This window comes from Enterococcus ratti (assembly GCF_001886195.1).
GTDB classification, from domain to species: Bacteria; Bacillota; Bacilli; order Lactobacillales; family Enterococcaceae; genus Enterococcus_B; species Enterococcus_B ratti.
In genome coordinates this window covers 1-41,695 of record NZ_JXLB01000018.1, presented here as the reverse complement: position 1 = coordinate 41,695, position 41,695 = coordinate 1, and the positions used below count along the sequence as shown (strand labels likewise).

The window sequence follows — 41,695 nt, the reverse complement described above, 5'->3', positions numbered from 1 at the left end:
AAGTAATCCAAACATGATCTATGCTGGTCAAGTATTAAAAGTGAGTGGTGTAGCAAGTGCAGCTAGAACATATACAGTTCAATATGGGGATAATCTTTCTTCGATCGCGACTAAATTAGGAGCAACCTATCAATCACTGGCACAGTGCAATGGACTATCAAATCCTAATTTGATTTATCCAGGACAAGTATTAAACTATTAAAAATAGCTTCTCATAGAGGTAAAAAACATGAAATTAAATATAACATTTTTGTTACAAATTTAATGTTATGTATATCACAAAGTGTCATTTTAATATCATAAACGTTTAACTTGAACTTACGTTCCCTATATGTTAAAGTTATTCCATAATCCTCAAAGATTGTATTTGCCAATGGAAGCCTTGAGAACCTTGTTTTTGAGGCTTTCTTTTGTTTTAATTGAAGTGGCAAATTATAACGAAATGAGGATGAAAAATGAGACTATTGTATTATAATATTTTTATATGCAAAAATGGAGAGAAAACGGATTACCCTATAGAAAAAATCATAGACTTTATAGCTACTAGAGATGCTAAAATTAAATTAAGAAATTTAAGGAACGGGGATTACTCATTAACACAAATGAGAGAACCAACTCAGGAAAGGGAAACTAGAAATAGAAGTTTTTGGATAAGCAGATATCGTGATAAGAAACCGTTAGCTGGTACAAAAGGTACAGATGAAGCAGAACCGATAGAAAAAGATGTACTAGAAACTTCTAATTGTTTGCTTATTCCTGGTAAAAACTTTTTAGCGATGGAGTATTCGCATCTAGGATGCAGAGCTAAATCACTTGAGCAGTACATTAATAAATTTTTATTAAATAATATTAATGACGATAGTGATAAATGGACTGTTGAAATAATAGAAATAAGAAAGAAAAGTTCAATTGATGATATTCAAAGTTCAAGTAATATAAAATCAATAACTGTGGAATTTGTTGTAACCGAAAATACTGAATGCTTATTAAGCTCTAATGAGATTAAAAATGATGATTCTGTAATCAGGACAGTGCTAAATTCTTCTAATGAAACAGCTAAAATAATGCATGGAAACATGGCTTGTTTCTCTATAAAAAAAGGCAAGATAAGAAAACAGATGGATCCATTCGAAGTAGTAAAAATATTAAAAACTTTAAATTGGGATGCTGAAGAAATCCAAACAATAAAAGTAATTTTTGATAATCCAAGAACAGGTAAAAAAAATGATAGCGTTGATTTAAAACATGATAGTCAACTACAAGACGAAATACTTATTGGAGACAATAGTAATGGTTTTGAATACTTAGCTAGAGAAATCAGTAATTTTTATTATGGTGATGGAAATAGAAAGGGATTATCGAATTCCAATCAGTATAATAAAATAGCGGTTAACTCAACTACAAAAATTGTTAGGGAGATATTAGATGAAAAAAAAGCTGAAGGGAATGGAGAACCTATTTATATCAATAATTGAAGACAGGTTATTAAAAATTATTTTAATGGTATACTTTATATTTATATTTTCTATTTTATTTGGAAATTTTAAAAAATTAAATATTTTTTCAGATTTTATTGTAAATAATATTGGAAAATATTTAGCTTTACAAGATGGATCATTGGTTACCGTAGCTACAGTTTTTATTGGAATATACTTTACTATATATACTATGTTAACAACAATACAGTCTGATTCGATATTAGCTAGTTTAAAAGAAAAACATTTCAAAAAAATACTTAAAATTCTAACTATTGGTTTCGTTAGTTCTTTTTCTTATACTTTATATTCTGTATTTTTTGAAGTTTCTTACAATAATAACAGTGTGATTACAACATATTTCATTTTATTTTTAGCAATTTGTTTTTTTATCTCGGCATTTCAATTTGGTGTTTTATTAACTTTGATATTAAAAAAAGATATTTATGGAGCAATTAAAACAATTCAAGAAAGAAAAAAAGCAGAAGAAGAACAAAAAGAGCGTTATGCAAAATTAGACAGTTTTTTGGATAGAGAACAAGAAAAAGTAGATAGAATAAGAGCAGAAGAAGTAAGCAAGAAAATAAAAAAGTAACTCCCTAAATATAAAAACTCAAAGAATCAATTTTGGTTGAGATCTATTTTCCGTTCTTCAAATAATTATTTCAGTTTCTCTAAATCTTCAAACTCATTTATTCATAGTTAAACTGTATATCAAGCAATTATCCTTGTGTTATCATTATTTCCATGTTATAGTAAATAAGTAATCTAATTTGAAACGTAATCTGAGCGATATATTCACACTATAAAAACTCCTTTTACCAAGTAATATTAATTGCAACAAAACACGTATTATATACGTATTAGGAGGAAATATATATGAATAACGGTACAGTAAAATGGTTTAACTCAGATAAAGGTTTTGGATTTATCACTGGTGAAGATGGAAATGACGTATTTGCACACTTCTCAGCTATCCAAGGTGATGGATTCAAAACATTAGATGAAGGTCAAGCTGTTTCTTATGATATTGAAGAAGGACAACGTGGTCCTCAAGCAGTAAATATCGTAAAATAATGTTGAACTTTAACCACCTCGATTGAGGTGGTTTTTTTATATAATGGTTCATAACCGTCCGGTCGTAGGTTCGAGTCTACAGGGTACATATAGTAATTAAGCTAGTTCTGTGCTAGAATTTTTTTGAAGGATATCATACAAATCAAAGTTTATTTTTCACTGCCACTCAAATGAGTGGCTTTTATTTATCCCTTTCTGGATCAATGAAAGTATATTTTATATAGTCATAACGCCGATGATCGCTCCGTGCGTCTGGTACGTCAGTCACGATATCAAACAAAAAGTATACATCCTTCTTCATTCTCGTTTTCGCAGCAGGAATTTTAAAGTAGTTTTTATTGGAATAGTAGAGATTAATTAATAAGCTATCTTCGATTGCTAAAAAGAAAACTTCTGAATTCCATACTTTATAAAAATCTTTGATAAATCTATTCGAAGGGTCAAATTTAAACCATAATTGTGTTTTTCCTTCCATCAACATAATGTTCACCTCAAAAAGAGTATACGAACAAACGTTTGTATTGTAAATAGAAAAAGATGAGCTAAATTAAATGCTCATCTTTTTTGATAGATATTATAAATCTAATAATTCTTGTTTCTTTTTATTAAATTCTTCTTCTGTAATGATTCCGTCATCCAATAGTTCTTTATATTTTCTTATTTCTGAAGCTGAGGAAATTGTTGATGTATTGGAATTTGTAGCAGAAATATTTCTTCTTTTTAAATTATAAATAATTTCGTTTAAAGAATCACTTATCCTATCAACAGTATCTTTATCAACTGCAACATTCAATACTTTACCAAGAGTATCAATAGTTAATGTACCCAACAGTATTCCTCTTTTTTTATTAATATTATTTAAATTGTCTAATATAATACTTTGTACAATATTGCCTATCATTTTTTGTTGAGCTACAATTAAACGTTTATTAGTTAATGCGTATGCATAATTATTGTCATGCTTAGTTGACGAGATATAGTTATGCAATCCTACAAAGCAGAAGATTACGTATTCGTCACTGTTAAGTTGATCTGATATTAAGTTAAAATGATGAGTTGTCCATTTTTTAGTCATTCCTTTACCATAGCCGTATTTAAGACAAAATTCTACCATCTCTTCAGTAGTTTTCATTCTATCATTACCTATATCATGATTGTTTTGTGTAGTATAATCAGATATGTTTAATTTTCTTTTTTCTGATGGACCCTTATCTAAATCTTCTAAATTCAAAGATCTTATTATTTTATAAGGAGTAGTCATACCGTAACCAGCTTTTTTTATACAATTGCCGCAAACAATTTGTTTATCTTTGATTTTATATGAAGTTAAGCCAATTTTACCTCCGCACTTTGCACATTGTTTACTCATATTAGTTCCTCCTAGATATCAGCTTTCTACTACTATTAATATTCTATCAATAGTGACCATACTTTGACCATACTTTTAAGAAAGAATAGAAAATTACAAGATATTTAATAATAGAAGAAAAGCACTAATATCATGGGTTCAGAAGCATTGAGAGCTTATCAGGAAACAGTATAATTGAAGTGTCTGTTTATCCAGTTGCTCAAGAAGCTTAATAAATAAACTGCTCTATCTCTTGTGTGGCAAGGGGTAGGGCTTTTTTGTTTTATCAAAAATGGTTTTGACCATACTTTCTAAAAATTGATGTAGTTTGAGCGTTTTTGTGTGAGTTCTTTTTTTGATATTAGTGAATGTGGACGTCTATTGTAGTTGACTGATCTGTGTCAGTCTCATGAAATATGAAGGCGTAAATATATTTAAAATTAGGTGTCTAGATAAAAGGTAAGTGTTACGTTTGTGATAAGTACTCTGCTGTTGTTTGATTTATCGTAAGTTTCTTTTTAAATTAGGTTATTAATATGTATTATATACCTGCTAAAATTAAAATAATAAACATAAATTTTTAGATGAGTAAAACATTCTCATAGGCGTAGGTGATTATGTTACATAGGAATCTTTTGAATAAAGTGGCTAGTTTAACAATTAAAGAAGATGACAGATTGCTGCTGTTGAAGCCAATAAATGAAGAAAAAAAGCTTTGTTTTTCAGACTTTTTACTATAAAAAATGTCTGTATATCATGGAAATGAAAGGTTGCTTAGCAAATCATTGAATTAATTCTAAAGGAGATGTCTCATTTATGCTATTTTTATAAATAGGAAAAAAGCTATCTGTTTTTTTCTCTTAGAAAGTTATTTACCATAATAATAGATTTTTTCTTGTTTATTTGATAGGGTGTTTTTCATCATGATATAAATTTTATAAAAAGCGGCTATTTTTTGATTGTGAAGATGAATAGTATAAATAGTTGACGAAATGGCATTAAATTAATAGTATTATGTTTTGAGGCCAGTTCATTAAATAAAAGGGGCGAGACCAATGGCAAAGCGCATTGACCGAATTTATACGTATGTCAAAGAAAAAACCGCGCATCTGACACCTACTGAATATGACCAAGGAGTAACTACAAAAGAAATTGCGGAGATTTTAGGCATTCAACGAACTAATGGTAGTAAAGATCTCAATCAATTAGTGCGTGAAGGCAAACTGTTGAAAACAGATGGGAGACCTGTGCGTTATGTTTATCAAAAGAAGGGTTCCTATGAACAACTGACGTCAAAACACATAGCAAGTTATAAAGAAGAACGAGAAAATATTGAAAAAACGATGATCGCAGTAGATACGAAAGATATTTTTGCTAAAATTATTGGAACAAACGGTAGCATGAAAAATGCGGTTGAACAGGCAAAAGCAGCTATTTTGTATCCGCCAAAAGGATTGAATTGTTTGATTACAGGACCGACGGGATCAGGAAAGACGTACTTTGCTCATGCAATGTTTCATTTTGCAAAAGCCAATAATGTAGTAGGCGAAGAAAAAGAATTGGTTGTTTTTAACTGTGCGGATTATGCTAATAATCCGGAGTTATTAATGAGTCATTTATTTGGTTATGTGAAAGGAGCTTTTACTGGAGCGGAAGAAGAAAAGAAGGGAATTATTGATCAGGCAGACGGAGGAATGCTTTTTTTAGATGAAATTCACCGCTTACCTCCTGAAGGTCAAGAGATGATTTTTTATTTTATGGATCATGGAACGTATAGTCGTTTAGGTGAAACAACAAAATCTCATGAAGCGAATGTTCGTATCGTTGGAGCTACTACGGAAGACCCGGGCTCTTCTTTGTTAGAGACTTTCGTACGAAGAATACCAATCAATATCAAATTGCCGTCTTTTGAAAAACGCCCAGCCAATGAAAAAATTGATTTAGTTAAAATCATGATTGTTCATGAAGCTAATCGAATTCAACGCAAAATTTCTTTAACTGAAGACGTGGTCAAAGCTTTAATCGGTAGTGTCACATATGGAAATATTGGTCAATTAAAATCAAATATACAATTGATTTGTGCTCGCGGCTTTTTAAATCACATTAATTCTTCGGAGATTTCACTTACGGTTGATGATTTGACTGAAGGAATTCGAAGTGGCTTGATTCAATTGGCCAGTAATCGAATAGCGATGTCGGAGTTATCAAAACTGCTAGGACCGAAAATGACGATTTTTCCTAATGATACGTTGATGAAGCTGCAATCTGATTCCTACGAATTGCCGTACAATCTTTATGACATCATTGGAGATAAAGCGGCTCTTTTAAAGTCAGACGGATTAGACCAAGAGGCAATTAATCACTTTATCTCGACGGATATCAATATTCACTTGAAATCTTTTTACAAAGATCATGGTTTTTCCTTTAATGCAGATAACAAGTTAGCCGAATTTGTTGATCCGAAGATCATTGAAGTGACGAATCAGATTTATCTAATGGTTCAACAAGTATTGCCTTATGAATTTCAACAAAACTTTATTTATGCAATGAGTTTGCATATTAGTTCTTTTTTAAAAAGAATTAATGTAGGAGAAGAACGGCATACGAATGACAATATACGTGAAATGGCTATTGATTTTCCACAAGAATACGAATTAGCAAAAAAAATCAGAAAATATATTGAGAGCTATTTTCAAGTGACTATTCCTAACAGTGAAGATTTTTATTTAACCGTTTTACTTGTCTCTTTAAGAGCAAATCAAGCAAGTGGGCGGATTGGCGTAGTGGTTGCAGCCCATGGTAATAGCACGGCAAGTAGTATGGTTCAAGTTGTTCAACAGTTGCTAGAAGCGGATAATGTCCGAGCGGTGGATATGCCGTTAGATATGGATCCTCAAACAGCACTTAGCCGAATTGAACGAATGGTGCAAGAAGTAGATGAAGGAAGCGGAACAATTCTATTAGTTGACATGGGTTCGCTCGCTTCTTTTAATTCTCGTGTTCAACGTGATACGGGGATTCCTGTACGAACAGTTGATATGGTTACAACTTCTTTAGTGTTAGAAACAGTTCGAAAAGTTTCTGTTTTAGGAACCGATCTGGATATGCTGTATGAATCTTTAAAAAATTTTCGTGGTTATGCAGAGATTTCTCTAGAAGAATCCTTTGAAATCGCATCGGCTAGAAAGAAAGCTATTTTAGCTATTTGTGCGTCAGGAGAAGGAACAGCACAACGAATCAAAGAATTGATTGAACGAGCAGTGAGTAAACGCCAAGAAGTAGAGTTAAGGGTTATTGCTTTATCTGTCCTTGAACTAAAAAAAGAATTACCTAAAATAGAAGAAATTTATCAAATTATTGCAGCGACCGGCATCAGTGATCCAAATATTTCAGTGCCGTTTATTCCTTTAGAACGTTTCATTGATCAAAACATTGAGTTAATGCTAGATCAATTGTTGATTGAAGCGGATTTGAATGATATGGAAGAAGTACCGTTAAACGCAAAAAAAGCAAAGCAAACGTGCATTCAATTTATGACAGAAAATTTCACATTTATTAATGGAACGAAATTGATTGATCCTTTGTGGGAGTTTAGCGATGAAATAACCAAAAAAGCAGCGATTAAAGATCCAAACTATGGGTTTAAAATTAATTTAATTTTGCATACAGCCGGCATGATTGAACGGATTTTGCTAAATGAGCCATTAAGTGTAATACAAACAGAATTAGAAACAGCAACCACTGATCCTTTGTTTCTCATTATTCAACAAGCACTCGTACCATTAGAAAAGAAAATACGATTTGAAACATCACTTGCGGAAGTGTATTATTTATTGAAATTAATCCGTAATGAATTGTTAAAAAATAAATACACTAACAAATAACCACATAAAAAAGATACACTATTTTAGTGTATCTTTTTGTGTATTGTTTGAAAATGCTTTTGTCGTCTTTAGTGTATCGTTAAAATCTGGCACGATTCTTGCTTATTAATGAAGTGTGCCAATGAATGGGATTCATACAGGAATGATAAAGGTTTCTGTGTAGCATTTGAAAGAAGGAGATTTACTAATGGAAATTCGATTAGCGCGTATAGATGATCGTTTGATCCACGGACAAGTGGCAACGGTTTGGTCAAAATTGACTGGTGTCGAACGAATCATTGTAATTAGTGATCGCGTAGCAGAAGATAAATTGCGTAAATTCTTGCTTAAAGAAGCTGCACCGCCGGGGATCACGGCCAATGTGATCGCTGTAAAAAAAATGGTTCAAATTTATCAAAGCAGTTTACTTGCAAAAGAAAAAGTAATGCTTTTATTTACGAATCCTCAAGATGTTGAGGCCATTGTTAGAAGCGGTATCTCTTTGAACTCTTTAAATATCGGCGGAATGAGTTTTTCTGAAGGCAAAACGATGATTACAAATTTTGTTTCAGTTGATCAACGTGACATTGATTCTTTTCATTACTTAGATCAGCAAGGAGTAGAATTAGAAATTCGAAAAGTACCTGCTGATAGAAAGATCCTTTTGATGGAATTGCTAACGAAAACCAAAAAGGCATGACATTGTTGCTGAATAATGGAAAAAATTCTCTGTTGTAATGGGTAGCAATTATTTTTTAATTTTTGATTTTGTTACAACAAAAAAGAAATAGGAGGTATAAATATGGTAGGGATTATCCTTGCAAGTCATGGACAATTTGCCGAAGGAATCTTGCAGTCGGGTTCAATGATTTTTGGCGAACAAGAAAACGTCCAAGCAGTCATTTTGAAACCAAGCGAAGGTCCAGATGACTTGAGAGCCAAAATAAAAGAGGCAGTTGCTTCTTTTGATAATCAAGACGAAGTATTGTTCTTAGTTGATTTATGGGGCGGAACACCATTTAATCAGGCAAATACGTTGTTTGAAGAACACAAAGACAAATGGGCGATTGTCAGTGGATTGAACTTGCCTATGTTGATTGAAGCTTATGCATCACGTTTTTCAATGGAATCTGCGCATGAAATTGCTGCCCATATCATTGAAACGGCAAAAGATGGAATAAAAGTTAAACCTGAAGAATTAGAGCCACAAGAAGCGCCAAAAGCAGTTGCACAATCAACAGCAGCGACAGGCGCTCCGGGTAAATTCAGTTACGTATTAGCCCGCATTGATTCACGGCTGCTGCACGGACAAGTGGCTACAGCTTGGACAAAAACAACAAATCCAACACGTATCATCGTCGTTTCAGATGCGGTTGCAAAAGACGAGCTTCGTAAAAAACTAATTCAACAAGCTGCCCCACCGGGTGTAAAAGCACACGTAGTACCAATCGCACAAATGATTAAGCTTGCAAAAGACGATCAACATTTCGGCGGTCAACGTGCGCTGCTCTTGTTTGAAAACCCTCAGGATGTTTTAAGAGCAGTTGAAGGCGGCGTGCCGTTAGAAACAGTGAATGTTGGATCAATGGCTCATTCTCCTGGTAAAGTACAACCAAATAAAGTGTTGGCTTTTAGTCAAAATGACATTGATACATTTAAACAATTAAAAAATGCGGGGATTAAATTTGATGTGCGCAAAGTACCAAATGATTCAAAAGGAAATATGGATGAAATCTTGAAAAAAGCGCAAGAAGAATTGAATAACCGTGCTTAATTTAACTATCAGAAAAAATGGAGGATTAATCTCATGGAATTAAATATTATTCAAGTGATTTTAGTCATTATCGTTGCATTTTTAGCTGGTATGGAAGGAATTCTTGATGAATTTCAGTTCCATCAACCAGTTGTTGCATGTACGTTAATTGGCTTAGTTACTGGGAACTTAATGCCTTGTCTTATTTTAGGCGGTACATTACAAATGATCGCTCTTGGTTGGGCAAATATTGGCGCTGCTGTCGCTCCTGATGCTGCGTTAGCATCTGTTGCATCTGCAATTATTTTAGTATTAGGCGGCCAAGGAAGTTCAGGCGTTTCTTCAGCTATCGCTATTGCTGTTCCTCTTGCTGTTGCTGGGCTGTTGTTAACAATTATTTGTCGTACGATTGCAACTGCTTTCGTTCATCTAATGGATGCTGCTGCAAAAGAAGGAAACTTTAGAAAAGTAGAATTGTGGCACATTGTAGCAATTTGTATGCAAGGTGTGCGTATTGCGATTCCAGCTGGCTTAATTTTAGCAATTGGTGAAGGTCCTGTAAGAAGTTTACTTGAATCAATGCCAGTTTGGTTAACAGATGGATTAGCCATTGGTGGTGGGATGGTTGTGGCTGTTGGTTATGCCATGGTTATCAACATGATGGCTACAAAAGAAGTATGGCCATTCTTTGCAATTGGTTTTGTGTTAGCAACAGTGACACAAATCACTCTTATCGGACTTGGTGCAATCGGTGTAGCTCTTGCGCTTATCTATTTGGCCCTTTCTAAACAAGGCGGCTCAGGTAATGGTGGAAGCTCAAACACTGGTGATCCACTAGGCGACATTATTGATAATTATTAAAGGAGGCGTAAACGACAATGGCAGAAGAAAGAATTCAATTATCTAAAAAAGATCGTATTTCTGTTTGGTGGCGTTCGACTTTCCTTCAAGGTTCTTGGAACTACGAACGTATGCAAAATGGTGGCTGGGCTTATTCGATGATTCCAGCGATTAAGAAATTATATAAAACAAAAGAAGAACGTGCGGCTGCATTAGAACGTCATTTAGAGTTCTTTAACACGCATCCGTATGTGGCTTCACCAATCATGGGCGTCACACTAGCACTTGAAGAAGAACGTGCAAATGGCGCACCAGTCGATGATGTAACAATTCAAGGGGTCAAGGTTGGTATGATGGGACCTTTAGCTGGTATCGGAGACCCAGTTTTCTGGTTTACTGTAAGACCAATTCTTGGTGCTTTGGCGGCTTCACTGGCAATTGGTGGAAACATCTTGGGACCAATCATTTACTTTTTAGGATGGAATATCATCCGTATGGCATTCATGTGGTATACACAAGAATTTGGCTACAAAGCAGGTTCTAAAATCACAGAAGACTTATCAGGCGGTTTATTACAAGATATTACTAAAGGAGCTTCTATACTTGGGATGTTTATCCTCGGTTCATTAGTTAACCGTTGGGTAACTATCAGCTTTGCACCAGTCGTATCAACCGTAAAGCTTGATAAAGGAGCTTATATTGATTGGAACAATTTGCCTTCAGGAGCAGAAGGAATTAAAAGTGCATTGGAACAACAAGCGGCAGGCTTGTCTTTAACTTCTGAAAAAGTGACTACTTTACAAGATAACCTTGACAGCTTGATTCCTGGATTAGCTGCATTGCTATTAACGTTGTTTTGTATGTGGCTACTTAAGAAAAAGGTTTCACCAATCCTTATTATTTTAGGATTGTTCGTAGTGGGTATTGTCTTCCACTTAATTGGTTTAATGTAAGAAATATTAAAACTAAAATAGCCTGAACTCTTTGAGTTTCGGGCTATTTTTTATAAAAATGTGTAGCTTTGCTTCACTCTTTGAATAAAGTCAAAGGAGTAATTACTTCTAAATGTTGCTTAGGCTTGAAAAAATTTGAAGTACTGCTTTTGTGCACTCTTTTTTATTGAGACAAGATACTTTGATTTTGACTTTAAACTAGCCACTATCATTTTTTAGATGTAAATGATAAAAGATAATCTTAAGTGACAGTAAATATTATTTACTAAGTGAGCTTGCTTCGATTCTTTAATGCTTTTCATTGATTAATTAAATACGAATAACTATACTTAATGGAGTGATAAAATAATACTTAAAGTTGTTTTGTGTAGATTACAAAATAAAAACTTCTATAGTTGGCTGTATAAGCTGAAATCAACAATAACGTGAATGGAGCAAATAGTGAGATGGTACAATCAATTAATACAAAAGTCGAATTAACAACGAATGCTACTTCTTATTTGGGAATTGCTGAATATGGTAAAATTATGATCGGTGATAAAGGTTTTGAATTCTATAATGAACGGGATGCACGAAAATTTATTCAAATTCCTTGGGAAGAAGTGGATCGTGTGATTGCTTCTGTCATGTTTAACGGAAAATGGATTCCTCGTTTTGCGATTCGAACAAAAAGAAATGGCACCTATTCATTTGCAGCAAAAGACCCCAAAAAAGTGCTGAGAGCTGTTCGGAAATATGTTGATCCAAATCACATGGTCCGTTCGTTAAGCTTGTTTGATGTAGTTAAACGCGGGATGAAAAATATTTTCAAACGAAAATCAAAATAATTTTGTTCTTTTTAATTTATTACAAGATGTATGGTGAAATGGTCAAAAAGATCATTTCTCCAAACGTCTTGTTTTGTATTTACTTCTATTAACTATTAAAAACTACTATTTAAATGGTTATTTTGCTAAAGACGTATTGATCGTCACAATGAACGGATTGTTTGCTTAGCTTGAAAATTTTATGCTAAAATTTAATTGGTTAGATAAAGGAGGAAATATTATGGGGTGGATATGGACGTTAATCGTAGGTGCAATTATTGGAGCAATTGCCGGAGCAATTACAAGTAAAGGAAGTTCAATGGGGTGCATCACAAATATTATTGCTGGGCTGGTGGGTTCAAGTATTGGACAAGCAATTTTTGGTGATTGGGGACCGCATGCAGCTGGTATGGCACTGATTCCGTCCATTTTAGGGGCAGTTATTTTAGTGGCGGTTGTTTCATTCTTTTTTGGAAAACATTCATGAGTAAGAATAGATGTTTAGACATAGATGTAAATGAGGCTGTGAAAGAGTTCAGCCTCATTTTTATATTGTTTTAAAATCGGAACACCTTTTTTGAGTAGCTACTTTCTAACTCGTTATCGCTGAATAAAATAACGTCCTCATTTCTCATGATTATTAAAAAGCAGAGCTTTTTTATCAACTTGTTAAAGGTAGAAAAAATGGCAAAGACCAGATAAATTGAACATGAAATGAGAAAGGCAACGTCTTTAAGTTTTGGTCAGTGTTAAAGACTTATTATCATGCAAACTACCTTCATTTGAAGGATGGTCATGATTTCTGCGAAGTTTATAGATAAAATTTGTTTTATCTGCTGTGAATAGGGTAAAATTTGTTATAATAGAAAAAAGAGAGCAAAGAAAGAAGGAATTTCATTTATGATGCTGCGAGTGGAAAAATTGCGTAAAAAAATGCAAGAAAAAAATTTAGATTCATTTTTAATTACTAGTCCTTATAATCTGCGGTATTTAACAAATTTCACGGGAACAACTGGGGCAGCTTTAATTACATTAGAAAAAGCGTTTTTTATTACTGACTTTCGTTACACCGAACAAGCAGCAGCTCAAGCTCAAGGTTTTGAAATCGTTAAAAATATCGGAACAATTTTTGATGAAGTGGCTGGTTTAATCAGTAAAGAAGAGCTACAGAGACTTGCTTTTGAAGAAACTGCAATTTCATTTTTAGAGTACACGCTATTAAAAGAAATTATAGAGGCGCAATTGATTCCTGTTTCTAACATGATCGAAGAACTTCGAGAAGTAAAAGATGAAAAAGAAATTGCGATCATTGAAAAAGCTTGTAATATCGCAGATATGGCTTATGAGTATATTTTAAAGATGATTCAACCGGGAATGACAGAAATTGAAGTAGCAAATCAACTTGATTTTTATATGCGATCGCTTGGTGCTTCCAGTGTTTCATTTGAAACAATCGTTGCAAGTGGGGCACGTTCTGCCATGCCTCACGGTGTTGCAAGTAAAAAAGTGATTGAACAAGGAGACTTGATTACTTTAGATTTTGGTTGTTATTATGAGGGGTACGTTTCTGATATGACACGGACGTTTGCGATCGGGGATCCGGGAGAGAAATTAAAAGAAATTTATCAAATTGTTCTTGATGCGCAACTAACCGTTTTAGAAATGGCAAAATCGGGAATGACAGGTCGACAGTTGGATGCTGTTGCAAGAGAATATATTTCAACTTGTGGATACGAAAAAGCGTTTGGTCATTCAACTGGTCATGGGATTGGTTTAGAAATTCATGAAGGACCAAATGTCTCTGTACGAGCAGAAAAACAATTTGTACCCGGGAATATCATTACAGATGAACCTGGTATCTATCTACCCGGCATCGGTGGAGTTAGAATTGAAGATGATTTATTAATTACAACAAATGGTAACCGAGTTTTAACTCATTCACCTAAAGAGTTAATTATTTTATAATTCGTTGAACACAAGCACTTTCAGGTAGACTTTGTTATAGAAAATCCCTTAATTTAATGATACACTATAAAAGAAATCAAGCTTTGAATACAAAGCATGACTTATTTGAATGAAGAAGGTTTAAATAAGTGAGTGAACAGGTTACCTTTATACGTTTTGAATGAAAAAAGCAAGAAGTTTGTTTATTCGTAAGTAATGCGTATAGTGGCAAAAGGAGGAATAGATAAAATGGCAGAGGATAAAAATTTGATCTTAAATGCTACTCAAGAGCTTGGTGAAATCGTTATTGCGCCAGAAGTCATCGAAGTAATTATCGGAATTGCTGCTTCAAAAGTAAAAGGCGTTTATGGAATGCGTGGAACGTTTGCCAGCAATGTGACTGAGCTGTTAGGGCGAGCAGCCCATGGTAAAGGCGTTTATTTAGTAAATGATGAAGATGGTTTAAAAGTAGACCTTTACTGCTATTTAGAATACGGTGTTTCTGTTCCTAAGGTAGCAATGGAAATGCAAGAGCGCGTAAATCAACAAGTTCTTTTCATGACAGATATTGCCTTAGCACAAGTAAACGTACACGTTGTAGCGGTAGTGCCTGAGAAGTTGGAACAACCAGCGATCGAAGAGCTTTTTGAAGACGAAGAGGAAGAAAATGGATAAAGAGTTAACAAGACATAAAATTCGTGAGATGGCCTTGCAAGCATTATTTCCTTTAGATTTTAATGCAGATTTGACTAAAGAAGATGCCATTTTTCACGCCATGGCGTTAGATCATAAAGAGATGATTAATGTAGAAGAATCAGCCTTTGTTCCTGTTTATTTAGATACTTTGGTTGGTGGTGTATGTGCCAAAAAGAGTGAATTGGATCAGATAATTGAAAAACATCTTAAAGGAAATTGGCGTATTAGTCGTATTTCTAAGATGGATCTGATTATTTTACGTATTGCTATTTTTGAAATGAAATACGTGGAAGATGTACCGTTAGCGGTGGCACTGAATGAAGCAATTGAATTGACCAAAACATTTAGTGATGATCAATCACGAAAATTCGTTAATGGCGTATTATCCAACGTTTTAAAAGAAATCGAAGCTGGGGCTTAGTCCCAGCTTTTTTTGTGAACAAGGTAAAACGGGTCAAAAAAATTATTTAACTGTGGTAGAATGGAAGCACAAAAAAATCGGGGAGTGATGGTATGGCAGAATTACTGAATGGAAAAGAATTAGCCGAAAAAATGCAGGCAGAGATTGCGGCAAAAGTGAGTGAATTAAAAGAAAAAGCTATCCATCCTGGATTAGTCGTGCTCTTAGTAGGAGAAGAGTCAGCAAGCCAAGTTTATGTACGAAATAAAGAACGCGTAGCAAAAGCAATTGGATTATATTCGAAAATAAAACGATATCCAAGTTCAATTTCTGAAAAAGACTTATTAGCTGCAATTCAAACATATAATCAAGACCCGACGTTTCATGGGATTCTTGTTCAACTTCCGTTACCAGAACACATTGATGAAGAAAAAATTTTGCTTGCTATTGATCCTCAAAAAGATGTAGATGGATTTCATCCGATGAATTTAGGACGGTTGCTAACAGGCAACCCGGATAAGATTCCTTGTACGCCTTATGGTATTATGAAATTACTGGAAGCTTATAATATTAAGATAGCTGGCAAACAGGCGTTAGTCATTGGCCGAAGTAATATTGTTGGTAAACCAATGGCTCAACTGATGTTGATGAATGATGCGACCGTTACTATTGCCCATTCTAAAACTAAAAATTTGCCAGAACTAGCAAGAAATGCAGATATATTAGTTGTAGCCATTGGACGGGGACATTTTGTCACAAAAGAGTTTATTAAAAAGGGAGCAGTTGTCATTGATGTTGGAATGAATCGGGATGAAAATGGAAAATTAATTGGCGATGTGAAATTTGATGAGGTAGCACCTTTAGCAAGCTATATTACCCCTGTACCAAGAGGCGTAGGTCCGATGACAATTACGATGTTGATGTATCAAACAGTTATGGCCGCAAAAGTAGGTGAATAGATGACTCAAGAATATTTGACAGTTACGACTTTAACAAAGTATTTAAAAAGAAAATTTGATGCCGACCCTTATCTTGAAAGGGTCTATTTAACGGGAGAAATTTCTAATTTTCGTTTAAGAGCAAATGCCCATCAATATTTTAGTTTAAAAGATGATCATGCAAAGATATCGGCAATCATGTTCAAAGGAGCCTTTCAAAAATTGCGTTTTCAACCAAAAGAAGGAATGAAGGTGTTCGTTGTTGGACGAATTTCTTTATATGAAGCTTCTGGTTCTTATCAAATTTATGTTGAGCATATGGAACCTGACGGTGTGGGGGCATTGTATCAAGAACTAGAAGAGCGTAAGGAAAAATTGAGGAATGAAGGTCTTTTCCAAACACCAAAAAAAGCACTCCCTCGTTTTCCTAAAAGAATTGCTGTTTTAACTAGCCCAAGTGGAGCCGTTATCCGTGATATTATCACGACCGTCAAAAGACGTTACCCTATTGTTCAACTGGTTTTATTTCCTACCGTTGTTCAAGGGACCCAAGCGGCAGATAATATTGTACAAAATATTCAGCAAGTAGAAAAGATCGGTAATTTTGATACAATGATCATTGGACGAGGGGGAGGATCAATTGAAGATTTATGGCCATTCAATGAAGAGCGGGTAGCTAGAGCAATCTTTGAAGCCAAAACCCCTGTGATTTCATCAGTGGGACATGAGACAGATACGACGATTGCAGATTTAGTCGCTGACGTTCGAGCCGCAACTCCTACTGCAGCTGCTGAGTTAGCTGTTCCTGTTTTATCTGACGTATTAATAAAAATTAAAGAGCAACAAGCTAGATTAGAACGAGCATTTAGTCGACAAATTCAACGAAAACAAGAACGTTTTGAACGAGCCAAACAGTCTTATGTTTTTCGACAACCTGAACGTTTATATGAAGGAAAAACGGTTAAATTTGATCAATTAATGCAGCGCTTGTTTCAATCGGTTCAACAAATTTATCATTTAAAAGAAAAACAGACTGTACAATTAACGCATCAACTTGAACAAGTTACGCCTATTTATCGTGTAAGATCGGCAAAACAAGAAACGACGTACTTAGAAAAACGGCTAATAGAAAAAGCGGAACAATATATGCAGGAACAACGGCAACGCTTCCAAAAAGCAGTTCAAACATTAGATTTGCTCAGTCCGTTGAAAATCATGGGACGTGGTTATAATTACACGACTCTTGAAGGACATGTCGTTAAAAGCATCAGGCAGGTAAAAACGGATGATGCCATTCAGATTCATTATCAAGATGGACGAGTAATCGCTACAGTAAAAGAAATAAAAGAAGGAGGAGAATGATTGATATGGAAAATCCAACATTTGAAGAGTCTTTACAAGAATTGGAAAAAATTGTTAGTCAGTTGGAACAAGGAGATGTTCCTTTAGAATCCGCATTAGATGCATTTAAACATGGCATGGAATTAAGTAAACATTGCCAAGAGACGTTGACGAAAGCAGAAGAGACGTTGACGAAAATGATGTCAGAAGCAAATGAAGAAATTGCTTTTGAAAGAAATGAGGAAGCCTAATGAAAATGACTGATTTTTCAATGATTCATCTGCCGGCTGTCGAAAAAGAGATTGTTTCTTTTTTAAGTGAATATACCTCTGATGAGAGTTTAAAAGAAAGCATGATTTATTCAATTCATGCTGGAGGAAAGAGGATACGTCCGCTACTTATACTAAGTACAGTCACAGCTTTTAATGAAAAAATTGATCGAACGACCTATCAAGTTGCTGCAGCTCTTGAAATGGTTCATACTTACTCGCTTATTCATGATGATCTTCCAGCGATGGATAATGATGATTTGCGCCGAGGGAAACCTACGAACCACAAAGTGTATGGAGAAGCGCTAGCAATTCTAGCAGGAGATGGATTATTAACAAGTGCATTTCAGCTACTCAGTATGACTCGTTTAGACGATTCCCCTAAACTTTTGTTACTTCAACAACTAGCAATTAATGCAGGAACTCAAGGCATGGTGGCAGGTCAAGCAGCTGATGTCAAAGGAGAAACCCAGCAATTGTCTTTGGAAGAACTAAAATTTATACACGAAAGGAAAACAGGTCGATTAATGCATTATGCGCTATTAGCAGGTGGAATTTTAGCTAATCAACCGGAAGAAGTTTTAACCTATTTACAAAAGATAGCCAATCACTTAGGTTTGGCTTTTCAAATTCGCGATGATTTATTTGATATTGTGAGTACGACAGAGACCTTAGGCAAAACAGTTGGCAAAGATGCGAAAATGGGTAAAGCGACTTATCCACAATTAATCGGACTGAAAGAAACAAAAATGGCACTTAAACATGAAATTGCTGCGGCAAATACCGTGATTGATCAATTAGAAAAAACAGTCTGCTCATTTGATGGAGAGTTGCTTCGTCAGGTAATTCAACAATTCGGTGCATAGAGAAATGAGGAAAAAAATGGAAAAAGAACGTGTAGACGTTTTAGCAGTCAAACAAGGTTTGTTTGAAACAAGAGAACAAGCGAAACGTTCAGTCATGGCTGGTCTGATCTATAATGAAAAAAATGAACGTTTTGATAAACCCGGAGAAAAAATCCCTATAACGAGTAAATTACAAATTAAAGGAAAAAAATTCCCTTACGTTTCTCGAGGGGGATTGAAACTTGAGAAAGCGTTAAAAGTATTTAATTTATCAGTAGCAGACAAGGTATTGCTAGATATTGGAGCCTCAACCGGTGGCTTTACTGATGCAGCGTTACAAAACGGTGCAAAAATGAGTTATGCTTTAGATGTTGGCTACAATCAATTAGCTTGGAAAATTAGGCAAGACAAACGAGTGATCGTAATGGAAAGAATGAACTTCCGTTATGCAAAACCTGAAGATTTTCAGTATGGACAGCCGGAAATTGCTGTCATTGATGTTTCATTTATCTCTTTACGGTTGATGTTTGTTCCACTGCATGAAATTTTAGCAGATGGCGGCGAAGTAATTGCTTTAATTAAGCCACAATTTGAAGCGGGAAAAGAGGCAGTTGGAAAAAATGGAATTGTTCGTGATAAGCACACGCATGTCCAAGTCATTAAAGAAATTTTGAATTTTGTAGTAATACACGGCTACGATGTTTTAGATTTAAGTTACTCACCTATTACTGGTGGGGAAGGCAATATTGAATTTTTAGTACATTTAAAAAAAGTAGCGAATCAAGGAACAATATCTGCTAGTATTGATTCAGAAACGATTGTAAAGCAAGCCCATAAACAATTTAATCCCAACGAGTAAATTAGCCGATAAAGAAGGCAGCGGGTTCTTCTTTATTAAGCATTTGAAATACGCTATCATATAAAGAACACGCAAAGGAGCGAAACACGTATGAGAAAAAAAGACCGTCATCGTTTGATTACCCGGCTATTAAACGAAAATGATATAAGAAAACAAGAAGAATTTGTTGAGCTATTAAAAAATAAAGGAATATCTGTGACGCAGGCAACGATTTCAAGAGATATTAAAGAACTTAAACTGATCAAAGTTCCTGCAACAACCGGAGGATATCGGTACAGCCTTCCTGTAGAAACCAGTGAAGATGTTAGTGCAAAGTTAGAAAAATTATTAAAAGATGCATTTGTTTCTGTCGATCAAATGGAAAAATTCGTTATTTTAAAAACTTTACCGGGAAATGCTTCAGCAGCAGCTAATTTAATTGACAAACGCTACAAAAAAGAATTGTTTTCAATTATCAATGATGATGATAATGTATTAATGATCACGCGTACGCAAGAAGATGCAATGACATTAAAGATGGATTTCCTACATTACCTTTGAGTGAAGGAGTGATTGCAGTGCTACAAGAAATAAGTATTACTAATTTTGCGATTATTCCTCAATTGCATTTGTCTTTTCATGCAGGAATGACGGCACTCACAGGAGAGACTGGGGCAGGAAAATCAATTATTATTGATGCGCTTGGACTCTTAGCGGGGGGACGAGGCTCCAGTGATTACATTCGTCAAGGAGCCGATAAATGTGTGTTAGAAGGCTTGTTTGAATGGCCAAGTCAGGAAAGCTTTTTTGAATTGATGGAAGAATTAGGAATTGAATCGGATGAAGACAATTTGATCGTTCGTCGTGACATGTCTTTAACTGGGAAAAATGTTTGTCGTGTGAACGGGCATATCGTAACATTAGCAAATCTTAGAAAAATAGGTAGCTATTTAGTTGATATTCAAGGACAAAATGAACATCAAGAACTTTTACAAGCTGAATCGCATCTTTTGTTGCTTGACCGTTTTGGGGATGCCGATTTTCAAAAAGCAAAAAAAGTTTATCAAAAAACTTACGCAAGCTATCGTGAAATAGAAAGAAAAGTACGAAAAGTCCAGCAAAATGAAAAATCGTTTGTGCAACGAATCGACATGCTTCATTTTCAACAAGAAGAAATTGCTGCTGCAGCTTTACAAATTGGAGAAGAAGAGCGGTTAAGTGAAGAACGTGAGAAATTGAGCAACTATCAAAAAATCGTTGACAGCTTAGCTAACAGTTACAGTGCGCTAAGTAACGGAGAACCAAGCAGTATAGATCATATTGGTTTAGCTGTTTCTGAATTACAAAGTATTGCTCATTTAGATAGTGAGTATGAAGCGATTTTTGAAAATATACAAAGTGCCTATTATTTATTGCAAGATGCAATCGGTGACATGAGCCGTCAAATTGATTTGCTAGAGTTAGATGAAAATCGATTAGAGGAAGTCAATCAACGGCTTGAATTAATTCGTCAATTAAAACGTAAGTACGGTGAATCTATTCAAGCCATCGTTGAATATCATGAAGCAATCACTAAAGAGTTAGATTCTTCCGACTTTTCAGAAGGGCAACTTGAAAAAATGAAAAATGAATTGGCTGAGCAAAATGCGTTACTTCAACAACAAGCGTCAAACTTGCATGAAAAACGTCAAAAAATAGCGGCCGAATTAGAAAAATCAATCTTAAGTGAATTAAAAAGTCTATATATGGAAAACACCGAATTTGAAGTACGATTTTCTAGTGAACCATCTGAATATTTCGATGCAAATGGGTTCGACCAAGTGGAATTTTACATAACCACAAATCCCGGTGAACCTTTAAAACCTTTAGTAAAAGTCGCTTCTGGCGGTGAACTGTCACGCGTCTTACTTGCGCTAAAAACAATTTTTTCTTCAGAACAAGGAGTGACTAGCATTATTTTTGATGAGGTCGATACGGGTGTAAGTGGACGAGTGGCCCAAGCTATTGCAGATAAAATTTCGCAAATTTCCATCTGCTCTCAAGTATTATGCATTACACATCTTCCACAAGTCGCCGCCGTTGCAGACTATCAATATTATATTCACAAAGAAGTCATTGATGGACGAACGCAAACTTCTGTAACTGAACTAAGGCCGACCCAGAGAGAATCTGAAATTGCTCGAATGCTAGCAGGCAGTGAAATTACACCGTTAACCATTGAACATGCAAGAGAGTTGTTACGCTTGGCAAGAAATCATGAGTAGATAGTTTAAATAATTTATTCTTATTTCTATGAAGCAGCTTCTTATTTTTGCAATCGTTTATTAAACGTGTTTCAAAAATTATTTTTTGTATAAATAAAGCCGAATCACCTGAAAATAGCTTTTCTTATTTTCTGGAAGATTCGGCTTATTATATTTTTGCAGAACTTATCACAATTTTGCTAATATCATTGTTACATGACACTCATGATAGCAGTTAAAACGACTGAACCAACTGTAAGAATCAACATCATCCAAACAACGAATTTAGTAATTTTTGAAAAAGTACTTGTTTGTTTATTATCACGCATAATTTTTACCTCAAAATTTTTTAGTTATCTTCAGTTTACCTCCTTTTACTTTTATTCACAAGAGGTACGGTTATAAAAACTTCCCCTTTTTTAAATAATAAGCCGTCGCAATACTAATAAAAATCATTAGTATCATCAGCCATAAAAAAGCATCATTTCTTTCTGCAATAGGCAGTTTGATGTTCATTCCATAGAGACTCCCGATAATTGTAGGAATGGTTAAGATGATTGTTAAAGAAGTTAAAATTTTCATAATATTATTGAGGTTGTTGGAAATAATAGCTGAAAAAGTTTGATTCATTTGTTCTACGAGTTTTAATTGAATGCGAGCTGTGGTTCGGGATTGCTCCGTTTCAATGATGACGTCATGAAGGTGATTTTTTAGTGCATGGTTTTCTTGAATGGTTTTATTCTTTACTAAAGTTTGTAAAGTCGCTAAGTTGGCAGTGGTTGCTTCTTTGAAAAAAACTAAGCTTTTTTGAATATCCATGATTTGATATAACTGACTATTTTCTGTAGAAACGCGCAATTGTTTTTCTAAGACATCACATTGCGATTGTAAGGTTTTTAGATAAGTATTGTATGAAAAAGTAATCTGCCAAAGTAACTGCATAAAGATATTTAAATTGATCGGCAAATCATTTTCGGCAAAAGTTTGACCGAATACTTTTTTTAAAAAAAGTGGTTCATGATTCGTAATTGTGATAAGCTTTTTTTTAGGTGTGACGATAATTGAAAAAGGATACGTATCTACTTGAAAATAACCGCTAGGACTCGTTTTCGGGAAAGGATATTGTAATAATAATAACGCAGGTTTGGTTAAAGTTGTCTGATTAAATTCTTCTTGTCTTGAATTTTCTGCATCATCTAAGATAGAAGTGATGTAATCAGACGGAATTTGAAATTGATGGGTCATTTTTTGAATCTCTTTTTCATTTGGCTGTTCTACGCAATACCAAATTGTGTCATCTGTTTCTTTTTGAGTGTTAATGAGTTTTCGATCTTTGACAGAAAAATACTTGATCATCCTTAAACCTCCTAAACTTTTATCTCTTTTATTATAACGAATATCCGATTAGAAGACAGTAAAAGGGTTTGTGTTAGTTGTTCAAAAGTAAGAAACAATGGATGAGTGAAAGAAGCTGTACCCAAAACATAAATAGCAGAAAATTTTATAAATTTAAAATAAATGAAATAGTTGTGTAAAATATGTAAGATATACTTAAAGCAACTATAAAAAGGAGTTTTTGTCAGATGGGCACTTTTACCCCGCTTGTTTTATTTTGGTATATTTTTCCAGCAATTGTACTATTTGGCTGCAATTTTTTAGTTAAATTATTTTCACTAGACCGTCGATTTAAAATCAAAGCACCTGATCTTGCAGTTCCCTTTTTATGGGGAGGAATGCATGCTTTGACACGAAGTGCTACGAAGCTTTCTTTTCTGCCTTTTTTTATGATTTCTATTTTATTGATGGCCATTTGTATTGCCGTTTTTCAAGCTTATTACTATGATGAAATTGTTTATTCTCGTTATTTAAAAATGACGTGGCGGTTAGCTTTTCTGTTAACTAGTGCTTGTTATCTTGTACTGATTGTTTTAAATTTCCTCTCTTATCTTTGATAAAAAGCCAATCAAGCTGTAAAAAAACTTTAAAAAGTCTTTTTACAGCTTGATTCTTAAAAAATTTTTTATTAATGAAAAAGTTATTCTCTGATTTTCCATAAAAGGTGGTAGAAAGTGGGGGATTGTGGTAGACTAACTTTAGTTAGTGGAGGAACGGAGGTAATTTGAATGTTCATGGGCGAGTATCGACATACAATTGATGCAAAAGGTCGCATGATCGTACCTTCTAAACTTCGTGAAGAATTAGGCGAGCGGTTTGTTGTAACTCGAGGATTAGATGGTTGTCTTTTTGGCTATCCTAAGAGTGAATGGACAAATCTGGAAACGAAACTAAACGACATGCCTTTAGCTAAAAAAGATGCTCGAACTTTTGTGCGTTTTTTTTACTCGGCAGCCACTGAATGTGAATTAGATAGACAAGGACGAATCAACCTTCCCAGCACATTAAGAAATTATGCTGCTTTGACGAAAGAGTGTGTGGTGATCGGTGTCTCAAATCGCATCGAAATTTGGGATGAGGCACGTTGGCAAGAATTTTCTGAGCAAGCAGCGGAAAGCTTTGATGAAATTGCTGAAAATATGATTGATTTTGGACTATAAGGATAGGAAGAGGCTGACTATGACTGAAACATTTCAACACTATACAGTCATGTTGAAAGAGACGGTAGATGGATTGAACATCAAACCGGATGGCGTTTATGTGGACTGTACACTCGGCGGTGCCGGACATAGCGAATATTTATTGAGCCAGTTAAGTTTGAATGGGCATCTTTATGCTTTTGATCAAGATCAACAAGCAATCGATCACGCAAAAATACGGTTAGCTCCGTACATTGAAAAAGGTATGGTTACGTTTATTAAAGCCAATTTTCGAGAGCTAGAAAAAAAGTTAAAAAAATATGTCGTTCAAGTAGATGGTATTTTATATGATTTAGGTGTTTCTTCTCCACAATTGGATGAAGCTGCAAGGGGATTTAGTTATCATCAAGATGCGCCTTTAGATATGCGTATGGATCAATCATCATCTTTATCGGCTTATCAGGTAATCAATGAATATACTTACAACGAATTAGTAAAAATTTTCTTTCGTTATGGTGAAGAAAAATTTTCAAAGCAAATTGCTCGAGAGATCGAACGAGTTCGAAAAATTCATCCCATCAAAACAACGGGAGAATTGGTGACAGTCATTAAAGATGCGATTCCTGCTCCTGCTAGAAGAAAGGGCGGACATCCTGCTAAACGCATTTTTCAAGCAGTGCGCATTGCTGTAAATGATGAATTAGGAGCAGAAGAAGCTTCATTAGAGCAAGCGATTCGTCTTTTAAAAATGAATGGAAGAATTAGTGTGATTACCTTTCATTCGTTGGAAGATCGTATTGTAAAAAATACGTTTAAAGAATATAGTACGGTTCAAGATTTACCGCCGGGGCTTCCTGTTATTCCAGAAGAATTTCAACCGGAATTAAAAGTGATTAATAAAAAACCGATTCTCCCATCTGAAAAAGAACTATCTGAAAATAATCGATCCCGCAGTGCAAAGTTGCGAATAGCTGAAAAAATAAGAGTGAAAGAGGAGTAGAGTAATGGCAGAATTAAAAAAAATACAAGAATATCCCTATGATTTACCCGAAATGGTTGATCAGTCGCAACAACAATTGCCAGATTCAGATCAAAAAACTATTCTTTCTTCGTCATCGGCTTCGCACTTAAAGCATATTTCTAATTTAGAAAAATTGGCTGTAGTGAGTATTATTCTTTCGGTTATTGCGTTATGCGTGCTAACAGTCATGTTGCGTACGAATATCAGTGGAGTGGAAAAAGCAATTACAACGATTCAAGCAGAGATCACTGAGAAAAATCAAGAAAAAACAAGTTTAGTACAAGAAAAAAATGAATTGTCTCGTACTGATCGAATTAAAAAAATCGCAGAAGAAAAAGGGTTATCAATCAATGATGACAATTTAAGGAAAGTGAAGTAAATGAGTCTTAAAAATAAATTCCGGCGGTTTATGGAAAAGAAAAATCTAAATCCGATGAACAATCGCAAAAAAGTAGGTATTATTTTATTTGCTACGAGTATTGGATTGTTCTTTTTATTTGCCGTTCGTTTTTCTTATATCGTAATTGGCGGTCACGTTGCAGGTACCTCTTTAGCAGAAAAAACAGAGCAGCTTTACAAAGGTAGTGAAGTAGTAAAAGCAAAGCGCGGCACTATTTATGATCGTAACGGAGTTGCCTTGGCAGAAGATGCGACGTCTTATTCAATTAAAGCAATTCTTTCAAAAACATATACTTCTGGTAATAAGAAATTATACGCGGAAGAAAAAAACTTTAATAAGATCGCAGAAATTTTAAATAAGAATCTTTCTATTGATAAAAGTGAAGCATTGAAGATTTTAGAAAACGGTGCAAAGAAAAAGTTGTATCAAGTAGAATTTGGCAGTTATGGAAAAAATATTAGTCAGGAAACCAAACAAACGATTGAAGCAGAGATGAAACAAGCTGGTATCGTAGGGCTGTATTTTGAAAATCATCCAGATCGTATGTATCCTAATGGCGTATTTTCTTCTCATTTTATTGGCTATGCTGTTCCAGATAAAGATGAAAAAGGATTGGTAGGTAAATTGGGATTAGAAGCAGCTTATAATGATATATTAAGTGGAAAAAATGGTAAAATCGTTTATCAAAAAGACAACTACCAAAATCCTCTGCCGGGTACGGTAGCAGAAGAAATTAAAGCAGTAGATGGACAGGATGTTTATACGACTTTAGATAGTCGCTTGCAAAGTTATTTAGAGACTTTAATGGATCAAGTCAATAAAGAATACGAACCAGAAGAGTTGACGGCAGTTTTAATGAAAGCAAAAACGGGTGAAATTTTAGCGATGGGACAACGTCCTACATTTAACCCAGAAACTATGGAAGGTTTGACTGGTAAAGATGCAGTGTGGCGTAATTTCTTGATTCAAGATAGTTATGAACCGGGGTCTACAATGAAAGTATTTACGACAGCTGCAGCCATTGAAGAAGGAAAATTTAATGAAAATGAAACCTATCAATCAGGAAAAATAAAAGTTGCTGATGCGACGATTAATGACCATGATTATGGAAAAAAAGGCATACTTACGATGCGACAAGCTCTTTCATGGTCAAGTAATGTCGGAATGGTTATGCTTGAACAGCGAATGGGAGGAGTTTGGTATAACTATCTTCAAAAACTTGGATTTGGGCAAAGTACACACTCTGGTTTAGATGATGAAGTAACTGGAGGTTTGCCAACGGAAAATATCGTTGACCGGGCCATGAGTGCGTATGGACAAGCAATAGGTGTAACAAACTTTCAAATGATGAAAGCTTTTACTTCTGTTGCCAACAATGGAACGATGATCCAGCCTCGTTATATAAGTAAGATTGTCGATCCTGTGACTGGCAAAGTACGTACGACACAAACAGAAGTACTGGGGCATCCATTTTCAAAAGAAACGACTGAAAAAGTACGTGAATACATGAGGGACGTCGTTGAAAGTGAAAACTATGGGAGTGCTTACGGCGTTTACAGTGTACCTGGTTACAATGTCTCGGCAAAGACGGGTACTGCACAGATTGCTTCTGATAAAGGGGGCTATCAAATAGGTGATACGGCTTATTTGTACTCAATTGTAGAAATGGTTCCATCAGAAAATCCAGACTATGTTTTATACCTTACAATGAAACATCCAAAAACGTATGATCGGATGGCCTTGGCAAAAATAGCTAATCCGTTGATGAAACGTGCAATGGATTTTAAAGAAAGTGAAGAAGAGCATGAAATACAAGCAAATACAGAGAAAGTTACGGTAGCTGATTACCGCAATTTAAATGTTAATGTTGCTGCGGCAGATGCTCAAAAAAGTGGGCTGCAACCGGTTGTTATCGGAGACGGCAAAAAAGTTGAAAAGCAATCTACAGTAAATGGTGATCAATTGATTGCTGGTGAAAAACTCATTTTATATACGGGTGGCGAAAAATTAATGCCTGATGTCACGGGCTGGTCTAAAGCAGATATCATGAAATTAGGGAAAATTTTAGACATTGAAGTTATTTTCCACGGGAATGGGTACTGTAAAGAACAAAGTTTAGCACCGTATAAAAAAATTACCGAGAGTAAATTAAGTTTTACATTAGAAGAATAAGAAAGAATTAGGAGAGAAAAGAGCATGGAGTGGACACAAGCATTACTTCCTATTGTTAGCAGTTGTGCAATGACTATTGCAGCAATGCCACTATTTATTGGGTATTTTCAAATGAAAAAACATGGGCAGGCGATTCGTGAAGAAGGTCCGCAATGGCATAATGTGAAAGCAGGGACACCTACAATGGGAGGATTGGTGTTTTTAGTTGCCACAATAGTGACGGGAATTTGGGTTGGCGCTTGGCAACATCAATTAACGCCTACTCTTTTCATCTTATTGTTTGTTCTAGCTTTATATGGTGCGATTGGTTTTTTAGACGACTTTATTAAAATTTTTAAAAAGCGCAATATGGGATTAAATTCTAAGCAGAAATTGATCGGACAAATTGTTGGTGGGATTATTTTTTATGTAGTTTATCGTTGGGAAGGATATCCAGGTACGTTGAATTTTTTTGGAATTGAGTTTCCTCTTGGCCTGATTTATGGCGGATTTGTTCTTTTTTGGTTGGTTGGTTTTTCAAATGCTGTAAATTTAACAGATGGTATTGATGGCTTGGTAGCAGGCTTGGGGAGTATTTCTTTTGCAGCATATGGGATTATTGCTTGGCATCAAAAACAGTATGATGTATTAATTGTCTGTTTGAGTGTACTTGGTGGTTTGCTGGGATTTTTTGTTTACAATCGCAAACCAGCTAAAATTTTTATGGGAGATGTTGGCTCTCTTGCGCTAGGTGGATTATTGGCGGCTATTTCTATCATGTTAAATCAGGAATGGACTTTATTATTGATTGGTTTGATTTATGTGATGGAAACTGCCAGTGTTATGTTGCAAGTGACTTCTTTTAAATTAACAGGAAAACGTATCTTTAAAATGTCTCCGATCCATCACCATTTTGAAATGTGTGGCTGGTCGGAATGGAAGATTGACATTGTTTTTTGGTTCGTAAGTAGTGTGATGGCTTTAATAACATTATGGTTCATTTGGTAGGAGATGACAGAAAATGAAAAAAATTTCAACATATGTAAATAAAAAAGTTCTTGTTCTTGGATTAGCAAAGAGTGGATTTAGTGCGGCCAAATTATTACATGAATTGGGCGCACTTGTCACTGTTAATGACGGCAAACCTTTTGACGAAAACTCAGAAGCACAAGAATTGTTGTCATTAGGAATCAAAGTGATTGCTGGCAGTCATCCGATTGAACTACTAGATGAAGACTTTTCTTTGATAGTTAAGAATCCGGGAATTTCTTACAGTCATCCTTTTGTCTTAAAAGCACAAGAACTGGATATTCCGGTAATTACGGAAGTGGAACTAGCTTACGAGGTAGCGGAATGTCCAATTATTGGGATTACTGGAACAAATGGAAAAACAACGACTACAACGATGACGGGTTTGTTATTAAATGCCGGACAATTACCCGGAACAGCACGATTAGCTGGAAATATTGGTTATCCAGCTAGTACGGTAGCCCAAGAAGCGAAAATGGACGATACAATTGTTATGGAACTGTCAAGTTTTCAATTAATGGGAATTACGGATTTTCATCCTCACATCGCAGCCATAACCAATATTTATGAAGCACATCTGGACTACCATAAAACAAGAAAAGAATATATTAAAGCCAAATGGCGTTTACAACAAAACATGACTAAGGTGGATTACTTAATCTTAAACTGGAATCAAGAAAAATTGAGAGAATTAAGTAAAAAGACCAAAGCAACCGTTTTACCGTTTGCAAATCAACAGAAATTAACTGTAGGTACGTATTCATTAGCCGACGGTATTTTTTATAATCAAGAAAAAATTATGGACATTGCAGAATTAGGTGTACCCGGTTCACATAATGTTGAGAATGCTTTAGTGGCTATTTCAGTTGCAAAACTTTATGGTGTTTCTAATGAAGTGATCAAAAAAACGTTGCAGCTTTTTCATGGCGTACCTCACCGAACACAGTACGTCGGTGAAGTTCAAGGACGAAAATTTTATAATGATTCAAAAGCCACAAACATTCTAGCAACAAAAATGGCTTTAAGTGGTTTTTCTTTAGAAAAATTAGTTTTGATTGCGGGTGGTCTTGATCGTGGCAATTCATTTGATGAACTCATTCCTTCTTTAAGAGGAATTAAAGCCTTAATTGTTTTTGGCGAGACAAAGACAAAATTACGAGAAGCAGGAAAGAAAGCAGGTATTTCTGTTATTAAGGTAGTTGAAAATGCCGAATCAGCTGTACCGATTGCATTGGACTTAAGTAACAAAGGAGATTCAATCTTATTGTCGCCTGCTAACGCTAGCTGGGATCAATATCCTAATTTTGAAGTTAGAGGCGAACGTTTTATGGACGCTGTAAATAAACGAAAATAGAAAAAGTAGAAACGAGCGAGAACAAATGAAAATTTTGGTTACAGGCGGCGGAACTGGCGGACACATCTATCCGGCATTAGCCTTTGTGAATTATGTGAAAAAAAAAGAACTGAATCCTGATTTTATGTATGTCGGGGCGAAAAGAGGGCTAGAAAATAAGATTATTCCTGAGACGGGAATTCCATTTCGTACGTTAGAAATCCAAGGATTTCAGCGAAAGCTTTCTTTATATAATATTAAGACTATTCACCTCTTTTTGAAAAGTATTTATGAAGCCAAAAAAATCTTAAAAAATTTTCAACCAGATGTGGTGATCGGAACTGGCGGCTATGTTTCTGGTGCTGTGGTATATGCAGCTTCCAAATTGGCAATTCCTACGATTATTCATGAACAAAACAGTGTGCCCGGAGTCACTAATAAATTTTTAAGTCGTTACGTTGATCGTGTGGCTCTTTCATTCAAAGATGCTGCCCCATTTTTTCCAAAAGAAAAATCAGTTTTAATTGGAAATCCACGTGCACAAGAAGTAGCAAATATGAATCGCTCACGAATTTTAGAAAATTTTGGGCTTGATCCGGAGAAAAAAACAGTTTTGATTTTTGGAGGAAGTCAAGGAGCACTGAAAATAAATCAAGCAGTTACTGAGCTTCTAACGGCTGTTGGACATCCTGCATATCAAATTCTTTATGCGTCAGGTGAACGGTACTATCAGGCAATTAAAGAAAAAGTAACATCTGCTGCTAATATAAGTATCCAACCTTATATCAGTAATATGGCAGAGGTCATGGCTTCATGTGATTTGTTGATCTCAAGAGCAGGAGCTACTTCTATTGCAGAATTGACGGCTTTAGGTTTACCATCTATCTTAATTCCAAGTCCTTATGTGACGAATGATCATCAAACAAAAAATGCATTGAGTTTAGTTAATGCAAAGGCTGCAAAAATGATTAAAGATGATGAATTAGATGGTAAAACGTTAAAACTTGCAATTGAAGAAATTATGTCAGACGACGCATTGCAAAAACAAATGTCTATTGCGGCTAAAAAGCAGGGAATTATAGATGCCTCTGACCGAATGTACCAATTGGTAGGAACATTAATTCAAAAGTAAAGGTGGGCTGTCTTTGTGGGTAAGAAAAAAAAGCCGAATAATCTTTCAAAACAAACTGCAAATAAAAAATCTCTCACACCTTGGCAAAAAGCCAACCAGAAATATTTAGCAGAGCATGGAAAAGAAGGTGGCAAAAATGAAAATGTTGATCAAAAAGAAGCCTTCCTTCATCCTATTGACCAAATAGAACAGACGGATGATAAAATAAAAGTCTCTAACCCCCCTGAAAAAGAAGTAACTAAACCATTTGAAAAAATTAAACAGTTCAAAACAGGGAGTCCATACAATGGTTCTTTTTTAAATCGACTTCCTAATCTAAAAAATCAAAGAAATAAAGTTTTATATCGCAGACTTGTTTTCATTATCACGATTTTGAGCATACCGTTAATTTTTTTGATTTATTATGTTTCTCCTTACAGTCGATTGCAGAAAATAAGTATTTTGGGAAATGAGGCAATTCCCAGTCAAACAGTAATCAAAGATACACATTTGTTGATTGGTGGAAATGTTTGGAAACAATATTGGCATAAGAATCAATACATCGAAACGTTGAAAAAGAAACAACCTAGAATTGAAACAGCCCAACTTAATTTTAAGTCCATTAATACATTTCAGTTAAATATCAAGGAGTATAAAGAAATTGCTTTAGTAATGAAAAATGATCAATACTTTCCTGTACTTGAAAATGGAAAAGTATTAGACGAAAAGGCCGACAATCCAACAAAGAATTTGCCAATTTTGGAAAACTTTACGGATTATAATAAAATAAATTCTTTGATAAAAGAATACAGTAAACTATCTTCAGAACTGCAAAAGGCAATTTCAGAGATTAAATATACGCCAAAAGATAATAATAAGAATTTAATTCAATTAAATATGAATGATGGAAATCGTGTGATTGTCAATATTCAAAATTTAGCAAGTCAGATGAACTATTACTCACAAGTTGCAAAAGAGATGACTGAAAAAGGAGTCATTGATATGGAAGTAGGGATTTTTTCTTATCCTTACACTGATAGCAATGAAAAAAGCAAACAAACGATTCAAACGAGTGCTGCAAACAATCAATCAGAACAACAAGAAGTTTCAAGAAATCAAACAGATAACTTATCTGATTCTTCTACGTCAAATGAGGAAGACCAAGTAAATAATTCAAGCGAATCAAGTCAAAAAGAAGATCAATCAAGTTCATCCACTTCTGTTTTAACTGGAAATTAATAAAACAGCTTTAAAAAGTGAGAATCTACTTTCTAAAAACCGGTAATTTATGGTAAAATTGAAGGCAGTGAATATATCTATTTAAGTATATTTAAAAACGGACGTTAGTTGTTCGCTTGTATATGGAATAGTAAGTAGGAGGGAATCCCATTCATGGCAAAAACAGGAATGTACGTAGGCCTTGATATTGGAACGACATCTGTAAAAGTTGTCGTGGCTGAATATATCGACAGCCAAATGAATATTATTGGAGTAGGAAATGCAAAATCAGAAGGGATTAACCGCGGCATTATCGTTGATATCGATAAAACGGTTCAAGCGATACAACGAGCAGTACGACAAGCCGAAGAAAAAGCTGGCATACAGATCAGGGGTGTAAGCGTTGGGCTGCCGGCAAATATGCTTGAAGTAGAAAATTGCCAAGGAATGATTGCAGTAAATGGTGATTCAAAAGAAATTACCGATGAAGATGTCAGAAATGTAGCTTCAGCTGCCCTTGTTCGTTCGATTCCTCCTGAACGTCAAATCGTATCAATCTTGCCACAAGACTTTACCGTTGATGGATTCGAAGGGATCAAAGATCCTCGCGGAATGATCGGTGTCAGATTAGAAATGTATGGTTTGTTGTTTACTGGACCAAAGACTATCGTTCATAACATCCGTAAATGTGTAGAAAATGCTGGGTTGATTGTCAATGAGTTAGTGATTACATCTTTAGCATTAACAGAAACAATCCTTTCAGATGGAGAAAAAGATTTTGGAACCATCGTGCTAGACATGGGTGGCGGGCAAACGACAACGGCAGTCATGCATGACAAACAATTGAAATTTACTAGCCTTGATCAAGAAGGCGGCGAGTTTGTCACAAAAGATATCTCGATCGTGTTAAATACTTCTTTTAATAATGCAGAAGCATTAAAAATCAATTATGGCGATGCTTATCCAGAACGAACTTCTGAAAATGAAGAATTTCCAGTAGATGTGATTGGTCAATCAGAACCAGTAAAAGTTGACGAACGTTATTTATCAGAAGTTATCTCTGCTCGCATGGAACAGATTTTCAATAAAGCAAAGGATGCGTTAGATCAAATTGACGCATTGGAATTACCTGGCGGTGTCGTACTTACAGGTGGAGCTGCCAGTCTTCCGGGTGTAGTAGACTTAGCACAAGAAATTTTTGGTGTGAACGTAAAATTATATGTGCCTAACCAAATGGGGCTTCGCAATCCAGTATTTACAAACGTCATCAGTATCGTTGATTATTCTGCAAACTTGAGTGAAGTATATCAATTAGCGAAAATTGCTGTGACTGGCGAAACACTGATTGCACATCAAGCAGTAGTAGAAAAAGAGGTAACTTCCTACGATAATGGAAGTTATGAAGTTCCAGAAGAAACAGTCTACGATGAACCTGAACAAAAAAAATCAGGTGAAAATGTAACAAATAAAATCAAGGGTTTCTTTACAAATATTTTTGATTAATTCATCCTGGGAGGAATAAAAAAATGGAATTTTCAATTGATAATAATATCAATGATGGTGCAGTGATTAAAGTCATCGGTGTCGGCGGTGGCGGCGGAAATGCTGTAAACCGTATGATTGAAGAAAATGTAAAAGGCGTAGAGTTTATTACAGCGAATACAGATGTCCAAGCGTTGAAAAATTCAAAAGCAGAAACGGTTATTCAATTAGGGCCTAAGTATACACGCGGTTTGGGGGCAGGTTCTCAACCAGAAGTTGGCCAAAAAGCAGCAGAAGAAAGCGAACAAGCTTTAAGGGAAGCGTTAGATGGTGCCGATATGATTTTCATTACTGCCGGAATGGGCGGCGGTACGGGGACAGGAGCAGCTCCAATCGTAGCAGGAATAGCGAAAGAATTGGGTGCTTTGACAGTCGGTGTTGTTACTCGTCCATTTACGTTTGAAGGACCAAAACGTGGAAGATTCGCTGCGGAAGGTATTGCACGTTTGAAAGAAAATGTGGATACATTATTGATTATTTCCAATAATCGCTTGTTGGAAGTAGTGGATAAAAAGACGCCAATGTTAGAAGCATTCCGTGAAGCGGATAATGTATTGCGCCAAGGGGTGCAAGGAATTTCTGATTTGATTACAGCACCGGGGTATGTAAACCTTGACTTTGCTGATGTGAAGACCGTTATGGAAAATCAAGGAACTGCTCTAATGGGAATTGGTGTAGCAAGTGGTGAAGAACGCGTGATCGAAGCAACGAAGAAAGCTATTTCTTCTCCGCTTCTTGAAACATCAATAGATGGTGCTGAACAAGTATTGCTTAATATCACTGGTGGGCTAGATATGACCTTGTTTGAAGCACAAGATGCTTCAGATATTGTTGCCAATGCTGCGACAGGTGATGTAAATATTATTTTAGGTACATCCATCAACGAAGAAATGGGCGATGAAATCCGTGTGACGGTTATCGCAACAGGTATCGACGAATCAAAAAAGGAACGAAAGTCTAGTCGTCAGGCTAGACAAACAAACATGCAATCGGCTACTCAAAAAACAGTGTTGGATATGGATCAAGCAAGACCAATTTCTGCGGATGAAGAAAGCAGTTTTGGTGATTGGGACATTAGACGTGAACAAAATATTCGTCCTAGAGTGGACGAATCAAGCTTTGATGCCATTGAAAAAAGAGAATTTGATACATTCAATCGTGAAGAAACAAAAGCAAAAGATGACGATGAATTAAGTACACCGCCATTTTTCCGTCGCAAAAAATAAAGGAGAGGAAGAGCACATGATTGCTGACAACTTGCTAAAAATCCAGCAAGACATTCAGGACTCGTGTGCTCTTGTTCATCGTAATCCGAAAGAAGTTACTTTAGTTGCTGTGACTAAATCAGTTGATTCTGCTACGACAGAAAAATTGATTGAATGTGGCATAAAAAATTGTGCAGAAAATCGCGTAGACAAATTGTTGCAAAAAAAGCAAGATTTACTTAAATATCCCGATGTAAAGTGGCATTTAATTGGTAATTTACAACGTAGAAAGGTAAAATTGATTGTAAATGAAATTGATTGTTTTCACGCATTAGATAGTTTAAAATTAGCAGAAGAAATACAAAAAAGAGTAGAAAAGCCTCTTGCTTGTTTTATTGAAGTCAATGTTTCTGGCGAAGAATCGAAGCACGGAATTTCACCAGAAGAACTTTTATCGTTTGTTGAATCTTTAGCTGCTTTATCTAAAATAAAGGTTGTTGGTTTAATGACAATGGCACCTAAAGATGCTTCTGTTAAACAAATTCGTAAAGTATTTAGAACGTTAAAAGAGTTACGTGATCTTGTTCAAACAAAAGAGTTTACTTATGCGCCGTGTACGGAATTAAGCATGGGCATGAGTCAAGATTTTCAACTTGCCGTTGAAGAAGGAGCCACATTTATACGTGTAGGAACAGCACTATTCAAAGATGAGGAGGAACAGTAATGCTACTTTTAAATAGAGGAGCGATTGCTAATTTTTTCGGATTAGCTGATGAAGAAGAGTACGAAGAATATCCTGAAACATCAAAGACGGCTGTTCAACAGCCTACTAAAAAGAAAACCACACAGATCCGAACGAATCAGGAACAGCCACGCAAACAACAGATAATGCGTTCGACTGCTCAAGAGGTACCGGTTAATGAAACGAAAAAAGTCATTGAACTACGTCAATCACCGATTAAAAAGGATAGAAAAGAAGAAACATCACACTCTTCTTTTACACCAAAAATAGCGGGGAAAATCACGGTTATGGAACCACGTGCTTATTCTGAAGCAATGCCGATTGCTAAACGAATTATTGCAGGAGAAGCAGCATTGGTTAATTTCCATTTAGTGGAAGAAAAGCAAGCGAGAAGAATTGTTGATTTTTTAACTGGAACTGTTTATGCTTTAGATGGTGACATTCAGCGAGTAGGCGATGAGATATTCCTATGTACGCCTACAGGAATGGAAATTGACAGTTCAACAGCGCAAACTTTTGCAGATACGAACATGTTTGACTTATAGGAGGAGGAACAACCATTTATATTATTTTTATGCTATTGAACTTGCTTGGACGAGCAGCGTACCTTTACAGTCTTTTGCTAATGGTCTATGCACTTTTATCTTGGTTTCCGGGCGGCTATCAATCAGGACTTGGTCGTTTTTTAGCAAAAATCTGTGAACCGTATATTCAATTATTTGAACGTCTTCCACTGCGTTTTGGAGGAATTGATTTTACTATTTTAGCTTCTATTCTAATTTTGAATTTAGCAGTGCAAGGTCTTCAACACGTTGTTGTATGGTTGCTTATGGCAATTTATTAAAACGATTAAAAGTAGAGAAGAGGAGGGGGAAAAATGGATGCAAATGTTTATCAGCATTTTCGTGCAGATGAACGTTCTTTCATCGATTCGGTAGGAGATTGGATTGAGCAGGTACAAAGTCAATACGTACCTTATCTGACAGATTTTCTTGATCCAAGGCAATCTTATATATTAGAAACGTTAATACGCCAAGATAGTGAATTACGTTTTTCATTTTACGGTGGTTATGAACAAGCAGAACGAAAACGATGCTTGATTTTTCCTGCCTACTATGAACCTACAGATGAAGACTTTGAAACCTCGTTGTATGAGATCCATTATCCAAAGAAGTTTGCACGTTTGGGCCATGGGAAAATTTTAGGTACATTAATCGGGACGGGTATCAAGCGTTCTTACTTTGGCGATATTATTTCTGATGGCGAACGGTGGCAAGTGTTTATTGCAAAAGAAGTCGAGCAATTTGTTGCAGCACAAGTGACAAGAATAGGCAAAGTTGCTGTACGGTTGGAAGCAGTCAAATATACAGAACTGATTTTGCCAAAAGATGAGTGGGCACAAGAAAGAGGAACCGTGACTTCGTTGAGACTAGACAGTGTGATTTCTGAGATTTATAATATTTCCAGACAACGTTCTAAGCAATTGATCGAAGTAGGAAAAGTAAAGGTAAATTGGACAGAAAATACGCACCCTGATTTTTTGCTTGAGTTATTAGATATTGTTTCGATCAGAGGCTTTGGTCGAATTCAGATTCAAGAACTTGAAGGAAAGACCAAAAAAGAAAAGTACAGGGTATTATTTGGTGTATTACGTAAATAAAACAAAAAGGTGGTTTACACATGGCTTTAACTCCATTAGATATCCAAAATAAAACATTCCCAACGAAAATGCGGGGATACAATCAAGATGAAGTAGATGATTTCTTAGATTTAGTCGTTCGTGATTACGAAGAACTCACACAAAGAAACCGTGAACTTGAAAAAGCAGTGAAGCATTCTGAAGAAAAACTAGAATATTTCAATGAATTAAAAGATGCTTTGAACCAATCCATTATTGTGGCGCAAGATACAGCCGACAAAGTGAAAACGAGTGCCAGCAAAGAATCCGAGGTCATTGTCACTTCTGCCCAAAATAAAGCGGACGAATTGGTAGCAAACGCTGAAAAACGTGCGCATCAATTAACAACCGATGCAGAAGAAAAAGCAAGAAAAATTTTAACCGATGCAACGGAAAAAGCAAAACAATTAGCGATTGAAACAGAAGACTTAAAGAAAAAAACGCGTGTCTTCCATCAAAGAATTAGCTTGATGTTAGAATCACAATTGGAACAAGTAAAAAGTCCAGAATGGGATGAAATTTTACAACCATTCTCAAGCTATGTGTCGGACAGTCATGAAGTAATCAAAGAAGTTTTATCAAAACAACTTGACAACGAAAATCAACCTGATGTAAACTCAGACACAGGAATTATAGAAACACCAATAACAGCTTTTGATACACAAGCGATTGATATTTCAATTATACCTAGTGAAGACGAAGAGTAGAACAGAAAAGCATTTTGACAAACTTTTCAGCGAGCCGATGAGAGTGAAAGTTCGGTAAGACACTGCAAAATGAAAGATCCTCTACTAAAATTTGCTTCTGAACGTTTAGTAAGAAGCGACGGTTAACCTCGTTATGGGTTTTTAAGAGTTACGTTATGTAACTAAATTTTGGGTGGTACCGCGGCATGTTCGTCCCTTAGATGAACATGCTTTTTTGTGTTTTCAAAAATGAAGAAAAAAGGAGTAGAATTAGTTGATGAAAATGAAAGATACTTTACAGCTTGGTAAAACAAAGTTCCCTATGCGTGGAAATTTACCTAACCGTGAACCCAATTGGCAAAAAGAATGGGAAGAAAATAAAATCTACCAAAAAAGGCAAAAATTAAATGAAGGAAAGCCGACCTTCATCCTTCATGATGGACCACCTTATGCTAACGGGAACATTCACTTAGGCCATTCATTAAACAAAATTAGTAAAGATATCATTATTCGCTCAAAATCAATGTCAGGTTTTCGTGCTCCTTATGTACCCGGTTGGGATACACATGGATTACCGATTGAACAAGTGTTAGCAAATAAAGGTCTTAAGCGTAAAGAAATGTCTATGTCAGAATATTTGGAAAAGTGTCGTGAATACGCACTCTCCCAAGTGGACAAACAGCGGGAAGATTTTAAGCGGTTAGGTGTGGCTGGTGATTGGGATCATCCTTATGTTACTTTAGATCCTTCTTATGAGGCAGCACAAATTCGTGTCTTTGGTAAAATGGCTGAAAAAGGGTATATTTACAAAGGATTAAAACCAATTTATTGGTCGCCGTCTAGTGAATCTTCCTTGGCCGAAGCAGAAATTGAATATAAAGATGTGAAATCTCCTTCTATTTTTGTTGCTTTTCATGTGAAAGATGGAAAAGGCATCTTAGATGAGGATGCTGCATTTGTGATTTGGACGACAACACCATGGACATTGCCAGCAAATCAAGGAATAGCGGTTAACCCTCACTATACTTATGTAGTGGTGCAAGCAGATGGACGCAAATTCGTAGTTGCTAAAGATTTATTAGAAAAAGTTCAAACGGAAATTGGTTGGACGGACGTCCAAATTTTAAAAGAGATTGTTGGTCAAGAAATGGAGTATATGACGGCTCGTCATCCATTTTATGACCGCGAATCTTTAGTCATTCTAGGCGATCATGTGACTTTAGATGCCGGAACGGGTTTAGTTCATACAGCTCCGGGGCATGGGGAGGATGACTATATTGCTGGTAACAAATACAAATTACCGGTCGTTTCTCCAGTTGATTCTAAAGGGATATATACAGAAGAAGCTCCCGGTTTTGAAGGCATCTTTTATGATAAAGCCAATCCAATGATTACTGAATTATTAAAAGAAAAAGAGGCGCTGTTAAAATTAGATTTCTTTACGCATAGTTACCCGCATGACTGGCGTACAAAAAAACCGGTGATTTATCGCGCCACTCCTCAATGGTTTGCGTCAATTGATGCTTTTCGTCAGACTATTTTAGAAGAAGTTGAAAAAGTAGATTGGATTATTCCATGGGGAAAAACGCGTCTTTATAATATGATTCGTGACAGAGGAGACTGGGTGATTTCACGTCAGCGTGCATGGGGTGTCCCATTACCGATCTTTTATGCGGAAAACGGTGAAGCCATCATTACACCCGAAACGATTGAACACGTGGCTAATTTGTTTGCTAAACATGGATCAATTATTTGGTTTGAAAAAGAAGCAAAAGACCTTCTGCCAGCTGGATTTACGCATCCGGGTTCACCAAACGGCCAATTTACAAAAGAAACTGACATTATGGACGTTTGGTTTGATTCAGGCTCTTCTCATGAAGCCGTCTTACGTCAGCGACCAGAGTTGTCTTTTCCAGCCGATATGTATCTTGAAGGATCGGATCAATATCGTGGTTGGTTCAACTCAAGCATTACAACAAGCGTGGCCATCAACGGTGTAGCTCCATATAAATCTGTTCTTTCTCAAGGATTTACTTTAGACGGAGAAGGACGTAAGATGAGTAAATCCTTAGGAAATACGATTTTACCCGATAAAGTAATCAAACAATTTGGGGCGGATATTTTACGTTTATGGGTAGCAAGTGTTGATTATGAAGCAGACGTACGTGTTTCCATGGATATCTTAAGTCAAGTAGCAGAAGTATATCGCAAAATCAGAAATACGATGCGTTTCTTACTTGCGAACACAGATGATTTTGATCCAAGAAAAGATATGATTTCATTTGAAGCATTGCGTTCAGTAGATAAATACATGACGATTCGTTTAAACCAAGTAATCAAAGAAATTCGGAAAGAAGGGTACAATAAATATAATTTCATGCACATCTATCGCACAGTCATGAATTTCTTAACGGTTGATTTATCAGCATTTTATCTTGATTTTGCAAAAGACGTCGTTTATATTGAAGCAGAAAACGATTATCAGCGTCGTTGCATGCAAACAGTGTTCTATCAAGCTGCTGTTGCTTTAACTAAATTATTAACACCAATTATTCCACATACAGCAGAAGAAATTTGGTCTTTCTTAAAAGAAGACGAAGAACATGTTCAATTAAGCGAATTTCCGGGTTACCAAGAATATCCAAACCAAGAAGAATTGATGGATACTTGGACAGCTTTCATGGATTTCCGTGATAAAGTATTAAAAGCTTTGGAAGAAGCGAGAAACAATAAATTAATCGGTAAATCTTTAGAAGCAAAGTTAACAGTTTACCCTAATCAGCAAGTACGTGAATTATTAACGGCTGTAGATGCGGACATTCCTCAATTATTGATTATTTCACCTGATTATTATGAAGTAATGTCGAAACGAGCAGAGATTCCAGAAGCTGCAATAAAATTTGATGATGTAGCGATCTTAGTAGAAAAAGCCGATGGTAAAACCTGTGATCGTTGCCGTCAGATTCGAAAAGATGTTGGTACCGATGAACAATTACCACATTTGTGCGGGCGTTGTGCGCACATCGTTAAAAAAGAACACCCAGAAGCTGTAACAGAGGGATTTGAATAAAAAAGTAAAAGCAGCAGTTTTACCGATTTCAACCGGCGAAACTGCTGCTTTTTTGATTTTCAAGCCAGACTCTATTTGTAAAAAAGTTAGAGAAATTTGCATTTTTCAGTTGTCAATTTCAAGAGATACTTAAAACATGTGCTTAAAAAACGGCTGTAATTCGCAACGACTGCTAGCTCCATTGTCTTAATTAACTTAGCTTTTAAGATTGAATGCTTCCCTATCTTTATTAACATAATATGAAGGTTCTGTAAATTCATTTTTAAAAATAAATTTTTTAGGAGTGAAAGTATAAAAGAAGCATCAATCATTGGTAAAATGATACGTCGAAAACTCTATTTCTTTG

At 35.5% G+C, this 41,695-nt stretch carries 42 protein-coding genes; 38 read left to right on the top strand and 4 right to left on the bottom strand.

All coding sequences use genetic code 11. The features are described from left to right. The 4 genes from RV14_RS09130 to RV14_RS09115 form a co-directional block, all read left to right on the top strand. A partial coding sequence (locus tag RV14_RS09130; protein ID WP_143139758.1) for a LysM peptidoglycan-binding domain-containing protein occupies positions 1-202 on the top strand: 202 nt, incomplete at its 5' end. A gap of 253 nt (positions 203-455) precedes the next feature. Further along, on the top strand, positions 456-1,475 hold the full coding sequence (locus tag RV14_RS09125) for a hypothetical protein (RefSeq protein WP_071855958.1): 1,020 nt from the start codon (positions 456-458) through the stop codon (positions 1,473-1,475). After that, entirely contained in the window at positions 1,426-2,070 is a 645-nt protein-coding gene (locus tag RV14_RS09120) for a hypothetical protein (protein WP_071855957.1), read from the top strand. The genes RV14_RS09125 and RV14_RS09120 overlap by 50 nt, the downstream gene beginning before the upstream one ends. A gap of 284 nt (positions 2,071-2,354) precedes the next feature. Continuing rightward, a complete protein-coding gene (locus tag RV14_RS09115) occupies positions 2,355-2,552 on the top strand; it encodes a cold-shock protein (protein ID WP_010718754.1) in 198 nt (65 codons plus the stop codon). A 181-nt stretch (positions 2,553-2,733) separates the two neighbouring features. On the opposite strand, the gene RV14_RS09110 is transcribed toward RV14_RS09115, so the two are convergent. Together RV14_RS09110 and RV14_RS09105 are read right to left on the bottom strand one after the other, a co-directional pair. Continuing rightward, the gene (locus RV14_RS09110; protein ID WP_071855956.1) at positions 2,734-3,033 is read right to left on the bottom strand and encodes a DUF5960 family protein; all 300 of its coding nucleotides are present in this window, start codon (positions 3,031-3,033) and stop codon (positions 2,734-2,736) included. 93 nt (positions 3,034-3,126) lie between these two features. Beyond that, positions 3,127-3,921 (bottom strand): PH domain-containing protein, encoded by a 795-nt coding sequence (locus tag RV14_RS09105; protein ID WP_071855955.1) that lies wholly within the window; start codon positions 3,919-3,921, stop codon positions 3,127-3,129. Between the two features lie 1,034 nt (positions 3,922-4,955). On the opposite strand from RV14_RS09105, the gene RV14_RS09100 reads away from it, so the two are divergent. The 17 genes from RV14_RS09100 to recN all read left to right on the top strand — a co-directional run bounded on the left by RV14_RS09100 (position 4,956) and on the right by recN (position 21,650). Continuing rightward, positions 4,956-7,784 carry a sigma-54-dependent transcriptional regulator gene (locus RV14_RS09100; protein WP_071855954.1) on the top strand — a complete coding sequence of 943 codons (2,829 nt, stop codon included), beginning with the start codon at positions 4,956-4,958 and terminating at the stop codon, positions 7,782-7,784. 187 nt (positions 7,785-7,971) lie between these two features. Further along, complete coding sequence (locus tag RV14_RS09095) at positions 7,972-8,463, top strand: mannose/fructose/sorbose PTS transporter subunit IIB (RefSeq protein WP_071855953.1); 492 nt, start codon at positions 7,972-7,974, stop codon at positions 8,461-8,463. 102 nt (positions 8,464-8,565) lie between these two features. Then, positions 8,566-9,537: a mannose/fructose/sorbose PTS transporter subunit IIA gene (locus tag RV14_RS09090; protein ID WP_071855952.1), complete on the top strand. Its 972-nt coding sequence runs from the start codon at positions 8,566-8,568 to the stop codon at positions 9,535-9,537. A gap of 33 nt (positions 9,538-9,570) precedes the next feature. After that, positions 9,571-10,377, top strand: a complete 807-nt coding sequence (locus RV14_RS09085; RefSeq protein WP_071855951.1) for a PTS mannose/fructose/sorbose transporter subunit IIC — start codon at positions 9,571-9,573, stop codon at positions 10,375-10,377. 17 nt (positions 10,378-10,394) lie between these two features. Then, the gene (locus RV14_RS09080; RefSeq protein WP_071855950.1) at positions 10,395-11,309 is read left to right on the top strand and encodes a PTS system mannose/fructose/sorbose family transporter subunit IID; all 915 of its coding nucleotides are present in this window, start codon (positions 10,395-10,397) and stop codon (positions 11,307-11,309) included. Between the two features lie 446 nt (positions 11,310-11,755). Next, entirely contained in the window at positions 11,756-12,136 is a 381-nt protein-coding gene (locus tag RV14_RS09075) for a DUF956 family protein (protein ID WP_071855949.1), read from the top strand. Between the two features lie 220 nt (positions 12,137-12,356). Then, entirely contained in the window at positions 12,357-12,602 is a 246-nt protein-coding gene (locus RV14_RS09070; RefSeq protein WP_071855948.1) for a GlsB/YeaQ/YmgE family stress response membrane protein, read from the top strand. 413 nt (positions 12,603-13,015) lie between these two features. Then, a complete protein-coding gene (locus RV14_RS09065; protein ID WP_071855947.1) occupies positions 13,016-14,080 on the top strand; it encodes a M24 family metallopeptidase in 1,065 nt (354 codons plus the stop codon). Positions 14,081-14,308: 228 nt separating this feature from the next. Next, positions 14,309-14,734 (top strand): Asp23/Gls24 family envelope stress response protein, encoded by a 426-nt coding sequence (locus tag RV14_RS09060; protein WP_071855946.1) that lies wholly within the window; start codon positions 14,309-14,311, stop codon positions 14,732-14,734. Continuing rightward, a complete protein-coding gene (nusB, locus tag RV14_RS09055; protein WP_071855945.1) occupies positions 14,727-15,176 on the top strand; it encodes a transcription antitermination factor NusB in 450 nt (149 codons plus the stop codon). Before RV14_RS09060 ends, nusB begins: the two co-directional genes overlap by 8 nt. A gap of 92 nt (positions 15,177-15,268) precedes the next feature. Continuing rightward, positions 15,269-16,114 (top strand): bifunctional methylenetetrahydrofolate dehydrogenase/methenyltetrahydrofolate cyclohydrolase, encoded by an 846-nt coding sequence (locus RV14_RS09050; RefSeq protein ID WP_071855944.1) that lies wholly within the window; start codon positions 15,269-15,271, stop codon positions 16,112-16,114. Next, positions 16,115-17,455, top strand: coding sequence for an exodeoxyribonuclease VII large subunit (gene xseA / locus RV14_RS09045; RefSeq protein ID WP_071855943.1), 1,341 nt, complete (start codon positions 16,115-16,117; stop codon positions 17,453-17,455). It begins immediately after the preceding gene. A 5-nt stretch (positions 17,456-17,460) separates the two neighbouring features. Further along, positions 17,461-17,685: an exodeoxyribonuclease VII small subunit gene (locus tag RV14_RS09040; RefSeq protein WP_071855959.1), complete on the top strand. Its 225-nt coding sequence runs from the start codon at positions 17,461-17,463 to the stop codon at positions 17,683-17,685. Continuing rightward, a complete protein-coding gene (locus RV14_RS09035; RefSeq protein ID WP_071855942.1) occupies positions 17,685-18,569 on the top strand; it encodes a polyprenyl synthetase family protein in 885 nt (294 codons plus the stop codon). The genes RV14_RS09040 and RV14_RS09035 overlap by 1 nt, the downstream gene beginning before the upstream one ends. A 16-nt stretch (positions 18,570-18,585) precedes the next feature. Beyond that, positions 18,586-19,407, top strand: a complete 822-nt coding sequence (locus RV14_RS09030; protein ID WP_071855941.1) for a TlyA family RNA methyltransferase — start codon at positions 18,586-18,588, stop codon at positions 19,405-19,407. 90 nt (positions 19,408-19,497) lie between these two features. Beyond that, complete coding sequence (locus tag RV14_RS09025; protein ID WP_071855940.1) at positions 19,498-19,947, top strand: arginine repressor; 450 nt, start codon at positions 19,498-19,500, stop codon at positions 19,945-19,947. Positions 19,948-19,964: 17 nt separating this feature from the next. After that, positions 19,965-21,650, top strand: coding sequence for a DNA repair protein RecN (gene recN, locus RV14_RS09020; RefSeq protein ID WP_071855939.1), 1,686 nt, complete (start codon positions 19,965-19,967; stop codon positions 21,648-21,650). Between the two features lie 191 nt (positions 21,651-21,841). Here recN and RV14_RS09015 read toward each other — a convergent pair whose 3' ends face one another. Both RV14_RS09015 and RV14_RS09010 read right to left on the bottom strand, forming a co-directional pair. Further along, positions 21,842-21,958, bottom strand: a complete 117-nt coding sequence (locus RV14_RS09015) for a DUF4044 domain-containing protein (protein WP_071855938.1) — start codon at positions 21,956-21,958, stop codon at positions 21,842-21,844. Positions 21,959-22,028: 70 nt separating this feature from the next. Next, positions 22,029-22,985, bottom strand: coding sequence for a magnesium transporter CorA family protein (locus RV14_RS09010; protein WP_071855937.1), 957 nt, complete (start codon positions 22,983-22,985; stop codon positions 22,029-22,031). Between the two features lie 227 nt (positions 22,986-23,212). On the opposite strand from RV14_RS09010, the gene RV14_RS09005 reads away from it, so the two are divergent. The 17 genes from RV14_RS09005 to ileS all read left to right on the top strand — a co-directional run bounded on the left by RV14_RS09005 (position 23,213) and on the right by ileS (position 41,349). Continuing rightward, a complete protein-coding gene (locus RV14_RS09005; RefSeq protein WP_071855936.1) occupies positions 23,213-23,581 on the top strand; it encodes a DUF3397 domain-containing protein in 369 nt (122 codons plus the stop codon). 171 nt (positions 23,582-23,752) lie between these two features. Beyond that, positions 23,753-24,184, top strand: coding sequence for a division/cell wall cluster transcriptional repressor MraZ (gene mraZ, locus RV14_RS09000; protein ID WP_071855935.1), 432 nt, complete (start codon positions 23,753-23,755; stop codon positions 24,182-24,184). Positions 24,185-24,203: 19 nt separating this feature from the next. Beyond that, a complete protein-coding gene (rsmH, locus tag RV14_RS08995) occupies positions 24,204-25,163 on the top strand; it encodes a 16S rRNA (cytosine(1402)-N(4))-methyltransferase RsmH (protein WP_084650352.1) in 960 nt (319 codons plus the stop codon). A gap of 4 nt (positions 25,164-25,167) precedes the next feature. Continuing rightward, complete coding sequence (ftsL, locus tag RV14_RS08990; protein WP_071855933.1) at positions 25,168-25,563, top strand: cell division protein FtsL; 396 nt, start codon at positions 25,168-25,170, stop codon at positions 25,561-25,563. Continuing rightward, on the top strand, positions 25,564-27,756 hold the full coding sequence (locus RV14_RS08985; protein ID WP_071855932.1) for a penicillin-binding transpeptidase domain-containing protein: 2,193 nt from the start codon (positions 25,564-25,566) through the stop codon (positions 27,754-27,756). Positions 27,757-27,780: 24 nt separating this feature from the next. Further along, the gene (gene mraY / locus RV14_RS08980) at positions 27,781-28,743 is read left to right on the top strand and encodes a phospho-N-acetylmuramoyl-pentapeptide-transferase (RefSeq protein ID WP_071855931.1); all 963 of its coding nucleotides are present in this window, start codon (positions 27,781-27,783) and stop codon (positions 28,741-28,743) included. Positions 28,744-28,756: 13 nt separating this feature from the next. Next, on the top strand, positions 28,757-30,118 hold the full coding sequence (gene murD / locus RV14_RS08975; RefSeq protein ID WP_071855930.1) for a UDP-N-acetylmuramoyl-L-alanine--D-glutamate ligase: 1,362 nt from the start codon (positions 28,757-28,759) through the stop codon (positions 30,116-30,118). Positions 30,119-30,143: 25 nt separating this feature from the next. After that, the gene (gene murG / locus RV14_RS08970; protein ID WP_071855929.1) at positions 30,144-31,229 is read left to right on the top strand and encodes an undecaprenyldiphospho-muramoylpentapeptide beta-N-acetylglucosaminyltransferase; all 1,086 of its coding nucleotides are present in this window, start codon (positions 30,144-30,146) and stop codon (positions 31,227-31,229) included. Positions 31,230-31,244: 15 nt separating this feature from the next. Continuing rightward, complete coding sequence (locus RV14_RS08965) at positions 31,245-32,447, top strand: cell division protein FtsQ/DivIB (protein WP_071855928.1); 1,203 nt, start codon at positions 31,245-31,247, stop codon at positions 32,445-32,447. Positions 32,448-32,600: 153 nt separating this feature from the next. Beyond that, complete coding sequence (ftsA, locus tag RV14_RS08960) at positions 32,601-33,929, top strand: cell division protein FtsA (protein WP_071855927.1); 1,329 nt, start codon at positions 32,601-32,603, stop codon at positions 33,927-33,929. Positions 33,930-33,952: 23 nt separating this feature from the next. After that, positions 33,953-35,194, top strand: a complete 1,242-nt coding sequence (gene ftsZ, locus RV14_RS08955; RefSeq protein ID WP_071855926.1) for a cell division protein FtsZ — start codon at positions 33,953-33,955, stop codon at positions 35,192-35,194. Positions 35,195-35,210: 16 nt separating this feature from the next. Next, positions 35,211-35,897, top strand: a complete 687-nt coding sequence (locus RV14_RS08950) for a YggS family pyridoxal phosphate-dependent enzyme (RefSeq protein ID WP_071855925.1) — start codon at positions 35,211-35,213, stop codon at positions 35,895-35,897. After that, positions 35,897-36,460, top strand: a complete 564-nt coding sequence (locus RV14_RS08945) for a cell division protein SepF (protein WP_071855924.1) — start codon at positions 35,897-35,899, stop codon at positions 36,458-36,460. Before RV14_RS08950 ends, RV14_RS08945 begins: the two co-directional genes overlap by 1 nt. Positions 36,461-36,489: 29 nt before the next feature. After that, positions 36,490-36,759, top strand: coding sequence for a YggT family protein (locus RV14_RS08940; RefSeq protein WP_071855923.1), 270 nt, complete (start codon positions 36,490-36,492; stop codon positions 36,757-36,759). 33 nt (positions 36,760-36,792) lie between these two features. Then, entirely contained in the window at positions 36,793-37,575 is a 783-nt protein-coding gene (locus RV14_RS08935) for a YlmH family RNA-binding protein (protein ID WP_071855922.1), read from the top strand. Between the two features lie 20 nt (positions 37,576-37,595). After that, a complete protein-coding gene (locus RV14_RS08930; RefSeq protein WP_071855921.1) occupies positions 37,596-38,300 on the top strand; it encodes a DivIVA domain-containing protein in 705 nt (234 codons plus the stop codon). A gap of 256 nt (positions 38,301-38,556) precedes the next feature. Further along, entirely contained in the window at positions 38,557-41,349 is a 2,793-nt protein-coding gene (gene ileS, locus RV14_RS08925) for an isoleucine--tRNA ligase (RefSeq protein ID WP_071855920.1), read from the top strand. Positions 41,350-41,695: the final 346 nt, after the last annotated feature.

Coding starts and splice junctions, on each gene's coding strand:
- RV14_RS09065 (WP_071855947.1), top strand. CDS start 13,016: ATGATGCTGCGAGTGGAAAAATTGCGTAAAAAAATGCAAGAAAAAAAT.
- RV14_RS09005 (WP_071855936.1), top strand. CDS start 23,213: ATGGGCACTTTTACCCCGCTTGTTTTATTTTGGTATATTTTTCCAGCA.
- nusB (WP_071855945.1), top strand. CDS start 14,727: ATGGATAAAGAGTTAACAAGACATAAAATTCGTGAGATGGCCTTGCAA.
- RV14_RS09010 (WP_071855937.1), bottom strand. CDS start 22,985: ATGATCAAGTATTTTTCTGTCAAAGATCGAAAACTCATTAACACTCAA.
- RV14_RS09080 (WP_071855950.1), top strand. CDS start 10,395: ATGGCAGAAGAAAGAATTCAATTATCTAAAAAAGATCGTATTTCTGTT.
- RV14_RS09110 (WP_071855956.1), bottom strand. CDS start 3,033: ATGTTGATGGAAGGAAAAACACAATTATGGTTTAAATTTGACCCTTCG.
- xseA (WP_071855943.1), top strand. CDS start 16,115: ATGACTCAAGAATATTTGACAGTTACGACTTTAACAAAGTATTTAAAA.
- rsmH (WP_084650352.1), top strand. CDS start 24,204: ATGACTGAAACATTTCAACACTATACAGTCATGTTGAAAGAGACGGTA.
- RV14_RS09090 (WP_071855952.1), top strand. CDS start 8,566: ATGGTAGGGATTATCCTTGCAAGTCATGGACAATTTGCCGAAGGAATC.
- mraY (WP_071855931.1), top strand. CDS start 27,781: ATGGAGTGGACACAAGCATTACTTCCTATTGTTAGCAGTTGTGCAATG.
- RV14_RS09125 (WP_071855958.1), top strand. CDS start 456: ATGAGACTATTGTATTATAATATTTTTATATGCAAAAATGGAGAGAAA.
- RV14_RS08985 (WP_071855932.1), top strand. CDS start 25,564: ATGAGTCTTAAAAATAAATTCCGGCGGTTTATGGAAAAGAAAAATCTA.
- mraZ (WP_071855935.1), top strand. CDS start 23,753: ATGTTCATGGGCGAGTATCGACATACAATTGATGCAAAAGGTCGCATG.
- RV14_RS09050 (WP_071855944.1), top strand. CDS start 15,269: ATGGCAGAATTACTGAATGGAAAAGAATTAGCCGAAAAAATGCAGGCA.
- RV14_RS09105 (WP_071855955.1), bottom strand. CDS start 3,921: ATGAGTAAACAATGTGCAAAGTGCGGAGGTAAAATTGGCTTAACTTCA.
- murD (WP_071855930.1), top strand. CDS start 28,757: ATGAAAAAAATTTCAACATATGTAAATAAAAAAGTTCTTGTTCTTGGA.
- RV14_RS09025 (WP_071855940.1), top strand. CDS start 19,498: ATGAGAAAAAAAGACCGTCATCGTTTGATTACCCGGCTATTAAACGAA.
- RV14_RS09100 (WP_071855954.1), top strand. CDS start 4,956: ATGGCAAAGCGCATTGACCGAATTTATACGTATGTCAAAGAAAAAACC.
- ileS (WP_071855920.1), top strand. CDS start 38,557: ATGAAAATGAAAGATACTTTACAGCTTGGTAAAACAAAGTTCCCTATG.
- ftsZ (WP_071855926.1), top strand. CDS start 33,953: ATGGAATTTTCAATTGATAATAATATCAATGATGGTGCAGTGATTAAA.
- RV14_RS09035 (WP_071855942.1), top strand. CDS start 17,685: ATGAAAATGACTGATTTTTCAATGATTCATCTGCCGGCTGTCGAAAAA.
- RV14_RS09115 (WP_010718754.1), top strand. CDS start 2,355: ATGAATAACGGTACAGTAAAATGGTTTAACTCAGATAAAGGTTTTGGA.
- RV14_RS09075 (WP_071855949.1), top strand. CDS start 11,756: ATGGTACAATCAATTAATACAAAAGTCGAATTAACAACGAATGCTACT.
- murG (WP_071855929.1), top strand. CDS start 30,144: ATGAAAATTTTGGTTACAGGCGGCGGAACTGGCGGACACATCTATCCG.
- RV14_RS09060 (WP_071855946.1), top strand. CDS start 14,309: ATGGCAGAGGATAAAAATTTGATCTTAAATGCTACTCAAGAGCTTGGT.
- RV14_RS08930 (WP_071855921.1), top strand. CDS start 37,596: ATGGCTTTAACTCCATTAGATATCCAAAATAAAACATTCCCAACGAAA.
- RV14_RS09040 (WP_071855959.1), top strand. CDS start 17,461: ATGGAAAATCCAACATTTGAAGAGTCTTTACAAGAATTGGAAAAAATT.
- ftsA (WP_071855927.1), top strand. CDS start 32,601: ATGGCAAAAACAGGAATGTACGTAGGCCTTGATATTGGAACGACATCT.
- RV14_RS09015 (WP_071855938.1), bottom strand. CDS start 21,958: ATGCGTGATAATAAACAAACAAGTACTTTTTCAAAAATTACTAAATTC.
- RV14_RS09070 (WP_071855948.1), top strand. CDS start 12,357: ATGGGGTGGATATGGACGTTAATCGTAGGTGCAATTATTGGAGCAATT.
- RV14_RS08940 (WP_071855923.1), top strand. CDS start 36,490: ATGCTATTGAACTTGCTTGGACGAGCAGCGTACCTTTACAGTCTTTTG.
- RV14_RS08945 (WP_071855924.1), top strand. CDS start 35,897: ATGCTACTTTTAAATAGAGGAGCGATTGCTAATTTTTTCGGATTAGCT.
- RV14_RS09085 (WP_071855951.1), top strand. CDS start 9,571: ATGGAATTAAATATTATTCAAGTGATTTTAGTCATTATCGTTGCATTT.
- ftsL (WP_071855933.1), top strand. CDS start 25,168: ATGGCAGAATTAAAAAAAATACAAGAATATCCCTATGATTTACCCGAA.
- RV14_RS09030 (WP_071855941.1), top strand. CDS start 18,586: ATGGAAAAAGAACGTGTAGACGTTTTAGCAGTCAAACAAGGTTTGTTT.
- RV14_RS08935 (WP_071855922.1), top strand. CDS start 36,793: ATGGATGCAAATGTTTATCAGCATTTTCGTGCAGATGAACGTTCTTTC.
- RV14_RS08950 (WP_071855925.1), top strand. CDS start 35,211: ATGATTGCTGACAACTTGCTAAAAATCCAGCAAGACATTCAGGACTCG.
- RV14_RS09095 (WP_071855953.1), top strand. CDS start 7,972: ATGGAAATTCGATTAGCGCGTATAGATGATCGTTTGATCCACGGACAA.
- RV14_RS09120 (WP_071855957.1), top strand. CDS start 1,426: ATGAAAAAAAAGCTGAAGGGAATGGAGAACCTATTTATATCAATAATT.